Raw genomic sequence first — 57,671 nt, 5'->3', positions numbered from 1 at the left:
GAAGAAGGGTTAAACACCATGGCCCAGAAATCGGTAATTTCAGCCCTTAAAACGCCATTGTGGCGGACCAGATGAAAGCCTGCCGGCGTTTGCTGCCAGGAGTTGGCCACCACAATCCATACGGCGCTGAAGTGGGCGCCCAGACAGACCAGAATGGTGGATAAAAAGTGCATGCCTTTGCTCACCTTGTTCCACCCAAACAGCAGAACCGCCAAAAATCCTGATTCCAGAAAAAAGGCGAACAATCCTTCTGCGGCCAGCGCACTGCCAAATACATCCCCCACAAAGCGGGAGTAGTTGGCCCAATTGGTACCAAACTGAAATTCCATGACAATGCCGGTGGCTACTCCAATGCCGAAAATCAGGGCGAAAATGGACACCCAAAAGTGGGTCATCCGATGATATACGTCCTGACCGGTTTTGAGGTATAAACCTTCCATAATAACCAACAGCAGGCCAAGCCCGATGCTGAAAACCGGAAATATATAGTGAAAACTAATGGTTAAACCAAATTGCAGGCGAGAGAGAATAACAGGATCAAGCGTCATATAGCGTTCTCCAAGGTAGGTGACTGGAGATTCGCTATTAGTGTAATCCTAACGTTATGATTTCACTTTGCGATTTCTTACACTGTGTGATGGCGAGCAAGACCATGTTAGGCGGGTGAATGGAATTTTTAATAAAATGAGCGAGGCGTTTCCCGCGCGATGACCGGCTGAGGCACCGCTCTTTCGGTGGGCTGAATGCTCATAAGGCTGATGAGCCAAAGCACAGCCATTACCAAGAGAAGTGTCAGGATGATTAGGGACCATTCTGGGCTAATTTGAAGCGGCAAGCGAGGTTGGTACACAATACGCATACGGCTATCTCTCCTGATTCTGGTGCTTTGATTTTATAGAATTTACGCTGGTATGGAATCACCGAATCAGGCGGGTTGGTGAGGCGCTGTCGACTATTTGGCTGGATGCACTGTTTTAATGAACTGTTTTTAGGAAATTAGGCGCTTTATTGGCTGGGGTAGGGTTTTGCTCTGTCATAAGATAGAAGGCCCGCTTTACCAGCGCTTTTACGATCAATATTTTCTTGCAAGCTTTCAATTTACGTGATAAATCAATCTTATGTTTGAAGTCATGGTTGAAAAGCATTTCGCAGCAGCGCATCATTTGCTCAATTATCGGGGCAAGTGCGAAAATCCGCATGGACATAATTACGTGGTGCAAGTGTTCGCTCAAAAAGACACGTTGGATAAAGCCAATGTGGCCTTTGATTTTACAATTTTAAAATCGGAATTAAACCAAATCGTCGATGATCTGGATCACACCGATTTAAACGTATTTTTTGATGGGGAAAGCCCCAGCGCGGAATATATTGCACGTTACGTTTATCAGCGCATCAAAAAGCATGTGCCGGAAATTGTTAAAGTGCGCGTGTTTGAAACACCGACCCAGTCCGCCACTTATTTTGAGTAGTAAGTAGCCTTTTTATCCAAGGTGGTGGTTATTAGGGATTCAGGATGCTTCTTGCAGTTTGATGTTCAGCCACTTGTCCGGGGCCACCGTGTTGGCATGGCTCCAGAAATGTTCTAGCTGATAAAATTCTCGTTCGTTGCGGTGCATAACGTGAATTACCACATCGCCGTAGTCTAACAGGCACCACTTATAGCTTTTATCCAGCTCGGTGCCAATACGCATTTGCCCTCGTTGTCGGAACACTTTATCAATTGCATCGGCAATGGTACGAATTTGTGCGGGGCTATCGCCGGTACAAACCACAAAATAATCGGCCAGATATGAAACTTTTCCCGTATCCAGTACCAGCGTATCGGTTGCTTTTTTGGATTCCGCCAGGTTAGCGGCCAATACGGCCAGTTCAAAAGCGCTGATATTTTCTTGTGGAATCTGGGTCAAAAGCGTACCTCCTATTGGTTAATAAACAGGTTGCTAAACCGGGTTGCTGACTTATAAATGTTTTTCCGCTCGCAGATTTATTACAAAATCATTGCGGGCTTCAATGGTGCGAGGATGGATGACCTGATGCTTTTCCATTAAAAACTGGATGGTTGAATCCAGAATGTATAGCATGGTTAAATCCAGGCTCCAGGGGCTTTTGTAATCTAATGAGGATGTAACCTTCTGGACGTAAAGCGGGTTGCGGGTGTTCCCCTCAATTTTGTCGGCAACATAAACGATTTTTTCCACTCGGCTCATCCCGGCCCTGCCGGTGGTGTGATAACGAATGGCGTTCAGCAGGTCAGGCTCTTGCAAATTAAAGGTTTCCCGCACGATTTCAGCGCCCACAAAGGGGTGCAGGGTTTGTGGGGTTTTGCGATCAATGTCATCAATGGGCAGTTCATAGCGTTCGCAGTAGGCAATTAGCTCGGTTGCGGGCATTAATTTGGCTGCATCGTGTAGCAGCCCTGCCAGTATAGCCCGCTCTCGCTCTGCGGGTGGCAAGTTGAACTTGTCAGCCAGCTCAGCGGCCTTGTCTTTAGCGCCTATCGAATGCTCAAAACGCTCAGCATTCAGTTGCTGACTTAACCAGGCCTTGGCCTGTTCCAGATCTAGCAAAGTGGTGGCTTGAATCAAGGCGATCCTTTGGCGTTCCTAACACTTTCACTTTTGTATTATAACCGCTCTGTTGGATAAATGCATCCTCCGGGTGGGCAAAAGCTTTCCCTGCTATTGATTTGACGACTGAATCTAGCGGGTGGCGAATGGTTGAAGCGGTTCACCGTTATGGGAATAGACCTCGTTAATCCGCTCAACCTTGCGGCAAACCCCGGTTTTGGCGTCAATGGTAAATTTAACGGCGTTGATTTGCAAAATATCATCCGGCCCCACTTCCAGCCGGGTGGGCATACCCGATTTCAGCCGTTGTAGCGATCCACCTGCTTCCATGCCAATGACGCTGTTATAGGAGCCGTTAAAGCCGGTATCTGTAATGTAGCCCATGCGGTTGTTTAAAATTTTGGAATCGGCGGTTTGCACATGGGTATGGGTGCCGGTCATGGCGCTAACACCTAGGGAGGAGGCGTACCAGGCCAAGGCGATTTTTTCCGCTGTGGCTTCGGCGTGAAAATCCAGAAAAATAATGGGGGTAACCGCCAACATGTCGTATACCAGCTCTTCAAACTGATCCCAGGGCGAGTTATAGTTGCCCATAAACACTTGGCCAATCAGGTTGATCACCCCAATTTCGCAATTGCCGATTTGAAAAATTTTAGCCCCGCGTCCGGGGGAGGCGGTTGGAAAGTTATAGGGCCGCAGTAAATTGGCATCATCAATGAAGTTGAACACTTCTTTTTGATCCCAGATGTGGTTGCCACTGGTAAAAATATCAACGCCCGCTTCCCGCATTTCATCATAATGCTTGCGGAGCATCCCAAACCCGTGTGAAATGTTTTCGCCATTGGCCACAACGACATCGGGCCTGTCAGTCAGGCTTTCCAGATAGGCTCTTACCGCCGTTCGCCCTGGTTTTCCAACGATATCGCCGAAAAACAGGAGTTCAATGTGCGTTTTAGGCTCCATATGGGTTGGAACTTTCTATAGCAAGGGCGGGGAAAGTGAGGATATTTTTAGTTTAACTCAAATCCCAGGCGGTCACAAGCAACTACTCTGGGCAGGTGGTTGATGCTGGCTGACATCCGTTTTCCCAAAAAAAGACAGCCTGCCAGAGACAGGCTGTAATGTTAAGAAACAATAGATAGGAATAGCGATAGAGTATAGCGTTGTAGAAAGTATTTAATCTTCGCTTGGCGGGGTGGCTGGCAAGGCAGCTTCTGCCGAACTGGCCTGAGCCGCTTGGTTTGCCGCTGCGGCCGCAACCCGTTGGGCAGCGATTTTAGCCCGTACTTCACCTTCAATTTTTTTCATCACTTCTGGATTATCTTTCAGGAAGTCACGGGCTTTTTCACGGCCTTGGCCAATTTTCTCGTCGTTATAGCTGTACCAGGTGCCTGCCTTTTTAACCACTTCCATATCAGCGGCCACGTCCAGTACGCAGCCTTCCGAGGAAATGCCTTGCCCGAACAGAATATCGAACTCGCAAACCCGGAATGGAGGGGCTACCTTGTTTTTAACAACCCGCACTTTAACCCGGTTGCCATATTCTTCCCCGTCTTTTTTCAGGGTTTCTATCCTGCGGATATCCAGACGCACACTGGCGTAGAATTTCAGGGCGTTTCCGCCGGTGGTGGTTTCCGGGTTGCCGTACATGACCCCGATTTTTTGACGAAGCTGGTTAATGAAAACCACGGTGGTCCGGGTTTTCCCGACAATGGCGGTCAATTTGCGCAACGCTTGCGACATTAACCGGGCTTGCAGGCCCACATGGGCATCGCCCATTTCGCCTTCAATTTCAGCCTTAGGCACCAGAGCGGCCACGGAGTCGATGACCACGATATCCACCGCCCCAGAACGCACCAGTTGCTCGGTGATTTCCAGCGCCTGTTCGCCGGTATCGGGTTGGCTGATTAGTAATTCATCAATTTTAACGCCAATTTTAGCGGCATATTCAGGGTCCAGAGCATGTTCTGCGTCGATAAACGCCGCAATGCCGCCGTTTTTCTGCGCTTGCGCAATAATGCTTAAGGTCAGCGTTGTTTTTCCGCTGGATTCCGGGCCGTAAATTTCAACCACACGGCCCCGAGGCAGTCCGCCCACCCCAAGGTTCAAGTCCAAAGCCAAGGCGCCGGTTGGAATGGCATCCAGACTCACCACTTGCCGGTCGCCCAGCTTCATGATGGCCCCTTTGCCAAAATCTTTTTCAATCTTATCCAGCGTGTAGCTCAGAACTTTTCTGCGCTCTTCCAAAGAAGCGTCTTCTAAATTGGCGCTGGTTTTGGCGGACTCTTTATCTTTAACGGCCATGCGTTTTTCCTTTTGCTTATTGCGAATTGATGAGTCTAAATATCTTGGGAGGCCTTGGGCTGAAGCGAGGCTGCTCCCAAGGCTATGGTACGGGATGGCGGTTGGCTGCGCCTATCAATTGAAAGTAAACTTTACAGAAGGACGCCGCAAGCGACCTTTTGATTCCGTTCATAAAATATAGTATACATCGAAACTTCATTCGATGGAAATTATATTCGATAAAATTTGAATTGCAAACCCTTGAAAATGAAATGATGTACTTTTAGTGCGCCGGGTTATGGTTGATGGCTGGTAATGCGCTGGATGATTTCCACGTCCCAGCTTTCCTGGGGCTGAAGGGTCAGCTTCCAGTTGGGGAACATGGCGCTGGACTGATACACTTTTTCAAACCCTGTTTCAGACTGAGAGACGGTTTCAATGGGAAAGCGCCACACGTCCCCAATGCGGTTCCAGATGAGGTGGTAATCAATGTCCAGCCACTCATCCCGTAAGCCAATGCCATACACTTCTTTTAGCGCTTCCCTGGAAATCAGTTTTTTACTGCGTAAGCGGGCTTTGGATTCCGTAATTTGGGCCACTGCCGCCCCGGCAGCGGTGATGCTTTGGGCGGGCTTGGGAGCCGATTCCGGCAAGTAGTAATAACGATCGGGCGCGTCCCCTGCCAGTAAATTGGCGTTGAACTGCACCGAAAACCACAGTGGGGCCTTGTGGGCTGATAAATTGGTGAGTCTGTAACGGATGATGGTTTGGGCCTGATCGGGGTCCGCCAGAATAAGCTGTTTTTCCACCCGAATGGGGATGAGTTGATCCTGAACCCATACGTTGCCATCCCGGCTTAGAATCACCGTATTGTTTTCAATGCGGCTTTCATAGGGCGAATTGACAAAATCACCCTGCTCCGGGTAACGAGACTGGGAAAGGCTCTCTAAGTCCGTTCCTTCCCCCAAAAAGTGATCCAGCAAACTGACCCGTCGATGCCAGTCATAATGCAGGTGCTGATTGAGCGTGTGTTCTTTGCTGGACTGGGCCTCGTTGCCGTTTCCGCCCAGTTTGTCGTGATACGACTCATAACGGCGGGCCAGCGTATCCAGCAGGTTAAAGTTTTTGCGCCGGTAATCCAGCTCAAACAGGCTGCCCCCTTCATGCGGGTGCAAATACAGGTTTTGCGCCGAGCTTTCAATCAAAATTTCGGGTTGCCCGTCGCAATCCAGATCCCGTTGTTCAATGTGCAGGAAAGAGGGGCCGTGCAGCAAGGCGTCTACAATGTTTTCCGCCTTAATGAGGTGCTGGTAGTTGGCGGTTCGCAGGTTGGTTAAATACAGCCCGCCAAACACCCCATGCCAGAATATATCGTTGGACTGGCCTTTCCACAGCTCGTCCAGCGCCTCTTCATGCTTAATGCCTTTTTCCTGCTCCAGTCGGTGAATTTTTTCACTGACGTACAGCATTTTTTTATGGATATTATTGGCTTCCGGGTATTTTACTAAAAAATTTCGCCAAAATCCGGCCCGAAAAAAGCGGTTGTACTGCGGGGGAACCTCTTTAACCGCCTGCTCGTAAATGGCCAATTGCTTGGCAGGCAACGACCATTCCATCATTTCACTGTAACTGGCGGTGGGCAGGTAAATCCGCCCCAGCGGCGGGGTTCGGGCCACGTATTGAGAGGGTGTGATGGCCTTAATCATGTGGCTGTTATCGCTTAGGGCCTTAAAGAAGTGATCCAGCCATTTTTCCTTGAACACCAACCGGTGAGATCCCGGCCATACCCCAAATTTTTCCCCGTCATCGAAGTAAATGGCCGCTTTTTTCCCGTCGGCACTGGCAATAGATCCTAAATAATCCACAATGGCCTGAGGAGAATCGTAGGGAATCTGGTAGCGCAAGGTCTTATCCACCGGAAAAATATCGACGGTCTTGCCTTGTTCCTCACTGGTGTAACGGCCGTATAGCTCGCTCTCGTCCAGTCCAGCGGCCTTAAAATGGCTATCATCCAAAAACAGGTATTGAATGCCCGCTTGGGCGATAGGTTTGACCAAATGAGGCTCCCAAACCCGTTCTGCCAGCCATAGGCCATTGGGGCGCTGGCCGGTCAGCGCCTCTACCCGGTCGGTTAGCTTCTCAATCTGTCCCTGTTTGTCGGCATCCGGGATGATAGCGATAATAGGCTCATAATAAGCCCCGCTGATCATTTCCACTTGTCCACGTTGAATCAGGCGTTTGAGTTGATCAATGATCTCCGGGTGTCGCTCAAATAGCCAGTCCAGCAGGTAGCCCGTGTAATGGAGGCTCATGCCCACTTTGGGGTGATTTTCCAGCACATCCAGAAAGGGCTTGTAGCACTTGACATAGGCATCTTCAATCACATGATCCCAGTTATCCACGGGTTGGTGATTGTGCATGCCTAAAATCAAATTGATTTGATTGCCCATAACAAGTTTCCCTCCTCATCGGCTGGATAAATCAGGTTTGGATAGTCCGTTTTTTAACAGGTTTCCCTGAGTTTAAACGGTTTGCAGGGTGCTTGTAATGCTGGCGGGTGGCAAGCTGTTGCTGTTATTAAACCAGCGGTAATCCAGGTTGGGGAACGGATTGTCCACATCTTCGCTGGCTGCCAGCTTTTGGGTGTCAATCTTGCCGGTTTCCATCATTTCGCATAGCTCGTTAAAAAATTCAACGTGCTTTTCAAACCGCTCTACCGCATAATCTTTGGCCTGAAACGTGGTTACCAGGAAGGGCCAGTCGCTGCTTTGCAATAAAAGTAGCTCTCTCAGCGCCTGATTCAACACCTCCACCTTCAGCGGATCGCTTTCATTGGCAAACTGTTGAACCAGTTTACGCATGCGCACTTCGCTTTGGTGAATCACAGGCCACATCCAGGCGGTGTGCTGGTTGTGCCACACCCAATAGTGGCCGCCCTGGCCCCAGGTGCTTTCCGGTAGTTCAATGGCCTGCTGGGGCGGGTGATTTTCCAGATATTGGCTGGAGGTTTCCACGCTAACACCTTCGCACCCGTGCAGCATTTTAATCACATGTTTCAGCCAGGTGGTTCCTTCAAACCACCAGTGACCGTACAGTTCGGTATCGAAAGAAACCATCACCAGGCTGGGTTCGCCTGTTTTTTGGCTTTGTTCTTTCAAAATATCGTGAACCAGAGAGACAAAGTGATCCGCATGCATTTTGGTTTGGTTTTGGGCCAACAGGGGATCATACAGCATTTTGTCGCCCAGCTCAGCATCTTTACTGGTTAAACGCCAGTATTTCATGCCGGAATTGGCGTCTTTTCGGTGAAATTCCCGGTAAAGTCCATCGCCCGGATACCCGTGCGCTGCGGACCATACCTGGAAGCTGGCCCGGTTGTTGCGGCCAATAACTGCCACGGGATAATCCTTCAGCCAGTACGCTTCGTGCGTTGTCAGGCCGGTTTCGCCCCGGTTGGGCAGCGGAATGTATTGAATATCTCTGTAAACGCCAAAATCTCTGCGAATATCGCTGGTAGCGCTGCCTTCAATGGCGTGGTATTCGGTAAAGAAGTGCTTCAGGCCATGCTCACACAAGAAAGCTTCAATGGCAGGTCGCAAGGTGGGTTTTCCGGTTTCTGGATCTGCATGTTCCTGTGCGGGCCGGTAAGCGCACTCTGGCAACCAAATGCCTTTGGGCGCTCTGCCAAAGTGGCGTTTGTAAGATTCAACGCCTACTTTAATTTGAGCCTGAATGCTCTCATCGGTTCCCAGCAATGGCAAAAAGCCGTGGGTGGCCCCGGAGGTGGTGATTTCAATGCATCCATCATCTTGCAGTTCTTTAAAAGCCTGCACCAGATTTTTTTGATATTTAACCGTAAAATTTTCCAGAATTTGGGTGTAAAAGTGTTTGTAGTAACCCGCTAAAAAACCAAGATGCTCGGAGTGAGGTACTTGGGGATCGGGGTAGCGTTCTACGTCTTCATCAATGACCGCAATGCGGCCTTTAACAAATTTAATGAAGCCTTCCTGTAAATACTCATCAGCGAGTTGTTCAGTCAGGATAGGGGTAAGCCCCACGGTAATACCAGCCTTGATTCCTTCTTCCCGTAGTTCATTCAGGGCGTTCAGCAAGGGGATATAAGTTTCCACCATGCAGTCGTAAAGGTTTTCTTCCCCAAACGGCCACATGCCAGCCTTACGGTAAAAGGGCAAGTGACTGTGTAACATAAGTACGAAAGAACCATAGTCTGTCATAAGGCATAAAATCCATATTAACGCTGCCGCTCATCTTACACGATACAAGACTGTTTGCAAACCAGACGAGCGGATAGAATTAATGGGATTCTTGTTTTAGATGGCAGGTTGGCTATAAAGGCGGCTGTAGTTCCAGTAACTGGTAAACACTTTTTTGATGTAGTCCCGGCTTTGCTCGTAGGGGATTTTTTCTACAAAGAAATCGGGATCGTTATTAAAGCTGCTGGACCCTTGCACCCATCGCTTCATGGCGTTGGGGCCGCCATTGTATGCGCCTACGGCTGGCATGGCGTTCCCGCTAAACAGGCTATGCAAATGGGCCAGGTATCGAGAACCGAGGCGAATATTCATGTCCGGGGAAAACAGGTCGCTGGTTTGAAAGTTGGAAAGCCCTTCCCAGCCAGCCACTTCTTTGGCGGTGCTGGGCAGTAACTGCATCAGTCCACGGGCGTTGGAGGTGCTAATGGCAAACTCGTTAAAGTAGCTCTCTTCCCGCATTAAAGACTGTATTAAAAAGGGATCCAGTTTATTGCGAACTGCAGCGCCGCTAATCCTGTCGGAGAAATAAAGGGGATACAGCAGTTTGAGTTCATCGGTGGTGCCTGCGGGTTGAATGTCCGCCCCGCCCGAATTGATGAACGAGTCTTTCACCTGTTGCTCCAGCCCGTCTCGCATGGCGCGCAAGCCTTTGGCCCGGTCCCCGGAAACTTGGGCGGCCCAGCTTTCCAGGGCGGGAGGAACCTTGCCCATGGTTTCAGTGGCCAGTAGTTTTAAATCGTCGGCGGCCCCAATGCGTTGTAGCTCTTTGGCTGTATTTTTCAGCTGCCAGCCCTGTTCATTCGGCCCGAACTGGCTGGCCTCCGGAATAATATCCAGTGTGTTGAAATCGGTAGGGGCCGGTGGGTAATCAATGCGGTTGGTTAAGGTGGGCCAGCCCGGATCGGGCTTGCCTCCCACCAGTACGTTCAGTCTGCCTTTGGCCCGAAATGCGTAGTAATTGCCGGGATACTTATCAACCAATCGCTGATAGGTTTGGGTGGCTTGACTGCTTTGGGATTTTTCCAGACGTTTGGCAATCCAGAAAAGCACCTTGGGGGCCGCTTTACTATATGGGTAACGGGATAAATAGGCTTGACCCTGCTGGATAAACAAGGCGTCCTGTCCGCTGGAAAGCAGTGGCCAGAGCAGCTGCCAGCCGCTTTCAGGCGCATAATCGCCTTTGGGGTAATTTTGGACAATTTGTTGATAAAGACCGTTGGCCTGGGCTTCGTCCAGTTGGGCCAGTTTCCATAACACATAATCGCCACCCGGATTGGGCAGCTTGAGGCTGATGGCCTTTAAAAGCGCTATTTTTTTGTCGTTGTCCGGGGTGTGGGCCAAAATGGTGTCCACAGCTTCCCGCACTTCATCCAGTTGGGTGGCAAAGGGTAGGCCGTTGGTTAGGGTTTGCACGCCACTGGTAATTTGTTCCGCCCGAATCTGGGTTTTCCCCAAGGTAAGCCAGGTGGAGGGGCGGTTTCCTTTTGCCAAGTGGGATAGCGTTTTTTTTAAATCCTTGGAAGCGCTGGCTCCACCGAGGCCAATCAGGGTGTGTTCTTCCGCGTTGGGTGTGGTTAATCGTTGTTCCAGCAAGTCGGCGGCTTCTGCGCTGAACTTGCAATTGGGACACTGGGACAGGTAGCCCTTTAATGACGCAATGGCTTGTGGCTGGGTGGCTGCTTCTTTGTCAAATAAAGCCCCCAGATAGTAAAGGCTGCCCAATGCGTAATCGGTATTGGGGTAAAGGTTGCGTACCTCTGAAAACGTTTTTTGAGCCGCGGCCCACTCGCTGCCCCGAAACTGGGACTGTCCGATTCGGTACAGGGCCACGGTTCCAAACGGACTGAGGGCTTGTTTATCCACCAAGGCCGTCAGTTTTTTTTGAACGGCCCACTCATTGCCTTGTCCAGCGTAAGCCTCGGCTTCATGGAGCCACAAAAAATCCTGTAAGCCGGGATAAACACTTTCCAGCCTTTTAAATTTTGACAGGGCCGCTTCGTAGTTGCTCTCCTGTAGGTCTGTTAAGGCTGAGCGATACAGCGCCCTTGCGTCTTGCCGGTTTAAGGTGACGTTTGCCGTAAAAATACGGTGGTCATCTCCGCCGCCGGACACCAGCACATTTTTAATGGGGGCCGGAAGCCAACTGGTTTGCTGGGTGAGCCATAAAAAAGCCAGCAGAACGCTGATAACGCCTAAGGTGCCAAAGGCCAAGGCGGAAAAGACATTTCTGGGCTTGGGTTGAATGGGTTTTGTCACTGCGATGGTCTTGGCTTTTTTCATAAAAAAACTGAATGGCTGATTAGAAGAGGACATACGGTTGCTGAAACTCTTGACTCTCTTTGGCGTCGTTACTTTATAGAAGGGGTGTTATCAACATGATTTGCGCCCCGGTTCCCAAAAAAACGATCGTCTATACTATATATTATTACGGAAAATGGTTTTCCTGAAAATCTTTTGGAGGATTTTGCCTAGTGTTTGTTACTTCATTACGCTTACACGCCCGGCAAGCCTTGCTTCTCGGTCACTGTTTTACCCTTGGTGCTTTTTTAATGGGCTTGCTGTTAGTAGGCTCTGTCGCTCAGGCAGAATCTGCCGAGTGGCAAACTCTAAAGCAGGGCAATGTCATCGTCAAACAGTACACGGCCCCCAATACGGTGCCTTCGGTCGAGGCTAAAATTCTCATTGCCAAGTCCCCTGAAACGGTGTGGACGGTGGTCAGTGATCAGAAGACCCTGTTATCGCAAGAACGCAAGGTGAAAAGGCTTCAGGTGTTGTCCAAAACGGGCAACAAGCAAACCGTTGCCTTTACGGTGTTGATGACCCATTTACTCCCCTCCTTCAACTATATTTTATCGCAGGAACTGTCACCCCCTCACTCGTTGACGTTTCATCGGGTGAGCGGTAGCTTTCGGGATATCCAAGGCTCTTGGCGCTTAACCCCGGCGGATAATGGCACAAAAACCATTCTCAGTTACAACCTGAAACTGGATCCTGGCCCCTTGGTGCCACACGCCATGATTCTGGCTGCGGTTAAGTCGGACTTGCCCAGTTTTATGCGCAATGCCAAGGCCTCTATCAATAAAAACACGCCATGATCCTTGGGGTCTGGCTTGTTTTCCGGCCTGTCTCAAATTCAGGTGTCTTGTCCTGCCCACTGGTTTTGGAGTAGGCTGATTAGATGAGTCCAGTCAACAATGTTTTAAAATTTCCTGGTGGTCAGTCCAGCGATTTTAATTTGAAGCTATTTGCGGTCATTTTCTTTCTCGCTTTGGCTTACATCATGACCTTGGGTACCGGCATGTCCGAAGAGGGCTTTATGGTACTGATTGTGCTGGGCCTGGCCTACAATTTTCTGGTGCGCCATGGCATTCGGAACGTGGATTATTTAAAGCGCAACAAAATCATACTGATGATTGTGGGTGTGATTTTGCTGGTGGCTTTTTATCCCTTTGCGCTGGTGTTGGTTCTGTTGGCCGGATTTTACTGGTTGCTGGTGGGCCGTTCCGGTCGAGAGGCCCCTTATTTTCTGCGCTTTCACATATTGACCGGGCTTATTCTCAACTTTTTTATTCTATTCCCCTATCTTCTGCTCAGAGCTTTTTTAGACCTGCTGCAAGCCATCTTAAAGCTAGCCCCTTTGTCTGTCATTTCTACACCTTTGGCCAGCTTGAGTGCCATGGTGCCGCTTGTGTTTATGGGTATCTTTTTAATAAGCGCCTTGTGGCTTTCGGTAAGCGCTTTAATGGGTCGCACCCCTTATATTTTGTGGGTTACTGGCAACGTACGGCATTGGGCCTGATTGTTCTTTCTTAAACCTCTTCCCTAAATATCTTCCGTACATCTCCTCTGTTTGGAGGGTGTCGGTTTGCGTCCGCAAGAGGATGATAATGCTACACTGGCCGGATTTTATCCGTGAGGTGGGTGACGGAGAGCATTAGGACGTTTTTCCTTATGAATGGCGCAACTCGAAAAATTTTAACCATAGCGGCCCTGTTGTTGGGTGTGGTGGCGGTTCTATTTATTTTCTGGCAAATTCCTACCCAGGATCCCGCCACAGCGGCTTTTTCCTCGGGTGCTTCTATCTCCGATTATGCGTCTACTTATTCGGGTGTTTTGTCCCGTCCACTTTTCCCGGATACCTCCCTGTTTTTGCCTTTACTGTTGCAGGTATTGGTATCCTGTTTGCTGATAGTGGCTATGGTGGTAACGGCCATCTTTTTTCCCACTGCCCGTAAGTTTGTCATGTTACTCACGGTGTTAACCAGTGTGCGCCATTTGTTATGGCGGGGTCTGGATACTTTGGATTTCAGTAATCCGTTGGCTATTTTTATTTCGGTGCTGATTTATGGGGCCGAAGTGCTGGCCTTTTTTGGCATGGCCATTGGCTACTTTCAGGTGTGGGGCCAAACGGATCATCAATCGGTCAGCCTGAGTCGATTTACCCCCGAGCAGTTGCCCTCGGTGGATATTATGGTTTGCACCTACGGCGAGCCGGTCAGCGTTTTGTACCGCTCGCTGGTAGGTTGCCAGGGGGTGGATTACCCCAAGAAAACCGTTTATCTCTGCGATGACGGCAATCGCCCTGAAATGAGGCAGTTGGCCGAAAAGCTGAATGTTCAATACATTACCCGCCCGGAAAATACCCATGCCAAGGCCGGTAACCTGAACAACGCCATGCAGTACAGCAACAGCGAATTAATTCTGGTATTTGACGCGGATCACGTCCCTTCTAGAAACTTCCTCAATGAAACGGTCGGCTTTTTTCTGGATGAGCGGCTGGGCTTTGTGCAAACCCCTCAACACTTTTTTACGGATGATCCGTTTCAGCGCAACCTGTTGTCTTCTAAAGAAATTAATAACGAGCAGGATCTGTTTTTCCACGTGATTCAACCGGGGAACGATTATTGGGGCGCTGCCTTTTTCGCAGGAAGTGGCGCGCTATTTCGCCGTGCCGCCCTGCAAAGCGTAGATGGGTTTGCTGTGGAAACCATTACCGAAGACGTACATACCGGCATGCGAATTCACGGCATGGGCTGGAAATCGCTTTATTACAATCGTGATTTGGCCGCCGGGATGGCTCAGGATAGCTTTGCGGATGTAATTAAACAACGCTTGCGCTGGGCACGCGGAATGACCCAAATTTATTGCCTGGAAAACCCCATATTTGCCAAGGGTTTAAGTCTTGCCCAGCGGCTTTGTTACTTTACGGGCATTTGGTACTTTTTCCACGGTCTGCCCCGGTTAATTTTTATGGTAGCCCCCCTGTTTTTCCTGTTGTTTGGCTTTAAAACGGTAAACTCCGGCTTTGTAGAAGTATTGATTTACTACACCCCCAGCTTTTTAGCCACCACGTTGGGTTACATCATTATTTCCCGAGGGGTGCGCCATAGCTTCTGGTCAGAAGTGTATGAAACCTGCTTCTGCATTTACCTGAGCTTAACTACTTTTTTAACCTTTCTGTCGCCCAAGCGGGCCAAGTTTCGGGTAACGCCCAAAGGGGGCCTTACCGAAAAACTGAACTTCAACTGGCGAATTGTTTTCCCTCAGGTCATGATTGCCGCTTTAACCATTGTGGGCATTGGCATGGCCGTCATTCGAGGCATTCATACCCCGGAATACGCTGGAGGTATTTATACCAACCTGGCCTGGTCGTTGTATAACCTGATTTTATTACTGGGTGCCATTTATGTGGCTCAGGAGCGTCCCCAATTCCGGTTGACTCCCCGTATTTTTCGGCGGATTCGTTGTGAATTGAAATTACTGGATAATTCTATTGCGGTCGGTTACACCACCAATATCAGTGAAAGTGGTGTGGCGCTGGTGTTTGATGAGCCGGTTCCCATTTCGGGCACCGTTTTACTCAAGCTGATGGATTGGGATATTAACGAAACCACTATTCTTTCCGTACAAGTGGTGCGAAGTGTGGTGGATGAAAGCAACCGCCACTATATCGGTTTTCAGGTGGTCGATCGCACTGAGGAACAGCATCAGAAGCTGGTGCGCCATATGTTTGGTTCCGCTGAAATTTGGGCCGATGATTATGTGTACACCAACACCAGCAAGTCTTTCTGGCAGTTAATTACCACGCCCTTCCGGCTCTCTTCTGCGGTTGAAACCCCTTTAAAGCGGGGAGCGCCACGGTTTCAGGCCACGCTATCTTGTGTGGTGAATGTGGATAATCAGTTTGTCATAGGTTTTTCCAATGAAGTCAGTGAAAGCGGTATTTCGGTCTATCTGAAAAAAGGCCCCAAGTTGGAAATGGGTCAGCCGGTTCGCATCCGCATTCAGTGGCAATCGGGAGAAATCAGTGAGCTGTCCGCAGTGGTAAAACGGGTAGAAGATGCGGGTGGTGGCCAGTTAAAAACCGGCTTGGAATTTGCCCAGCTGACTGCCGAGCAACGGGTTGATTTGGCCAAGCAAATCTATCGTCCCAAAGATCGCCTGATTCGGGTGGCGCCTTCGGTGAGCAAGTTTATGAATTGCACCCTGATCCCGGTGGACGGCTCTGCGCCGGTAAGCGGCATGACCCAGGAGATTAGCGAGCTGGGCGTGATTGTGAACCTGAAGGGTCGTACTGATTTGCAGATGCGCCAGAAGGTCTGGATTCAATTGGCCTGGGATGGTCAGCAGGGAGAAAAATATCCCGGTGAAGTGGTGGATGTTTCGGTCTACTACGGAAACCATGTGGCCTTGGTCTATTTCGATGGTCTGGATATGAAAACGCTGGACCAGCTGAGCGCTCGGCTTCATGAACCCGCTGAAAGCAAGGCTTTCAAAACCCTGATTGTCGATTAGACAGGGTATAAAATGAAAAAAGAGTATAAAAACAAGTATAATGATGAGACGGTAAACGGTAAGAAGATCCAATTAAAAAAAGACCTTTTTTGTATCCAGTGGTGTGACACGCGGGTAAACAAACCCTGAGCCTTCAAGGGCTGACTTTTGTAATACCCCAATGAATAACGGGACAGACGAGTGAGATGAAAAAAGAATTGGTTGGCATGACCCTTGCGGTAAGCATTGGCCTGAACGCCTGCGCTTTCGCCGCTGCCCCGGCTCCCATCAGTGGTGCTTTTCAGGTGCGATATCCTGCTTTAAAATCGCGTCAGGGATTGAACTTTCTAGCGCCATCAGAAAACCCGGATCTGCAGGCCCTGGCCATGGCGGAACCTCAGGGGCTGGATGATCGTTTTTCTGGAGATCACCTGTTATTGGCTTTGGCCAAATCCGCTGCCCGGCCAGCTGCTACCAGTAGCGCTTTAAATCAGGGAATCGCCAATTACAATCGGGGATATGTGGAAAAGGCCATTCCATTTTTTGAACAAGCCGCTCAACAAAATGCGCAAAGCGAAGCCCCGTTTATCTGGTTGGCCCGTTCTTACCAAAAGCAGGGAAAGCCTGCCGATTTAACCAAGGCCAAAGCCGCTTATCAAAAAGTGCTAACCCTCAATCCCAATAACGTGGAAGCCTTGTCCAATCTGGGCGAAATGTGGAGTTGGGATCCGGCTTTACGGGCCGAGGCGGTCAATTTGCTAAAGCGGGGTCATGAACTCAACCCCAAAGATGCCGGTATCGCCAAAAAATTATCGGAAGCCTTGTTTTGGCAGGGTAACGCCATGGATGCCTTGCGCTATGCGGCCCCCATTGCCAACCAGTACCAGAATGATAAAAAATTCATGGCCGAATACGCGCAAATGCTTTCTGTAACCGGGCATGCCGATGAAGCCTTAAAAATCTACAGCACCATTCTCCAGGGAGAAGGAACGCCAAGTATTGGCCTGAAAGTGAATCAGGCCAGAGCGTTTCACGGTAGCGGACAAACTCAAAAAGCCCAAGCCTTGTACGAGGAAATTGGTCGCACGGTGGCCAACACCCCACTTTCCAAAGAGCCGGATTTTATTCAGTCCATGTCTTCTTTGGCCTTTGACTTGGGCTTATTCGCCGAGTCCTTCAAGTGGGATCAAACCTTGCCCGCTTCCACCAGCCGACAAAAAGACGTCCAGCTTCGCCAAGCCCGTGCCTTAACCAAAGTGTATCGGGTGCCGGAAGCCATTGATCGTTTTCACCGCCTGTATGAAGCCGGGTTGTTAACCACCGATGAAAAGCTGGAATACGCCGAATATATTCGCATGCTACACTTGGCCCCCGATGCTTTACCGGCCCCGAATTTACTGGAAACGCTATATGCCGAGGCCGCTCAGGAATCTCCCAATAACCCGGAAGTGGCATTGCGTATGGCTCGCCTGTACAGCGAAGAAGCCAACCGGTTTGATGACACGGTGAGCGCTTATCAAAAAGCGTTGGGCAATCCCGCTTTGCAAAACCGGGCCACTGTGCAAAAAGAATTTCTGGATTACCTGAAAACCGATAAAACCCAACCGGTGGTGGTGGAAAATCTGTTTAAGCAAATGCTGAGTGAATCGCCGGATGATTTGCAGGTGAAAACGGCGTATGCGGAATATTTATCGTGGCAGACCGATCGGCGCTCCGAAGCCTTGCGCATGTACGTGGAACTGGGGCAAGCCGATACCCTGAACGCGGAAGCCTGGGAAAGCCGTATTGAGGAAGTGTTGAAATGGCATAAACCCACCACCGCCATGATTCCGGTTTATCAGGAAGTGGTGAATCTTTACCCACAAAATAAAGCCATTTGGCTTGCCGTGGCCAGAGCTTACGCCAGTGATAAAAATTACTATACGGAATCCATAGAAACTTACAGCAAACTGGTCAAAAATCATCCCGATGATGGCACCATCAAGCGGGAATGGCTGGGTTTGTTGCTTTCTAACGAGCGTCATCGCAGCGACAATGTACGGTTGCTTAAAACCATGACCACCGAAAATCCGGGCGACTTGGACGTGTTGGCCGCCTATGGCAAGTTGCTGTCTTATGAGCATCAGTATGGCCGAGCCAACGATGCGTTTGAGCAGGTTTTGAGTCAAAATCCCGAGCATCGGGAAGCCTTGGTGGGCAAGGGTTACGTTATTTTATGGAGTGGTCGTAAACTGGCCGCCAAAGACTTTTTTCAGGACTTGCGGGCCAAGTATCCCGATGATGTCGATGTGGCTTTGGGGCTGGCTCAAACCGAAAAATTACTGGGTCGTTATGATCAGGCCATGAAGATTATTCAAGAAATCAAACCCTTGATGGATCAAGCGGATCAGGCGGATCAGGGGGTTCCAAGCAACCCGCAATCAAGCGCCTTACCCCTGCAAAACGATGCGTTTTTGCCCGTTGCCTATCAGGCAGGCGAGATCAATGCATGGCAAGATAATAGTGTTCAAGACTACAGCATTGTGCCTGTTCAGACACCTGTACAGATTGCGGAGGCCAGCCCGGATGACCTGAATGCGTTGCGCTCTGAAATTGACGCGCTATCGGATGCGGTTAATACCTTGAAGCTGTTACAGGAAAGCTCCCGCAATCAGTTGGATCACCTGGACAAAACCATTCGCACCACCCGAGATGCCGTTCCTTATGAAATGAGCTTACAAGCGCCCGATGAAAGCGACACACAATTGGCAAAGTTTGCCGGGGGCAATGCGACCGATGAAACCGGTCTGACTGCCACTTCCAGCGGTGGAACCCGCGCGGTGGGGCAGGCAGGGATGAGCAAAGCCTATGGCAATTACACTGCGCTGGATTATGACACCAACCCCTTGCTATCCGGCTTAGGGCGTTTCCGTAACGATGATTTGGATGACCTGGAAAAAGGGCTGGCAAACGATTTACGCCCTATGATTCGTTCCGGCTTTCAATACTCTCGGCAAGGGGGAGATGATACCACCACCCGCTTGTCCAGTTGGGGCTTTCCCAGTCAGGTTAGCTTGTCGCTGACTCCGCAAGTTCGGGTTAGAGCCGCCTTTCGTCCGGGCCGGTTTTTCCTGCCCAATGGTGTTTCTCCCGATAGCACCAACGCCTTTGAATACGGCGTTGGGGGCACCATTAAATATTGGGATCGCCTGACTTTGGATGGCGATATGGCCTTTACCCGCTTTAGTCAAAGTGAAAGCACCAATGTTACTTTTCAGGCTCAGGCCCAATATGATTTTAACGACAGCATTCGGGCCAAAGTGGGCATGAGTCGGCTGCCTCAATATACCTCTTTGTTAACGCTGGCGGGCTTGCGTCCCAATCAGGGTGCTTTCCGGGGCGACTTAGTAGGACAGGCCCGTGAAAATAGTATTTACGGGGAATTAAACACCCATCCCTTCAGCCAGAATGTAGACTGGAATCTGGGCTATGCATGGGCTTGGGTGGATGGTTCCAAAATCCCCACCAACTACAAAAATCAGGCCTTTACCTCCTTGGGTTATACCTGGCACTATGGCGCTCGGCAACAAGTGCGGCTGGGTTATGAATTTCTGTACTTTGGTTACGGTAAAAACGCCACCAATGGCTTTTTTGACACCACTGCCGCCGGAGTGGACGATCCGGTGGCTAACCTGAGGCCGGTGACTTTGGCCAATTCCAATTATGTCTTTGGTGGTTATTACAGCCCCAAGCTATTCCTGATGAACGCGGGCCGACTGGATTTCCGGGGCAGTTTGTTCAACAAATTCCTGGAATATAAAATGGGTGGCAGTCTGGGCGCCCAAACCGTGCGCCTGGGTAGCGGCATTCAGGAAGATGGTAACGGAACCACCTTGAGCAAAGCGTTTGATGCGAACCTGATTTTGAACTTTACAGACTGGCTGGCCGCTTATGGCGATGTGGATTATCTGGATGCGGGTGGTCAGTTTAACCGCTGGCGCTTTGGGGGCGGTTTGATTGTACGGCCTCATATCGATGCCTTATCTCCCGTGTTTGGTACCAAGCCTTCCAAAAAAATGTCCAAGAAATAACCCATGTGGCAATAACTTGATGCGTAGACAGTAAGCGACAATGCGCCAAAAGCCATTTGAAATTATGCGGTGGGAATCTCCCAGTCCGCCCACGCTTGATTTTTTGACTCGCATGATGACCCGAGAGGGTTTGCAGGCCAGTCAGACAGAGTTGCCTGCCCAAAGCCGTTCACCGGAAGTAAAGTTTGAGAAAACAGTGGTGATGGTGGTGGCATCGGGGCAGTTGCAATACGCTTTTCCGGGCTATGGGGTTATTGATGTGGATGCGGGGGATATTCTGGAAATCAATCCCGGTGTGCTTTACGATGTGACGGTGAGCAGTAGTGAACCGGCCATTTTGCTGCAAGCGCTGCGAGAGGCGTGACCAAAAAGAGCGCCGGACCGCTCTCTGATGAAAAAAGGAGTGCCGGAGCGCTCTGATGAAAAAAGGAGCGCCGGAGCGCTCCTTTAATCGGGACCTCTACAACAGACCGGAGTCTAGTAGCGGGCCATATAGCGATCAATTTCCCAAGGGGTTACATCGGTGCGATACGCATCCCACTCAATGGTTTTGGCCTTGATGTACTCGTGGAAGATATGCTCGCCCAAGGCTTCTTTGGCCACTGCGCTGTTTTTCAGTTCTTCCATGGCTTCATACAGGCTACCCGGCAGGGCAGGAATATTCTGCACCTTGCGCTCATCGGCAGAAAGTTTGTAGATGTTGGCGGTTACCGGGCTGGGCGGCTCAATTTTGTTTTTAACGCCATCCAGGCCTGCCAGCAACATGGCGGCAAATGCCATGTAGGGGTTGGCCGCCGGATCGGGAGAGCGCAATTCCACACGGGTGGCGTTGCCTCGTTTGGCCGGTACTCTCAGCAAGGCGCTGCGGTTGGCCGCAGACCATGCCACATAAACCGGGGCCTCATAGCCTGGAACCAGCCGTTTATAGCTGTTTACCAGCGGGTTGGTAATGGCCGTAATGCCCCGAATATTTTTGAGCAAGCCGCCAATAAAGTGCATGGAGGTTTGAGAAAGCTGATAATCACCTTTCTCGTCATAAAAAGCATTGCCCCCACCCACTTTGGCCAAAGACTGGTTGCAGTGCATACCGGAACCATTGACCCCAAAAACCGGCTTGGGCATAAACGAGGCATGCAGGCCATGTTTTGCGGCAATTTGGCGGGTGATGATTTTAACGGTGGTTACATTATCCGCCTGAGACAGCGCATCGGAATATTTGAAATCAATTTCGTGCTGACCGCTGGCCACTTCGTGGTGATCCGCTTCCATTTCAAAGCCCAAACGCTCCAGGGTGTCTACAATCTCGCCCCGCACGATCTCGCCGAGATCATCCGGCCCAATGTCGTAGTATCCGGCGGCGTCATGGGTTTCGGTGGAAGGGGTGCCATCCGGGTTGCGTTTGAACAGGAAAAATTCCAGTTCAGGGCCAACGTTGTAGGTGTAGCCCAGTTTTTGCGCTTCTTTCAGTACCCGTTTCAGGTTGTTTCTGGGGCAGCCGTCAAAGGGGGTGCCATCCGGGTTGTAAATATCGCAGATTACACGGGCCACGGCACGATCGCCTTCCAGCCAGGGCATGACCGCAAAACTGCTTAAATCCGGGTAGAAAAACATGTCCGAGGTTTCAATCGTCCGAAACCCGGCGATGGAAGATCCATCCAGCATGATTTCATTATTCAGGGCTTTTTCCAGTTGGTGGACATGGATGCCCATGCTTTTGGGCATGCCGTGGATGTCCACGAACTGAAGGCGAAGTAACTTGACATCCCGCTCTTTCGCCTCTTTCAGGATGTCCGCCACGGAGCGAGTGGGCCGACCGGTCGGCACAGGGATTTCGACGTTCGTCATTTCAGATTCCTTATAAAAAACACACAACGGTTTAGAATCGCCGAGAACACGATGGGGAATTTAGCGCTCTATGGACGGCTATTGTACCTTAAACAACCCGATACCGCCATTGAATTCGATACGTTGAATCAGGCAGTGTCATTCAGACTCTGTTTTGTTTGCTGATTCTGTAGACGCCCGATTAATAGGTCAGTATTTGTCGTTGATCGGTTGCTGTTGGGTAAGTTGGGCTTTCCCAGGTTTGACCGGCTTGCTGGATCAACAGCGTTACTGTGCGCTGATCGGGAGAAACGCGGATTTGAACCTTCATGGGGGTGGGCGCGTTGGGATTTCTGGGGCTTAAGGGGCTTGGGGTGCCTTCAACGGCTAAATTGGCATCCGGGGTAGCAACGGGGTGCGTGTTGAAACGCAGCACGGTTTTATTTCGTTGGGTGAGCAAAAAATAAAGGCTCTCTGCATTTCCGTGGGTGTTAGGGGTGGGATCGGGTTTCAGTAGGTACATTCCCGGCTGGATAATGCTTTCGGCTGTTTCAAAAGGCATGGGTAGCCGAATTAAAGGGTAAGGGCTGGCAGGGGGATCTTTGGGTCCTGCTTTGGTTATTTGCGCCTCGGTGGGCAGGGGCTTTTCCGGCTCTTTGGGTTTTCCGAAAAATGGCCATGAACGTTTTTTAGTTGATTGGGACGGGCTATGCGGCTCTGTTTTATTCAAAGCGGCCTGGGGGTTGTTTCCAAGGGGCGCTTGCTCGGTTTTTTGCGGAAAGTAAACCGGCTCGGGCCAGTATTCATTGCTTGTATCGGTGGTATCGGCCATGGCGCTGGATACCCCAATCACCATTAAAAATAAAATTAAAGCTCCCCCCCAAGCTGGTCGATACCAGCTTTGTCTGTTAATCAAAGCGGGATGCCTGGTAATGAAACTGGATAAAGAAAAAATCATTTTAGTCACAACCAAATATCTGGCTTACTTGATTAATACGGTGATTATCCTGGTGGTGGGCGGTTTGGTGGCGGCCTGGATTTATCTACTTTATAAATCAGGAACCAGCTAACGGCATACACACTACTGTATCTGTTAGTGTAATGGCTTTTCTTTCCTTTGCCATCGGGTAGGCGAAGGATGGCTGGGGTATAATAGCCTTGTTGTTATTTGTGACTGTACGGCGATGGTTTGCATTTAAAGGTTTATTCTGGCCAGCCTGACCCGTATTTTGGATGGAAAAATGCTGGACATTAAACTGATTCGTGAAAACCCGGAAGCCGTTAATCAGGCTTTAAAACGCCGCAAGCCCGATCTGTCCATTGATGCGATTCTGTTGCTGGATGCCCGGCGGCGGGAGCTTTTGCAGGAAGAGGAATCCTTACGGAGTCAGCGCAATCAGATTACCCAGCAAATTGCCCTGGCCAAAAAAGAGGGCAGGGATACAGAGGCCATTCAACAACAAACCCGAGCTCTGGCCGACCGCATTAAGGAAATTGAAACGCAAAAAGAAGACTTGGCTCAGCAGCAAAACACTTTATTGCTGGATATTCCCAATATGCCCTTGCCCGAAACCCCGGATGGGGCCGATGAATCCGCTAACGTGGTGTTAAGAAGCTGGGGTGATGAATTTAAGTCTCGTTATTGCCCCGAAACGCTGCCGCATTATGAAATCGGAGCCAATTTGGGCATTCTGGATTTTGATCGGGGGGTAAAAGTGGCCCAGTCCCGGTTTTCGGTGATTCGGGGCGAAGGCTCTCGCATGGAGAGGGCTTTGATTAACTTTATGCTGGATACCCACACTGAGCATGGGTATGAGGAAATTTTGCCGCCCTTTTTAGTGAACCGCCAAGCCATGACTGGTACGGGTCAACTGCCCAAGTTTGAGGCGGATATGTTTCGGTGTAAGGATGATGAACTGTTTTTGATTCCCACTGCCGAGGTGCCGGTTACCAATTTATATGGTGGGGAATTGCTCTCTGAAAATCAGTTGCCTGTTCAAATGGTGGCCTACACCCCTTGTTTTCGTCGGGAAGCTGGCAGTGCGGGCAAAGATACCCGTGGTCTGATTCGTCAGCATCAGTTTGATAAAATTGAGCTGGTGAAGCTGTGCAAGCCCGAAGAGAGCGAAGCCGAGCATTTAAAATTGCTGGCTGATGCGGAGCGAATTTTGCAAAAGCTGGAACTGCCGTATCGGGTAGTGGCTTTGTGCGCTGGCGATATCGGTTTTTCCGCCGCCCGTTGCTTTGATATTGAAGTCTGGATGCCCGCACAGGGTGTTTATCGGGAAATTTCCAGTTGCAGCGTATTTACCGATTTTCAGGCTCGCCGAATTGGCTTGAAATATCGCTCCGAGGCCACTGGAAAGCCTGCTTTCCTTCATACCATTAATGGATCGGGCCTTGCGGTGGGGCGCACCTTGGCCGCTATTTTAGAAAATTATCAGATCAACCATCAGGAGGTGGTGATTCCAGAAGCGCTGCGTCCATACTTTAGAAATGGATTAACCCGGTTGACAGCCGCAAAAAGCAAGGAACTGGTATGAGCGTCGATCCCACGTCTTCTTCTCTAAACGACAGTAATGTGCCAAAGCAAATCATCGCCGCCGGACCTGCGGAGCCGTCTGCTCTGGATCTGGATACTTTTTTGCGAATGGCGGTTGCTCAAGGGGTTTCCGACATTCATCTCCGGGTGGGTTCACCGCCGGTGATGCGGAAAGATGGCGATATTACCCGTACCAAAATGCCACCTTTGACCGAAATGGCCATTCAGCAATTTGCCAAAAGCATTATTCCCGATAAAATTCTGCCTCGGCTGAAAAATAAAACCGACTTCGACTTCAGCTTTATGCTGGATAACATCTGCCGTTTTCGGGTCAACCTGTTTTACGAAATGGGCCGTATCGGCTTGGTAATGCGTTTGATTACCCTGAAAATTCCTACCCTGGAAGAGTTGGGGCATCCTGCCGTGGTCAGTCGCTTTGCGGATTTGAACAAAGGGCTGGTACTGGTAACGGGTCCCACGGGTTCGGGTAAGTCCACCACGCTGGCGGCTTTATTAAACACCATTAACCGCACCCAAAGTAAGCATATCGTAACTCTGGAAGATCCGGTGGAGTACCTGTACCAAAGCGATCAGTGTGTGGTGACCCAGCGGCAGCTTGGTTTGGATACCGACAGTTTTCCCAACGGCATTAAATACGCCTTGCGTCAGGATCCTGATGTAATGCTGATTGGAGAAATGCGGGATCGGGAAACCATGATGGCTGCCTTGCATGCCGCTGAAACCGGTCACCTGGTTTTTTCCACCTTGCACACCACCGATTCCGTACAAACCATCAACCGTATTATCAATGCCTTTGAACCTTACGAGCGAGAGCCTATTCGCAATCAGCTGGCCGGTGTTTTGCAGGGCACCATTTCTCAGCGTCTGGTTAAAAAAGCGGAAGGCAAAGGCCGTTTGGCTGTGGCCGAAGTGATGGTGGTTTCTCCCGCCATTCGCGATTATATTTTGAGAGACGAGATGGGTGAAATTTATCAGTTGCTCAACAACGCTGAGTTTGAAGGGGTTCGCAGCCTCAACAATGCCTTGTATTGGGCGTATCGTAACCAGCTTATTACAGCTGAGGACGCCTTGAGTATCTCTGAAAATTCGTCGGAACTTCAGCAGATGTTGCGGGGGGCTTTTCACGGGACGAATAGTTTTTAGGGATGAGTCTAAACCCTCTCTGCGGATTCTTTTTGCGGTTTAGGGCTTCCTTTTCAGCCCTAAAACCGCTACACTTAATATAGTGTTAACCTTTCTGGAGTGTGGGCTTCACCTTAAAAACCTTGTCAGTTAAGGGCGCTTCTCTCTCGGTTAACCTTAAATTCTCATTGCGTGTGGCTTCAAAGGGTGTTTGTCAAAAAAACGATTTGTAAAACAGAGTTAGCAGGTTCAATCATCCAATCAGGGAGATATCAGCATGGTGTGTTCACCCCGAATCAAGCGTTTGTTTAGTGCCGCTTTTGCCGTTGCTGTTCTGTGTGGTTCAGGGATGGGGGACCTCAATAGCGCCGCCTGGGCCAAAAGCCACCGAACCGAAACTCAGCCGAGCGCGCTTGGCATTGTCGGGGTTCGCCTGAACTCGGATGGCAGTGGCCTCACGCTGGATGCCAATCGCCCGTTTAGTGGCACGGAAACCCGAAATTTTTCGGTGCTAAAACTGCCTTCCCCCTATCGCATTTTGCTGGATATTCCCAACGCACGTTTGGCGGGGGGCCAAAAAATCTTTCTAGTTAACCAGAATGGCATTGATCGGGTTGAGCTGGTGGAGACACACAGTGCTTTTTACAGCTCGGTTCGGGCCATTGTGTATGTGAATGACAGCCAGACCTTGGCCCGTCTCAGTCCTGAGTTTGAGGGCGCGGCCCTGAAATTGGCAGGCGCTACGCCCATGGCCATGACCCCTGCTCAAATTGCCTCCACCAGTTTTGCAAAAACACCCATTGGCAAAGTGGCTCAGCCTTTACCACCGGTTGCTAAACCTGCCACGGCTATGATTACCAAGTACCCACCCACCCCGCCGCTGGTACTGAGAAGGCCAGACGCCGCGCTTGCTTCGGCGGCTCAAAAAACGGTGTTGGATGTGCCTGTAGCGCCGGGTGTCGCCATTGTGGAAGATGTGTACTTTCGGGATAACAAACTGTTTGTGCAAGCAGAACCCGGCGCCACCCTGCGTATTAAAAACCGCTTTAACTTAACGGAACCCAATCGTCTGGTTTTGGAACTGGATGATGCCGTTTTGCGCAGCCGGGATTTGCTGGAGCCCATTTCCACCAAAGCTCAGGATATTCGACAAATTCGGGTGGGCCAGTTTGATGATAAAACAGTGCGAATTGTAATTGAGGGCAACGACCCTGAGCAGTGTGAGGCCATTTATCATGGTGGCGAAAAAAACCTGTTAGCCATTAGCCCTTATTCCTCTACTTCCATTACCAAGTTATCGGCCAACACTCGGCTGGGAGAAGTGCAAAGTATTGATTTAAAGCGGGAAGGCAACAATACCGTTTTACGGCTGGCGGCCAGTACGCCCATTGTGCATCGCTTTCTGAAAAAAGACGATCGATTGGTTTTAGATCTGTTGAATCAGGCGGCTAATCCGACCAATATTGGTTTTGATGCCCGCCTTTACCCCGAAATTGAAAAAATGCGACTGGAACCTTTAAACGAAGGACAACCCAATAGCAAGCTGGCCATTGATTTCGCCCGTCCCGGCACCAAAGTGATTCCCACGGTTTCCGATGACGGTAAGGTGCTAGAGCTTCAAATTTCGGTGGATGCGGTTGCGGCAGCCAGTTCTGCGTTTCCCAATATTGCCGGGTTGGGCGCTGCTGGCAAAGCCCCTTTTCCAGCCCGCATTGTGGTTGACGCTGGCCATGGCGGCAAAGATTATGGGGCCATGCGTGGCGGATCTAACGAGAAAGATTTGAACCTGGCATTGGCCATGATGGTGCGAGATGCTTTGGAAGCCAAAGGCTTTAAAGTGTACATGACCCGCAGCACCGATGAGTTTTTGCCCCTTCCCAAAATCACGGCTATTACCAATCAGATTCACCCGGATTTATTTATCAGTATTCACCACAATGCTTCTGTAAACGCTGCCGCCAATGGCATTGAAACCTATTACTATACCCCTCAAAGCGTGGCCTTTGCTCGCAAAGTACATGCCCGTGAAATTAATAATGTGGGCGCTCGGGATGGCGGGGTGAAAAAGGCCATGTTCTATGTCATTCACCACACCAGCGTTCCCGCTATTTTGTGTGAGGTCGGCTATGTGTCCAACCCTTCCGAATTGACCGCTTTGCAGGGCTTTGAGCGCAAATCCAAAACCGCTCGTGCGATTGCGGATGGTGTTGTAGACTATTTGAAAACCAGAGTCTCCGCCAAAGCAAAGTAGTAGAACCCTGAATGACCGATTCCCCCATAGCGCAATCCAAGCAAGCCCATCCCAATACCCCTATTGGCGTGTTCGATTCCGGGTTGGGAGGATTGCGGGTTTTGGATCGCCTGATGCAAACCTTGCCCAATGAGCGTTTTGTGTACCTGGGCGATACCTTGCACATGCCTTACGGGGAAAAAACCCAGTCTCAAGTCACGGCTTATTTCTCGGATTGCCTGAACTGGCTGGTGTCAGCTCATCAGGTTAAAATGGTGGTGGTGGCCTGCAATACGGCGGCCTCTGTAGCGCCCCAACTGTTTGGCCAGTTTGTGGGTATTCCCTTTGTGGATCCGGTGACCCCTATTTGTCGCTGGCTGGCTACCGAAGGCAAGTACACCACGGTTGGGGTGATGGCAACGCCAGCCACGGTGGCTTCTAACCGGTATCAAATTTTACTGGATCAGTTAAACGCCCCCATCAATCTGTCTCAGGTGGGCTGCGATAATTTGGCCAGCCTGATTGAAGCGGGGAAGGGACATACCCCCGTTTGCGAATCCCTGTTGCGCCAATATTTGCGCCCCTTGCAGGATAGAGAGGCTCAAGCCATTGTTCTGGGCTGTACCCATTATCCGTATGTGCTGGATCAGGTGGCTGCTTTGTCACCCAATGCCGATATTTTGGATCCGGCCGCTTTTATGGCCGTGGAGGCCAAAAGGCTACTGGATGCGCATCAGTTGGCCGTTCCTCGTACCGTTGAACGTTCGGTGGCCGAGGTGGACTATTTTGTAACCTCAGAACCCCAGCTTTTTTTCGAAACCAGTCGGCGTATGCCCTTTCAGGCCTTGGCCATGAAACCGCCTGCCGTGGTGACCATACCGGTGCTTTCCAGATAAGCCCCCACCCACACCAACAAATAAGACCCAAGTACTCAGGTCAAGGCATGGGCCTAATGGGCCTTAATGCTTGCCGGTTTTGGTGGCGGCAGAAGCATGACCCGCAGGGGGGACTGGCGGCCCTGCTGCCTTGGGGGCTGCTGGGGGTTGGGCTTGGTTGGGGACATCGTGTTGGGCGGCTGCGCTATTATGGCCGGTTTCCAGCGGCTTTTCATCCTGAATAATGGCTTCAGCCTCTTTTCCGGTGGTCACCGCGGATTCGGGCGCCGGGCCTCCCACGGGGGCCAGGGATTTGGCCAGCCAGTCCTGAATTTGAATGGCCACGCTGGGCTGATTGGTTAGCATATCGGCCCCTTCGCCAATTTTTTCGTAAACTTGCAGGGTTTTGGGGCCAATAATCCAGTTGTACAAATGTCGGGCCTGGGTGTGAGAATCCTTGAAGTCCTGATTGCTCATAATCAGGGTATTGTTCTCGTAATCCAGCAAGCCCCGGCTGGCGTCAATGCCTTTAAACTCTAATCCCGGCGAGATTAGCACCAGTGCTTTTACTTCCGGGTTATATTTGGCGGCGAAGGTGCCGATATTGGCCCCCAGCTTTTCCCCGATGATGGCCACCTGATTGCCGTCCACTTCCGGGTAGTCTTCTCCTTTTTTAAAAAAGCTGATCACCTGAGTGACATCCCGGTGCAGGGTGGTCCACTGTTCGGGTTTCATGTAGCGCCAGTTCACCCGGCGCTTCCAGGTGGTGATGGCGCTTTTGCCGTGGCCTCTTAAATCCACCGCAAACACGGCGTAGCCCGCCTTGGTGAGGGTGGCTGGTAAGTCGCCCCAGGCCAGATGGCTCCGGTTTAAGCCGTGCAGCAAAATAATCAGCGGGTACTTGGTCCCCTGATACTCTTCGGGGTCCGCAAACTCGTTTTCTCCCCGCTCGGTCAGGCTGGGGTCATATAACCTGCCGTATAAAAGCAATTGATCCGGTAAGGGCAGGGTCACTTCTTCGTAAGGCAGTTGCCGCATGGATTCTGGCAGCAGGGCCGTTTCATCCAGCGGGGCGGCGGGCTCAGCCTCTTCCTCGTCTTCTTCTTCAGCTTTAGCGGCCTCTTCGGCTTTGGGATCTTTGGTTTCTACTGGGGGATCCCAGGGCATGGCAGGCAGTTTTAGATCACAGCCACTCAAGCCCACTCCCACGTTCAGCAATAATAAAATCATCAGCAGGCTGTTGAAAGAGAGCCGAATATTGGGTAGCCAGACCCTTTCCGAGCGGATTACAATTTTCATAAGATGGAATCCATTGTGTTTTTGGGCAAAATCAGGGCGAAAACACTGCCCTGACCGGGAACACTGGATAAAAGTTCCACAGTTCCCCCGTGAGCCAGTAAAATTTTTCGGCTGTGGGCCAATCCTAACCCGGTGCCACTGCCTTTGGTGGAAAAATAAGGAGTAAACAGCTTGTTGATGTGTTGCGGGCTGATGCCATTGCCTTGATCGATAACCTTGACGCAAACCTGAGGGGCATCCACGGGGGCCTCCACACGCACCTGCACGGTCATGCCAGCCCCAGACGCTTCCAGCGCGTTTTTCAGCAGGTTAATCAAGGCTTGTCGAATTTTTTCGGTGTCCAGCTCCAGCCAGACTGCTTGTGGGTTTTGGGAAACTTCCAGCTGCACCGATTTTTCCAGATAAGAAGGGCGATAGAACTCACACAAATCTTGCACCAGCGCGACCAAATCGGCGGGTTTTGGGTGCAGTTGCAGGGGGCGGGAGTAGTTGGTCAGTTCCGATAAAATGGTTTCCAAGCTGCCGGTGGCCTGACGAATGAGGGACAGGTTTTTGAGCAGCAGTTCTTTCTTTGCGGCCTGTGTTTCCAAGTCCAGTTGACCCAGATGATCCTCGGTTAATTTGGCGTATAAATCAATCAAGCCCAGCGGGTTTCGTATTTCGTGGGCAATCACGGAAGAGAGTTGCCCAATGGCGGCCAGCCGTTCGGTATCCACGTTGCGTTTGTTTAAAAGTTGCAGTTGATCCAAGGCGACGGTCAGCTCCCGGTTTCGGTTTTCCAAACCATGCACCAGTGAGGTGATCAGCACATTCAGCTTGTCGTCATAACGACGATCCACGCTGGTTTCTTTCAGCAGTTGATCTAGCTCAGGTTGATTTAAATGGGCAATTAAATGCCCCGCAATGGTGCGGGTGTCCCCCGGATGAAAGGTCCACCCCCCCTCGTACATGCGATAAGTGGCATGAGTGGCCGCCGACCAGAACAGGGTGGCACACAGTCGATTGGTGAGTACGATTAAAAAACCGGTTTGATCACAAATGCCGGTTCCCGAGGGAAATAAATCTGGCTGGTTCAGCCGAAACAGGGGCACTTCCGGGATCTCGTCCAGAGCGTGGGCCATTGTTTCAAAGGTTTCATCTTTTAAGGTGCGGGTAATCACAAAACCCGGCATGCGATGATCCCGAACCATACGGGTAATACAGCTATACAGGCTTTGGAAAGTTTCACGGGAATACATGCCCGTGGACGAGCACAGATGCCCAAACAGTCCATCTAGCTGGATTTTTTGCACGCTTTGTTTCAATGCACTCACTCATAATTTTTCAAAATGAAATCCCCAGGCGGCAGAGCCGGGGGATTTCATCAGGGGTTTGATCCTATTATATAACTTGTGGGAAGCGGTGTGTGGGTTCGCTAAAAACCGGAGCCGTTACCCGGCCATTTGGGCAGGAGAGCCGTTGTCCACCAAACCGTATCTCAAGGCGTACAAAACCGCTTGGGTACGGTCGTTGACCTGGAGCTTCTGGAAAATGTTGTTTACATGGGTTTTAACCGTGGTTTCGCTAATTACCAGTTTATCGGCCACGCCTTTGTAGGTAATGCCGTCGGTTAGTAGTTTCAGCACTTCTTTTTCACGGGAAGTGAGATAGCCCAGCAACGCCTGTTTGGTAGGATCGGGGCGGCTGGCTTTGCCAATGCGGGCCTGGAATTCATCAAAAAACTTGGTGGCTAAAATGGGCGGTAAGTACACTTTGCCGTTTAACACTTCTTCAATGGCCGCAATGAGTTGAGAAGTCACCATGGTTTTTAAAATATAGCCTTTGGCGCCGTTTTTCATGGCCCGAAAAATCAGGTCAGAATCATCATAGCCAGTGAGGGCCAGAATTTTTAAGTTGGGATTAACCGCCATGATTTGCTGAATAGCAGCCACGCCGTCTACTTCGGGCATGCTCATATCCATTAGCACAATGTCCACATTGGCGTCGGCCAGGCGTTTAATGGCTTCCTCGCCGTTGGTGGCGATACCGGCCAAATGGTAATCCGATTGTAATTCCAGTAACTGTTTAATGCCTGCGCTGTGATTGGCGTTATCGTCCACGATAAACACGGTGGTTTCCGAGGACTGCGTCCGTCTAATCATACTGCTTGTAATCTCCTAAAGCTCTCCTGACACACTTCCACAAAATTTGAAAAAATTGGATCGATATTTAAAATCAAAATTTAGAATCAAACCACGTACTTTCCTGAATCCACCCGGTGGGCGTCCTACTCGCGGCCGGGTTCAAATAGCCTACCGATTCCGTCCTTAACACTCGTTTATTTAATGTAATCCTGTTAGTATCATATCCCAGCTTTTTATACATGCTCATCATCTGAAGGTTGGATATTCTGGGCTGGTAGATCAGTTTTTTGGACGAGACCCATCGGCCAAAGGGTGTATGACAAAGCCCTTCAAATCCCGCCCTGTCCTATAATAGAGGTAATGAATCTGTAGGAGTGAATGGGAAAGTGGGCCAAAACATGGGCTATGAGGTGATTAATAAAACCCGAAATACGGTGGTGGCTAGCCAGGTTCGTAAAGCGGACACTTATTTTAAAAGACTGGTGGGGCTGATGGGAAAGCCGGTGATTCCGCAGGGTTTTGGCCTCTGGATTGTGCCGTGTCAGGATATCCACTCTTTTTTTATGCGGGTTGAGTTTGATGCCATCTTTTTAAATCAGGAAGGGCAGGTGCTTCATCTGGTGCAGCGCATGAAGCCCTGGCGTATTTCAAAGTTCGTGCGGGGTGGCAAGGTGGTGTTGGAGCTAAGCGCTGGAACCATCGAACAAAGTGGCACCCAGCCGGGAGATGAGCTGGCGCTTCAAGCCATCAGCACCGAGGCTTTTTAATAGAGATTGGCCCGTGCGTTGAAGCGGGCTTTACAGCGGATTACCGCATATTGCACCCGGTTATTTTCTGCAATGGATTGCATGCACAGAAACGCGCCATAGAGCGCCGCTGCATAGATCAGTCCGTAGGCGTTGATCAGATTTAACATGCGTTTATCACTCCTTACGCATTGGGCGTTAGTGCAAATGATGCCATTCCAGGGGGTAATGATGGGTTTGAGGCCAAAGCAGTTCGATTAATTGAGCGGGTACACCGGTTTCCCGATACAAATTGCGCTGAAGATGGGTTAATTCTTTTTGCTCGTCCCTGCTCAGGTTGTCAGCGGCTTCTTTTAGTTTTAACTGAGTAATGCGTTTGGCAAACGGGCTGTCGTGAAATACGGTGAGGCAGCTTAATTCTTGCTGCTCCACGGGGTTGAGTTTTTGGGCCACTTTTTTTCGGTTTAAGTAAGCAATGTCCCAAACCACATCGCTATGGCCATATTGTAAAAGGGCTTCCAGCTCGGCCAAATTTTGTTTGAATTGTTGAGAAAACCGGGCTATCCAGAGCAACCATTGGTTGGGTCGCGCCAGATTGGCCAGTAATACCCCGATTCGGTGGTTGACTGCGGGAGGTGTCGGGTTGCTGCTCGAACGCTTTTCCAAAGTTTTACCATTCAGTGAAGATGAGTTTTGACTTAAGAGGAGAGAGACGATTTCACGGGTCATTTTAGACACCTCCCGCATGGAATTTGTGAACGCTTTTTTAAGCTGAGGTGATGCTGTGGTTAGTACGTTGGGTAATCAATTCTTATAATGTATTAGACAATCTGGCAGTATGAAAAGTTCCCGAAAACCTAATGGCTGAGCCTGTTTTCAGTCAATTTTTTTGATTGAGTCCGCAAAAGTGAGGCCTCTGCCTTCTTTTCAGATTCAAGCCAGCCTTAGCCGATCGGCTTGGCATCCTGCCGAATGGTCTTAGACAAGCTCTTAAAGATGAGGCTAATCAATTCGGCGCGCATTGCAAGTAGTGGCCCCATTGGGCTTTCTGCTGAGCGGGCATCGATAAAAATTGACCCTATAAAAAGGGGATGGAGCCATTAATGGGTGCTGGTTTTTGCTTTGGCTTCTCGCCATAAGTTGTCCCACGCTTCAAAATCCAGGTGGGCCATGGCTTGGGCCAGCGATTGCCCCGGTTGGGCACGTTCCACAATCAGGGCTTCCATGGCTTGAAACCGTCGGGTGAATTTGGCGGTGGCTTTGGTCAGGGCCACTTCGGGGTCAACTTTAAAGTGTCTGGCCAAATTAACGCTGGCAAAGTAAATATCGCCCATTTCCGATTCCAGTCGATCAAAGGCCTCGGCGGAAACCGTTCCGGCCGGTGGCAATGCCTCCACTTCTTCCCGAAATTCCTGATACTCACTCATCACGCATTCCCACAGGGAATCCAGATGCGGCCACTCAAAGCCTACCTTTACCGCTTTTTTACTGGTTTCCAGCGCCCGACTGAGTGCGGGCTGATTTTTGGAAACCCCGTCTAAAATACTTTTAATTTCCGGGCTGCCTTTTTCAAGCTGTTTAATGGCCTCCCAGTTGGTGACTACGGCTTCTGCGTTATCAACGGTTACGGTGCCAAACACATGGGGGTGCCGCCGGATGAGCTTGTCGGCAATGGTGTCGCATACCTCTTCAAAGCTGAATTGGTTGGCATCCTGAGCCAATTGGCTATGCAGCACCACTTGTAACAGCACATCGCCCAACTCTTCTTTTAAAACCGCCGGGTTGCCGCTGGCTTCTGCTTCATCAATGGCCTCTACCGCTTCGTAGGCTTCTTCCAGCATATAGGGCTTCAGGCTAACGTGGGTTTGCTTCAGATCCCATGGGCAGCCCTGTTCCGGGTGGCGAAGCTGGGCCACCACCTGAACCAGTTTATCAATGCCCTGGGTTTGGTTGAGTTGCGCCAGAATCGGGTGTTTGCTCATGGGTGGGGATTTATCCTGTGTTGGGGGCGGTTTCCGGGCATTAAGGGCATTTACTGGCCCACGGCCCTGACCCGAAGTATAATAGTGAGCAAAAGATAGCATTCACAAGGAGCCTTGTCATTTACGACGATTTTATAGCGGCCATTGGCGACGCTAAAACCATCTTTATTACCGCCCATGTTGGCCCGGATGGTGACACCTTGGGCTCCATGCTGGGCTTTAAATTTGCCTTTGAAAAAGCCTGCCCCCATATTCAGCGGGTAGACTGTGTGATTTCTGGCAAAATGCCGGATACCTACAACTTTTTGCCGGGTATTAAAGAAGTGTTGCGGATGGAAACGGCCACCACCTTGCTGGATCAGTATGATTTGGGCATTTCGGTGGATTGCGGCTCGGCAGATCGCTTGGGACTGGCCCGCCCTTTGTTTGAAGGCGCCAAAATTTCCGCCAATATTGATCACCATGTGAGCAACGAGCGCTTTGGTAAAGTGAATGTGGTAGAACCCACAGCCGCAGCCAGCGCCGAGGTGGCCTTTGATATACTCAAGGCCATGAAAATTCCGCTGGATGCCAACATTGCCACCTGCCTATATACGGGTATCGTTACCGATACGGGCGGCTTTAAGTACAGCAATACCACCGCCAAGGTCATGGAAACCGTGGCCAGCTTGATTTCAGCCGGTGCGGATCCAGAGTATATTTTTAAACAGCTTTACGAAGAACAACCCCTGTGCCAAGTGCTTTTACAAGCCGATGCGGTGTTGCGTACCCAGTTTAACGCAGGTAAAACCATTGGCTGGACTGTGGTTTCCAGAGAGATGCTCAGTCAGCATGGCGCTTTGGATGAGCATCTGGATGGGGTGGTTGAGTCCATCCGGCGGGTGGATTCGGTGCTGGTGGCCGTGGTTTTCAAGGAAACGGAACTGGGAAAAACCAAAATCAGCATCCGCAGTGATTCGCACGATATTGATGTTTCTGCGGTGATGGGCCTGTTTGGCGGCGGTGGACATCGCATGGCCGCCGGTTGCACCATGGAATTTCCCCTTCAGGATGCGCCTGCCCAGTTGCTACCCATTCTGGAAGAGAAGGTGAGCCAGAAGCTGCTGGTTTCTTAAATTCGTTCCTTGGGTGCTGATTTTTGTGCGCTGTTTTAAGGCGCGTGGCTGGCCTTGATTTTTACATAGCCACGAATGGCCTTGTGAATGATTTCCTTGGCCCCACGGTTGTTTTCAATTAGTTGTAGCCCATTTTCGGCCACCATGTGGTAAATTTCAGGTTGGGTCAGCAGGCCGGTTACGGCATCCATTAATTCCGTCTGGTTTGGCACCTGATACCCCGCTCGCCCTTCCCCCACCAAGCGGCAAATTTCTGCGAAGTTGTGCATATAGGGGCCAAAAATAACCGGGACGCTTTGGCTCAGTGGCTCTAGCGGGTTTTGTCCGCCTCGTTCTATAAAACTGCCACCCATCACCGCAATGGTGGATAGGCTGTACACGGTTAGCAATTCACCAATAGAATCCAGTACCACCACGGGTTGCCGGTTGGGGTCTTGCTCGGAGAGCTGGCTTCGAACCGAGTAAGAAATGGCTTTACCATTTAACAGGCTTTTAATTTCGGGAAGGCGTTCGGGATGTCTGGGGGCCAGCACCAGCTTTAATTCAGGAAAATCTTTTTTCAGCCGGATATAGCTTTCCAGCAAAAGTTGCTCTTCCCCGGAATGGGTGCTGGCAAAGGTTAAAACCGTATCTCCGGGGTGAATGTTCAGTAGTTTGGATAAGAAAGCCCGTTTATCCGAGTCCACGGTGGGAATCAAATCAAATTTCAAATTGCCAATCACCGTCAACTGCTCGGGGGATAAATTTCCCAATTCGCTGACCCGATCCGCATCCATTTGCGATTGCATGTAAAGATGCGTAATTTGCCATAAGCAGGGCTTAATCAGCGGTTGAATCCACAAATACCCATTGAAAGAGCGCTTGGACAGCCGCCCGTTAATTAAAATCAGCGGAATTCGGCATTTTCGGGTGGTGATATCAATAAAATTGGGCCACAGTTCCGTTTCTGTAATGATGACCAAATCGGGCTGAACCAGCCTTAGCACCCGCTGAATTACCGGGCGAAAGTCGTAAGGGAAGTACAGCACAACCAACTCGGGGAAAGTGCGAAGCGCCAAATCCTGACCCGTTTGGGTGGTGGTGGAAATAACAATGTCATAATCCGGGGCCAGTTCGGGTATTAGCGTTTTGATGGCATTAAACTCGCCCACCGAAACGGCATGAAACCAGAGCCGTGGCTTTGTTTTGGTAGATAGTTTTTGGCGCAGATCCGGCGGGTAAAAGCCCAGTTTTTTCCAAAACCCCGCCCGAGCCTTGGGAACCAAGCCCAGATAAGCAACCCAAAACGGACTTAAGCTAATAAGCCCTAAAATCAGTAAAAAATTATAAAAAAGACGGGATAAAAAGCCCATACCCGATCACAAAAATCCAAAAACGGTGATTATCATACCCCATTTAACGGCCTGCTGTTAACAGGCTGAAGCTAGATAAGACCGCTTTATTAATTCAAAGCGCATTTTTTCAAATGCTCAATGGCCTTGTAGGCGATTAGGTAACGAGGCTCTAGTTGGAGGGCCTGTTTGTAATGGCGCAGTGCGTTGATGATATCGCCCTGATACTCCTTGGCCCTGCCCAGGTTAAAATGCGCGAAATGATAAGCGCGGTAGCGTTTGGCCCCTAAAGCTTGTTGCAGGTAAGGCACCGCTTCGCTGTAATCCCCTTTGGCTATCAGGTAAGCACCAATATCATTATAAGGGTTCCCAAACTCGGGATCCACTTCAATGGCTCGCTGGCACTCTTCAATGGCGGTTTCCAGTTCTCCCATAAAACTGTAAGTCCAGCCTAAAAATGTGTGGGCCTCAGCGGTGGGATACACCTCAATGGATTCCTGATATTTTTCAATGGCCAAGTGATAGTCCTGATGCAATTGGGCGTGATAAGCCTCATGAAACGCTTTCAGCGCTTTGCGGCGCTTGAGTTGTTTCAGGCTGTTGGTAAAGCAAAAAACTTGGGATGTTGACATGATGGGGCAATCAAAAATTAAGGGCTGAATGACTGAGACGGGTGTTATTTTACTGGAAACAGACCAATCTTTAAATGATCTGTTGAAAAAAACAAAAGCGGAAATAACCGGTTTAACCGTGTTACTGATAGAAAACCCACCGCCCTTTAAAAGGTGCGGTGGGTTTTCAAAGCGGTGTAGAAATTAACTAGTCGTCTAAAATAGCGTCGCTGGTTAATCCTTCATCATCTAGAATATCGGCGCTACCGACGGTTTCCACGTGCATGGAAGAGTCATCGATGAGCAGATTTTCCATGGTTTCCTCAGAAATTTCCGGGGAACCAAACATGCTTTCAATCTCTTCCAGAATCGCGGACGGTTTACGCAGCGAGGACTTGGCCGCCAGTGCCTGTTCGGCATCGTCGAACATGTCTGCCCGTTCGTCCTTGAAGTGTGGGAATCCGGTACCGGCTGGAATCAATCGTCCGATAATCACGTTTTCCTTCAGACCACGCAGGAAGTCTCTTTTGCCTTCCACGGCGGCTTCTGTCAGTACACGGGTGGTTTCCTGGAACGAGGCCGCCGAGATGAAGCTTTCGGTATTCAAGCTGGCCTTGGTAATCCCCAGCAATACGGGGTGATATTCCGCAGGCAGCTTGCCTTCCTTGCCTTCAATCATACGGTTGGCTTCAGCACCGGCTTTTTCATCCACCAGTTCACCGCCCAACAGGGTGGTATCACCGGCTTCATCAACCCGCACCTTCTTGGTCATCTGCCGCACAATCACTTCAATGTGTTTATCGGCAATTTCTACGCCCTGAGAGCGGTAAACCCGTTGAACTTCTTCAACCAGGTATTCCCGAACGGCTTCAATGCCAGACACAACCAGGATATCGTGAGGGTTAATAGGGCCATCGGTTAATGCCTGACCAGTTTTAACCGTCTGCTTGTCCTCCACGATAATGGTGGAGCCAACGGGGACGGAAATCTCTTCCCGGCCATTGATGCTGGTGAGGTACAAGCGCTGAACGTCGTCTTCCCAAATGATTTCCACAGAGGCGTCCACAGGGGCAATCACCGCAGATTCCTTGGGCTTACGGCCTTCCAGCAATTCTTCAACCCGTGGCAAACCTTGAACGATGTCCCCGGTTTTCTGACGCTCGAAGATCAAGGAGGCAATTAAATCGCCTCGTTGGGTTAACGCGCGGTTTTCAACCTGCAACAACGTACCGCCGGAAATCAGGTAGGGCTGAGATTCACGGACAATAATCGATTTGCCCACCACTTCGGTAATCTGACCCGAAATGGGGGTAAGATCGGAGCCGCTAATGGTGTCACCCATTTTGATAAAGTCGCCAGCCTTAACAATGGGCTTATCGCTCACTTCTAGGGTGGTTTCGTGATCTTCGGTAATCAACAGCACTCTGCGTACGTCCTTGTCGCCAGCTGCGTTACCCAAGCTTACCCGACCTTTGGTGTGGGTAATAACCTGAGTTTTGACAACCGGTGAACGCTTATCGATCACTTGGCCATCTTCAACCAGCAGTTGGGTCTGGGTGGCGGTTTTCTGGGTGCTTAGCCCGGATGGGTTGTCCCGACGGATGGTCAGGTTTTCCAGAACCACCACCTTCAGGTTATCGCCATCCTTTTTGCCGCCATCCTTGATTTCAGCGACTGCCTTCAAACGCTCCAGGTAACCCTTCATTTGCAGCACCATGCTGGTTCTGAGGATGGGAGCGCCTTCAATATGACGAATTTTATCGCCATCTTTCACTTGCAGCTGAGTGACCGGCACTACTGTAATGTTGTCAGGATCCGTGGATTCAAATTCAATGCTGACTTTACGAGGCTCAATCAGAAACTCCTGGTAAGGCCGCAGTAGCACTTCGGCATATTCCAGATCGCTGGTGTCCTCAATGTCATCATCTTCATCTTCCGGTACTTCAATCTGGAAGTTGACCGTAACCACGCAGTCTTCAGTGGCTTTAATGCCAGGGGCGACTTCCGTGCCTTTGGTCACAACCGTGCCATCATCCACGTTCAGCGTGCTAATGTCATTTACCCGGAACAGCTTGCCGGGGCGCACTACCACTTCGCGAACGATGTCATTTTCTTCCACGATTTCCAGAATACCGGTGGTTTGACAAGTGAGCCCTTTCACAATTTCTGTGCCAGCGGTCACTTCCATACCAGACTCAATACCGGGAACCTTCAGAGAAATATCCTTGCTGACCTGATGAATTTCTTCGGGCAGGAACAGGATTTTACCAGGTTGGGTCAAAATGCGTTGCTCATCCACTTCTACATCGAGGTAGCGAATTTGCCCGCTGGTGGGAACGGCCATACTTTCATCAATCAGCTCGGCCACAATGCTGCCGTTTTCAAGCGACGTACCCTGTGGAGATTTGACGATGTAGGTTTCTTCGCTTTCAGCGACTTTCCACAACTGTTCCTTCTTGGTTTGCACCAATTCGGCGTTGTTGGGGGAAATGCTGGCGATAATAATGGTCAGTTCCTTACCATTTACAATTTTCTTAACGGTTTCCTTGCCGACTTTCTGTTCTTCAACTTCCAGATCCGCAGGAATACGAACTTCTCCGCCGTGTTCGCTAACCACATGGGTTTCAGCAATGATTTCGCCAACGTTCAACACCTGAGCGTCGTTCACCATATGTCTGGCACCGGTTGGCAGGTTATAAACGTCGCCACCCAGTACCCAAATGGTGCCTGGACGGTTGGCGGTACGGCTGATGTTGCCTTGACGATCACGTTTTTCATCGGCCTCAAAGCCATCAAACCAAATCTCACCGCTCATGCTGGCGGTAATGTCCTTGGTGGCCTTTTCAGTCCGGCGACCAGCAGTTGGCTCGAAAGAAGCAATGGTTTGGTCTTTTTTCACCGATTCACCGGCGACGACCATAACTTGCGTGTTGAATGGCAGGTTGTATTTGTTGGACTTGCCTTCAGCGGTTTTGATTTCCAGGGTGCAATCACGGGTGGTCATTTCTACAATGTCCCCGTGACGGGTACGGAATTCGCGGGTTGGTAGTTTGTTAACCACTTCCCCGTCTTGTTTGGCTTTGAATAATTCGCGTTTACCCAAGCTGCTAAATACACCGCCGGTGTGGAAGGTTCTCATGGTCAGCTGGGTACCGGGTTCCCCGATACTTTGAGCGGCCATAATCCCAATGGCTTCACCGACATCCACAATTTTGTTACTGGTGAGTGACCAACCGTAACATTTTTGGCAGATGCCCACTTGGCTGGCGCAGGTTAACACAGAGCGCATTAACAGTTCTTTAATGCCTGCCTTTTCAATCACTTCAGCAATGGCTGGGGTGATGATTTCACCGGCAGGGACCAGAACTTCTCCGTCTTCGTTGACCACGTTCACCGCAGAAGCTCGGCTGATGATCCGGTCTACCAGCGACATGATCTCGGATTCACCTTCCATGATGGCCAGCATGGGAATACCGTTAGCCGTGCCGCAATCGGCTTGCTGAATAATCACATCCTGAGCCACGTCCACCAAACGACGGGTCAGATAACCCGAGTCGGCGGTTTTCAAGGCTGTGTCTACCAGGCCTTTTCGGGCTCCGTAGCTGGAGATGATGTACTCCGTTACGCTCAAGCCTTCCCGGAAGTTGGATTTAATCGGCAAGTCGATGATCTGGCCTTGCGCGTCGGCCATCAGCCCCCGCATCCCGACCAGCTGACGAACCTGACTGATGTTACCCCGAGCGCCGGAGAAAGCCATCATGTAAACCGGGTTCAGTCTGTCAAAGTTATCCACAACCGCTTTGGTCAGTTTTTCAGTCGTTTCACTCCAAGTGTCGATAACCTTGGTGTAACGCTCTACTTCGGTGATTTCCCCTTTCATAAAGCGCTGGGTTGCCCGCTCAATTTCGGCTTCCGCCTCGTTAATCAGGCCCTTTTTCGCTTCGGGAACGGTTAGGTCATCGATCGAAATGGTGACACCCGCTTTGGTAGCGTACCGAAAACCCAAATCTTTCAGGTTGTTGGCAAGCGTTCCGGTTTTGGCCATGCCCATTTCGGCATAGACTTTGGCCAGCAAGCGATTCAACTCTTTTTTATCCACCACTTTATTGATGAATTCGAGTTGTTTTTTAGGGGTTTTATTGGGGGATAGAATGCTCATGGACGTGTGTTACCTCGTTCAATGCTTACTGGAGAACCGATTGGCGGACAGTTTTGTTGAAAATAATCCGTCCGGCGGTGGTTTCAATGAGTTGTCCACTTTCATCACGCACGATGATTTTGGCGTGCAGCTCAAGTACTCCGGCTTCAAACGCGGCCAGGGCGTCTTCAAAGCTAAAGAACTTCATGCCCGCGCCTTTGGTGGCGTGTGGGTTGTCCAGGGTCAGGTAGTAAATACCCAAAACCATATCCTGGGAAGGCGTAATAATCGGTTTACCAGTGGAAGGCTGCAAGACGTTGTTGGTGGCCATCATCAGCATGCGTGCTTCAGTTTGGGCCTCTACCGACAAGGGAACGTGTACGGCCATCTGGTCACCGTCAAAGTCAGCGTTGAAAGCGGTACAAACTAGCGGGTGAAGCTGAATCGCACGACCTTCAACCAAAACTGGCTCGAAGGATTGAATACCCAGACGGTGTAGCGTTGGCGCCCGGTTCAGTAGCACAGGGTGACCTTTAATCACCTCTTCCAGAACATCCCATACCACGGTTTCTTGCCGTTCAATGGTCTTCTTGGCAGATTTAATGTTCTGGCTCTCGCCCCGCTCAATCAACTTGTTGATAACAAACGGTTTAAACAGCTCAATGGCCATTTCTTTAGGCAAGCCGCACTGGTGCAGCTTCAAGCGAGGACCAACCACGATACCGCTCCGACCGGAGGAGTCAACCCGCTTACCCAGCAAGTTTTGACGGAATCGGCCCTGTTTCCCCTCAATAATGTTAGAGAGTGATTTCAGGGGGCGATTGTTCGGTCCAACCACGGTGCGGCCCCGACGGCCATTGTCAATCAAAGCGTCAACCGCTTCTTGCAGCATCCGCTTTTCATTACGCACGATAATTTCAGGCGCGCCCATTTCAAGCAGTCTGGACAAGCGATTGTTCCGGTTGATCACGCGCCGGTACAGGTCATTCAGGTCAGAAGTCGCGAATCGACCGCCGTCCAGCTGAACCATCGGGCGCAAATCAGGCGGAATTACTGGCAAAACATCCATAACCATCCAGGAAGGCAGGGTGCCACTTTGCAGCAACGATTCAACCAAACGTAAGCGTTTTAAAGGTTTAACCCGCTTTTGGCTGGAGCCGGTGATTTCCTCTAGCTCTTGCTTGAGGCCATCGCTCATTTCCTGCAGGTTGAGACGAGACAACAGAATCTGTACAGCCTCGGCCCCAATGCCGACTTCTAGCTGAGCTTCTTCGTTCTCTTCCAGAATATTTTCATACTCTTCCTCGGACAAAAGCTGATTGGCTTTCAATTCCGTGTTTCCAGGATCCAGAACCACATAAGAGTTGAAGTAGATGACCTGCTCTAAATCCTTTAGAGACATATCCAGAATCAACCCCAGATAGCTGGGAATACCTTTCAGGAACCAGATATGGGTAACTGGGGCCGCCAACTTGATATGGCCCATGCGATGACGGCGAACCTTGGATTCGGTGACTTCTACGCCGCATCGTTCGCAAACGATACCCCGGTGACGAACCCGTTTGTACTTACCGCAATAGCATTCCCAGTCCTTGGAAGGTCCAAAAATACGCTCGCAGAACAAACCGTCACGCTCTGGTTTTAAGGTACGGTAGTTGATTGTCTCAGGCTTCATAACCTCGCCGTGAGACCAATTCATTACACGTTCGGGTGAGGCAATCCCGATTTTGATGAAATCAAACTGGTCAATATTGGTGCTAACCACAGTGGGGCTCCTTTAAATTGAATCGGAATTGGCAGAGAAGAAGTTGAGCAGTTCGTTGCCCGCGGAAGCGAATTCGCGCTTGGGAGCACGGGCCGCTTCATCGGCCATCAGGTCAATCTCAACTTCACGACCGTCTTTCAGTCGCTTCTTCACCGTAATATCCAGACCGATACTATGAATTTCACGGACGAGTACTTTGAAGGACTCTGGAATACTGGGACGATTCAGGTTTTCGCCTTTCACGATCGCCTCATACGCTCTGGAACGGCCTACCACGTCATCAGACTTGATAGTCAGCATTTCCTGAAGGGTATAAGCGGCACCGTAGGCTTCCAATGCCCAAACTTCCATCTCCCCAAATCGCTGACCGCCGAACTGAGCTTTTCCGCCCAGTGGCTGTTGGGTAACAAGGCTGTAAGGGCCGGTACTCCGGGCGTGGATCTTATCGTCTACCAAGTGAACCAGCTTCATTACATACATACGGCCAATGGCAACCCGGTTGGCAAAAGGGTCTCCGGTTCGCCCATCGTATAAAACCGCTTTACCATCACTGAAAATCCAGTCGATACCCGCATCATCAATGGCGGTTTGCAATTCTTTGGTTACCGCAACGCGAGAAGCCTCTTCACCATACATTTCGTCAAAAGGAGGGACTTCGTAGTGTTTCCCGGTTAAGTGAGCCGCTAACCCCAGTAGGGTTTCATACGTTTGGCCCACGTTCATCCGGGAAGGTACGCCCAAGGGATTCAAGACGATGTCAATAGGTGTTCCATCTGGCATGAAAGGCATATCTTCAATCGGCAGGATTTTAGACACGATCCCTTTGTTACCGTGACGACCCGCCACTTTATCGCCTACGCTGATTTTACGCTTTTGAGCCAGGTAGACCCGAACCACGGTATTTGCGCCGGGGGGCAATTCATCACCCTTTTCCCGATCAAATACTTTCACGTCAACCACGCGGCCGCCTTCACCGTGAGGAACCCGTAGAGAGTTATCACGGACATCACGCGCTTTTTCAGCAAAGATGGCTCGCAAGAGCTTCTCTTCGGGCGGATGCTCAGATTCGCCTTTGGGTGTAATCTTTCCGACCAGAATGTCTCCGGCAAACATACGGGCGCCAACCCTTACGATGCCTCGTTCATCGAGGTTTCGTAAGGCGTCTTCACCGACGTTGGGGATTTCACGGGTAATTTCTTCAGGACCCAGCTTGGTGGTACGGGCATCTACTTCCAGTTTTTCAATGTGAATACTGGTATAGACATCATCGTGGATTAACCGTTCACTGATTAGGATGGCATCCTCAAAGTTGTAGCCTTCCCAAGGCATAAAGGCCACCATGATATTCCGGCCCAAGGCCAGCTCGCCCTTTTGGCTAGCGGCACCGTCCGCAATCACTTGGCCTACTTCAACTTCTTCGCCTTCACGAACCAGAGGACGGTGGTTTAAGCAGGTATCCTGGTTGCTACGCAGGTATTTAATCATCTGGTGCGGGTAGACTTTACCGTCTTTGCCCCGGACTTCAATGATTTCACCGGTTACCCGTACAACTTTGCCTTCCACTTCGGAGACCAGAGACATCCCGGAGTCCATCGCCACACGACGCTCCAGCCCTGTTCCAACCATGGGGCGTTCTGCGGAAACCAGCGGAACCGACTGACGCTGCATGTTTGAGCCCATTAAGGCCCTGTTGGCGTCATCGTGCTCCAAAAATGGAATGAGCGCGGTTCCTACCGATACGATCTGAATGGGGGAAACCCCAACGTAGTCAACCGTATCGGGTTCGGTAATGGTGAATTCGTTGCGATAACGAACCGGTACGGCAGTACCTGTTAAAGTACCATCCTCAGAACGGGTCGCATCACCAGGGGCTACCCGGAACTTATCTTCTTCATCCGCAGACAAGAAGTGAATTTCACCCGTTAGCTTACCGTCTTTTGCTTCCCAGTAAGGGGTTTCCAAAAAGCCGTATTCGTTCACCCGGGCATAAGTGGCCAAAGAGCCAATCAAACCGGCGTTCGGTCCTTCAGGCGTCTCTACCGGACAAATTCTTCCGTAGTGGCTAGGGTGAATGTCACGAACCGCAAAGCCTGCGCGTTCACGGGTTAAACCGCCCGGCCCCAGTGCGGAAAGACGACGTTTGTGAGTCAACTCCGACAACGGGTTGGTCTGATCCATAAACTGGGACAGCTGAGACGATCCGAAAAATTCCCGGATGGCGGCCAGCAATGGTTTTGGGTTCAGCAAGTTGTTAGGAGTCAGTGTATCAATGTCTTGCAGGGTCATGCGTTCTTTAACAATCCGCTCCAAGCGGGTTAAACCCACTCGGAACTGGTTTTGCAACAGTTCGCCCACCGCACGGATACGGCGGTTACCCAGGTGATCGATGTCATCAACCTGACCATCATCGTAGTTTAGGTTGATCAGGTAATCGATGGCAGAAACGATGTCTTCGTTGGTCAAAACACGCACAGTGTCTGGTGCGGAGAGGCCCAGCTTTTTGTTGACCTTGTAACGGCCTACCTTGCCTAAATCGTAGCGTTTCTCATCAAAGAAACGGCTTTCCAGCAAGGAGCGTCCACCGCCCACGCTTGGGGGATCACCGGGGCGCAGTTTTTTGTAGACTTCAATCAGCGCTTCTTCAGTGGTTTCGGTGGGGTCTTTGTCCAGTGTCTTTTTTAAGTAATCGAAGTGACGGAACTGGTTCTCCATTTCGGCAATGGACAGTCCCAACGCCCGCAACAATGTGGTGGCCAGGATTTTGCGGTTTTTATCAATCTTAACGTAGATCACATCGTTGATATCGGTTTCAAACTTCAGCCATGCGCCACGGTTGGGGATCATGGTGGCGTTAAAGATACGCTTACCGTTCAAAGCCTGATCTTTTTTATAGTAAATGCCAGGAGAGCGAACAATTTGAGAAACAATAACCCGCTCGGCGCCGTTGATGATAAACGTACCCCGATCGGTCATCATGGGAATTTCGCCAATGTAGGCTTCTTGCTCTTTAATTTCACCGGTATCCCGGTTTACGAGGCGCAGCATGATACGCAATTGACGCGCATAAGTTGTGTCGTGAAGACGAGCACTTTCTACGGTGTGCTTCGGCTTGTCAAAACTGTATTCCGGCAGAAAATAAAGCTCAAGACGACCCGTGTAGTCACGGATCGGGGAAAAAGACAGGAGCTCTTCTTTAAGACCTTCGGTGATGAACCAGTTAAAGGAATTTTTTTGGATCTCGGCCAGATCAGGGAGCTGTTCCAGGGGGAGAGACCCAATACCTGGAAGGGTTGAACGCATGGTCTTTGCTGCCATTGTAAACCTCGTCATAATTGAAAACGTGATTTGAGTGAAGAATCCCGCGCTAGAGCTGATTTAGGTCACGGCCTGGATAATAGGGGTCAAATAATACACCACTATATCAAGGACAAGCAGAAACGCAAAATTTCATAGGCAAAAGGAAAACCAAGTCGCCTTTCCTTGGGATTGGCTCGCTCGGTTTTCCCTTACCTATGATGCGATTACTTGATTTCGATGGTGGCGCCAGCGGCTTCCAGCTGCTCTTTCAATTTGGCGGCATCTTCTTTTTTAACGCCTTCTTTGATGGCTTTAGGAGCGGCATCAACCAGATCTTTGGCTTCTTTCAAGCCCAATCCGGTAATGGAGCGAACTTCTTTCAAGACGGCAATCTTGTTGCTGCCAGCGTCTTTCAGGATAACGCTAACTTCGGTCACTTCTTCTTCAGCGGGTGCGCCAGCAGCGGGGCCAGCGGCAACTGCCATAGGAGCGGAAGCGGTGATGCCGAACTCATCTTCGAAAGCTTTAACCAGGGTAGCGGTTTGCAAGAAGCTCAGGGTTTTGATTTCTTCAAAAATCTTACTTGTTTTATCATCTAATTCAGCGGGCATTGAAATTGAACCTCATTTGATTGTTGACTTGGTAACATCTTTTAACAGGGGAGTGCCTAAGCCGGGGTGAACAGCCCGATCTTATGCTTCCTGTAAGCGTTTCGAGTATTGATCCAGTACGTTCACCAGTCCACGTTGTGGGCTGCTGATTACAGACACAATACCGCTCAACGGAGCGTTGATAGCACCCACCAGTTTACCGCGAAGCTCTTCGATAGGCGGGAGTTTCGCCAGCTGTTCCACTTCAGCCGGACTTAGAAGCTTGCTGTCCAGGACGCCTGCCCGAATTTGGTTGGCTTTTTTGTTCTTTTTAAAGAACTCGGTCAGGATTTTTACTGGTGCAACCTGATCGGCCTGTCCAATTAACAGGGCGGTCGGGCCTTTCAGTGAATCCGTCAGGCTTTCCAGTTCGGTGTCCTTGATGGCGTGAATTGCCAACGTGTTTTTAGCGAACGTAAACTGAGCGTTCTCTTTGTAGAGTTCCCGGCGAAGCTGGGTCAGTTCAGATACGCTTAAACCGCGAGGATCTGCCACGACAGCGATGGTGGCTTTACTCAAGTGAGACTTGAGTTGCTCTACGGTTTCTTGTTTTTGGGCCAGTTTTCCCACGGCAGCCACTGATCCTTTCTTTATCTATTCCGTTCTTTGATATGTGGTTTCCGTTTGCTTGAACGGTTGAGCGTTGCTTGGTTCCCTGAAGCTGCAGGTCAATTCATTTCAGCAAAAGCCTAATCAGATTGACTTGGAACCGGAGGAATTTCCCTGAATTGGTTCTAGCCTTGGGCTTTCAACTGAATTGGCCCGTAATAGCCTGGAGTGGAACGCTTTCGAGGTAAGAATGAATGACAGTGTCAAACACGACCATTCAAACCAATTAGGGTGGGAGCAACATATATAGCAAAGACAAAATAACGACGCAAGCGCAGAAATTTAACGCTGGGTTACAGAGGCCAATAATGGAAGCAAGTCGGTGGCGATTAGAGGCTTAGGTACATATAAAAATGGATGCTTGGGTATAGAAGAGGGATTGGCACCGCTAATCAGCACAATATGTTCTGACGGCACCCCTTGGCTGAGCAGGATTTTGCCCACTTCAATCCCATCTTTCTCCCCCAGGATTTGCCAGTCCAGCAGAATGATTTCAGGCGTTTTGCGCTGGTAGGCCAACAGGGCTGAATCCATATCTTCGGCGATGGCGGCCAACTCAAATTGAACTGTCGAAGACAGCAAGGCTTTTATGGCCTCTTGCCAGACGGGATCATCTTCTATTAACAGGATTTGAATGGGCTTGTGCATAGAGAGGAGCTTTACGAACAATACTCAGCGCTTTATACGTTTTTGGAGCGGGTTTCCTCGCCTTCTATTTCACCAGGCTGATATTTGCCCAACAGGGTTTGGCTTTGTTTGAGATGTTTGAGCTGGCTGTCAATTTCTTCCTTGAAGGCCCGCATGTTTTTTTCAATCTCAACATCTTGTTTTTCACAATAGTCTATTTTTTGCTGAAGACTTTCCTGCTGCTGGGGCGCAAAGTCTTTTAGTTGAATCAAGCGGCACTGCTCAATCAGTTCCCCCCGTTGAAAGATGAGTTGATTCAATCCGGGTAGATCTTGCCCAGTGCTTAGGGGCAAAATGGTGTCAGTGATTTCACAAAGCTGATTCAAAAGTTCTAATGACTTTTGATAGTTGGGTGGTTCAGGCGTGTAAGGAGGCTTCAGGCTCATCCCGTGCGGTTTCCTTTTCCCTTTTGGCGATTAGAATGGCTTCTTCCCATGTTTTTTTCAATCTTCTTAAATGATCCAACACTTCATCCAGCATGGCTACATCTTTTTTAATGTTGGCTTGTACCAGGCGGTAATGCAGATAATCATAGAGCCGATACAGATTGAGCGCCATTTCCCCCCCAATTTCCAGGTCCAGGCTTTCCATAAACTCTCGAATGATGTGTTGAGACTTTATGATGTTTTTGCTGAATTTTTCCCGATCGTTTTCCGCATCCCCTTTTTTGGCCACCAGCAGAAAGCGAATGGCGCCTTCGTATAGCATAATCAGTATTTCTTCCGGGGTGGCGGTTTCAATTTGATTTTTTTTGTAGGTTTCAGCCTGCTTGGCATAAGGGTTTGGGGCGTTCATCAGTCAGGGGGTGCTCCTGTCCGTTGGGTCTAATAATAGGCGTATCGGTTAAGGCGTTTATAAACTTGAGTGTCTGGCTCTGTTTTCTCCTCTGTTTGAGGGAGCCTGCTTTGTGTTTTTAAGTCGCTGTGCTGATTTACAGGCATTTTTGCAAATTGGGGCGCACCAAAACCGCACAGTTTGTTTTTATGCTTTTGTGATGGAAAACGGGGGAAGTCAGCATGTCGTTATCCAATGGAAACGCTGAGTCCAAAGCGGGCAATTTTTGGTTCTCCTCGCTGGCGATGGCTGCCGCTGATTCAATCGGGGCTTCCAGAGCGGAGACTTTGGAGATTGTGACCGATGTTGAGCAGGTGAGCTTTTTGCTGGCCAGCCTGGAAGATGCTCGGCAGGGCCGAATTATCAGTATGAATGAGGCGTTTGGAGACTTGTAACCATGAGCGCTTTAATGAACAGCGGCTTCTCTCAGGTAGAGGACGGCTCCAACGCTTTGCGGGAATGGACGTTATATTTAACCCGAACCGCCGACAAAGCACAGAAAAACATGGATAAACCTTTGCGTATCCTGATTCGGGATGCGCTGCTTCGGCTTTGTCAAGATCCTGAGCGTTTGGGAGAGCGGTTGTCGCAACCCTTAACCAGTGTTTTTTCTCATCACATTACTTATAAAGGCAAAGAGTTCCGCATTGCCTATCAGCTTTCTCCAGAAACCGAAAGCGTGGTGATTCTACTGATTGGCCCCCACGAGAACTTTTACCGTAAGCTCAAAAACTTGCTTTATGCTTCTTAAAACTTGGTTTTAAGTCAGTGTGGTGGAGGTATTAATCCTTTAGAGATGCTTGAGGCATCCCACGCACCTCTTGGGGGGCGGCGGATTGTCCGCCTACTTTCCGAGAACATGAGGGTTACATTGTGTTTGGCAAGTTGAAACGGTCGTACAAAGGGCAAGGCGTGGTGGAGTATTCCGGTGCTTTGGTCATTGCGGTTGCGGTTGTAGTCGCCGGGTTAATCGTGGCGCCTCCCAATTTGTCTGAATTGTTTGAAACCATTTATGCCTCTACAACAACCATGTTGTTGAGCCACCTGAGTTAATAGCCCGCTTTGACCAGGCCTTGGGAAAAGACCAATGAATAAGACACCAAGTGATGGACCCTAGCGTTTTCCTGAACAGGGATACTCCCAGCTAAGTCCGTTTCTTTTGTTTCTTAAGGAAGAGGCTTACCAGCGACCGGGGTTTTTGTTACGATTGGGGCAATCCTAATCAAACAACAAATGCCTCAGTAGCTCAGTTGGATAGAGCAACCGCCTTCTAAGCGGTAGGTCACAGGTTCGAATCCTGTCTGGGGTATTTTTGTTGGGCTTTTTTAGTGCTGATGTCCTGAGCCATGGGGCGAGTGTTCGTGTGCATGCGGGTGGCTTTTTGCGCCGCAACTGCCGCCACAAGCCTGACCGGGCTCATGATGATGTTGATGGCTATGGGCGTTGTGCGTGGTTGCCTCTGGCGCTGGTGTTGAGGCTGGGGTGGGTGCTGGATGGTGATGAGGGGCTTCTGTTTGTGCCGGGGTGGTTTTTTTGGCACCACGGAAACGCTCGGCTAGCCAGTTCCAGACTTTTTCAAAAAACGCTTTTACTTTTTGGAATGCGGCCACCAAACAAAATTGGCGCTGTTCGGTTTGTGGCTTGGGAGAGGCAGGTTGATTGCAATGGCTGCCGCATTTTTCACTATGCACATGGCCGCCTGTATGGCCAAAGGCAATGCCTTTGCTGGCTTTTGATGGCAGTGGACGGGGATAGACTGACAAAGAGTTGTGTTGCAAACGATGAATCATAAAACCTTTCGGGGAAATGGTGTGAGGGGGCGTGAGGGGTTAGGATTTGGTATCGCTGCTAGCAGCGAGGGGAGTGTTTTTTTGCGTCAGGCGTTGGAATACTGTTTTTACATCGTTCCAAAATCCGGTAATTAGTTCCTTAAACCACAGGCCTACTTTTTCAATCCTGTTTTTGCCTTTCACCGCCGGGTTTTCATGCTCGTGCTGGTGATCGGAGCAATGGCTGTCGTGGCAAGGCGCTTGTGCTCTGGGGAAAAACAAATCAGTGAACCATTCCTTGGTATCCTTTGGCTGCGGTTTTGGCTGATGGCCAAAGCGAGGGCTACTAGGCCTACTTAGAATAACCGGACGACTGGTGTAGTCGGATTGAAGGTTGGAAAGAGTCACGCCAACCCCCTTTCTTTGTTGCGGGTTTGATAAGAATCCATAACGGCGGAACCCATTTGGCCTACATCGTTGGCGCAAATCAGGCTGGCGCAGCAGCCATTGGCGCATAAAGTGCCTGTGCTGGCTCGAGCGGCAGTGTTTTCCGCTCCCGTTCCTGTTTTGGCCGAATTTTGACCGGGCCAACTTTTGGCGGGCTGAGGAATGGCCTTGGCGATACCGGGCAAAATGGCCAGCCCTGCCAAGGTGCTAACGGCTGACAGCGCAAAGTGAGTTACGGTGGGTGAAAGGTGCAGATACTTCTGGGCCGGTTGCTCGGCCTTATCGCCTAAGTAGTGGTTCAGGCTGGCCAGCCCGCCCACAAAGGGGGCTACAATTACGCCCTGTATTACGTTGGATAAATTAAACCGGGTGACCAACGGGGTTACCAAGGCCACGTTCATCATGGCGTTTAGCCAAATCGGGGGCTCCCATTTGGCCGCTTTTTGAAATTCGCCCAACCCGGCAATGGCGGTCAGGACTTTGGCCCATTCTTTCCAATCGGTGGAAAGGAGCCGAAAACTGGACGTTTGCTTGGGCAGTTTCTTCAGCAGCAAGGCGCTAAGCACCAAACCACTGCCTTTGGCCACATGCCCCAGCATTTGTTTTTGATTACCGGATAGCTTGGATGGCCCTGATTGAAGCGGGCTTTGAGGTGCCTTTGAGCTAAAATCGGTTTGGGGCGTAGTTTTGGACAGCGCGGCTTGACGCTCCATCCCAGTCAGGGGGCTTTGGGTTGTTGGCGCTTGTGGAGGGAAATAAAACCCGCTGACGATGGGTGCTGTGATCACCATAATCCAGGAACGTCCTTAAAAAATGAGTGGTTAGAGATCATTTGATAATGATTTTCATTTTTATTGAGAAGTAAGCAACTGTCAAATGAATTAAAAACAGAAGGGCTTGCGCAAATTATTTGTGATACGATTCCCGAGCAAATTCCTAAAAATGGTTTTCAATATCATGACTGTAGTTACCTCTGCCAACCGTCCCGCCAAATCCACCCAAGCGGTGCTAGAAGCCCTTCAGCAGCTGAGCCACGCCACGGCACCCGATGTGATGGACTGGATTAACAGAACTTCTGACGCCAAGAAGGTGAGCCTGACCAGTGTGTACAGGGCTTTGAACCAGTTGGTTTCCGAGGCCAAGATTAAACCTTTGAATTTTAATGACGGGCAGGTTCGCTATGAGTTGAACAACCATCACATGCACCATCACCATCTTATATGCACCCGTTGCGAGAAAGTTCAGATGTTGGACAGCTGTCCGTTTCAGCCAGTTTTAACTGAGCTGGAAGGCCGATTTCGGGTGGACTACCATAACTTTGAAGTGTTTGGCCTTTGCGCCGCCTGCCTGGAAAAGCCCTGATATCCCATTTGACTGTTTGAAACTTTAATAAAAATAAGAAGGTAAACGATTTTGGCCAGTGTAAAGCCTATTTCAATTCAGGTTCCCTCATCATCGTCCGCAGCTGCCCGTGATGAGATGTCTCAGCGCTGGCGCTTGGTGGGCGACGCCGCTTTTTCTGCTTTAAAATATTTTTTATTGGTGCCGCTGTTTCCCTTGCTGGGCTATTATTTGCTGGATCAATCCGGGTTTAGCCAATGGTTGATTGCGGTGGGCGTGATTCCTGCCGAAATTTTGGGCGAAGGCTTTGGCCATGTGGGACTTTGCTTTTCAATTCATTATCTTTTTAGCGGCTTACGCGAAATTGGGAAAGCCATCCTTCTATTCAATCGCTAATGGCGTGAGTAGTCTTCGCTGAGACAGCTGCCTGCTTGCAATGTTTGCTTGCATTGGGGCTTTAAGTGCCCCTGAGTGCAAACAGGGATGGAATGTGCTGGATTGAGAGTAAATGTAAAGTTTTTCTATGACAGGACACAATTATCATCAATTAGTTGTTTTTATTATTTTAGTAGTGTATGTGCCAGAGAAAATTCTGTTTTTTCCTTCCAAAGTTATAGAGAGTGCAAGACTAAAATGATGCAGCCATTAAGCATACAAAACAGAGCAATGACTTCCCGTTTGCCCGTAATGGCAACCCCTGCTTCGGGACAGGTTCAAATGGCTGCACTTTCCCAAGCAAATGCCAGCACCAGTAACGCTGCGCCCGGTCAACTTGATACCATGTCTTTGATAATTCCTATCTTTCAGCTTTTAAAACAGGTAATCGAACTGATGCTGGCTGGTCAGTCCGCTTCAGTAGCTGAACCGGCAGCTAGCGCTGGGCCATCGACTGGTGCGCCGGTGGGTGGCGCTGGTAATGCCACGGAACCTAAAACAACGGCCAGTACCACTAACAGTGCGCAGCCCGCCAGTTCAGCAGGTGGATCTGTCGCTGTTGCCTCGGGTACCGATGATGATCCGAAGGCATTAAAGCCAGCCAGCCAAAGCGCTGAAGCGCCCTCTGGTGAAAGCGCCGTGGGTAGCGCTGATACCATGACCATTGATGAGCGTCGGGACTTGAATTACAGTGATTTGAAGGCCGATCCCAAGGGGGGCAAGGATTATAAAAACGTACGGGGCGGCAAAGAAGCATTTAATGGCGTATCAGGTAAGGACGCAGCCATTATGCACCTGGCCGGTCGGGGGCATATTTCTGCTGGCACCAGTAAAAACGGGGTTTCTGGCAGTGCGCGCATTTATAACAATGTTTTGAACAATCCAGAGAATTTTACGCCGGATGAAACCAAGCTGATTGAGGGCTACGCAGCCGCTGAAAAAGAAAAATACGGTTATTTTACCGGCGAAGGGCTTGATCATGACTTTGCGGATCAAATGGCCGCGCGGGGCGATATATCGCCTGACAAGCTGGCGAAATATCATCAGGCCATTGATGCACGGGTCGCCAAAATGGTGAATAACCCGAATCAGGCCGCTGTGAAAAAAGAGGCCGGCCAAGCGGTGAATATCACCAGTGATATTGGCACCTTGCAAGAACAATCCGGGTTGAGCCGTTACGAGCAAGCGGTTTATCGTTTATCGGGTCACGCCACCCTGTTTAGTGGTGATGGCAGCATTGATGGTGATATTCTGGCCGTGACCCTGGGCAACGAAAAGTCGCTGGATGGCCGCAAATTTGGCGATCAGGATACCAATATCGATCCAGAAACCTTGTCTCTGCTGCAAGATGACATGGCCATTGATGGCAAATTGAATGGAGACGCCTTGCGTACAGCCAATGAAGGCGTGTTGGACAAAATTTTTATGGGCGGCCCCGAGGTAACGGCTGAAGGAATTCGAAAAACCTCCGTGAAGAAGGCGGAAGCCACTGGCCGCAATCAGCAGGATATTATGCAAAACCTGCAGCTTAGCGCCAATGATGCCATTAAGCAGTTTGGTAGCTTTGCCAAGGAGCATCCGGTGATGACTGCCGTAGGGGTGGGCGCTATGGCTGCGGGTGCCGCAATCTGTCCGTTTCTGGGCGGTACGATGGCAGTGGGCGCTGGGATTGCCGCTGGCTCTAAAATGTTTAGCGAAGAGGCCAAGCCAGCCGCTTATTAGACTTCTTTCCAGGGTTGGAACCAGGGTTTTAAACAAGCTGGATGTGAAAGCGCATTCGGCTTTTAGCGTTTCAAAATTTCTCGATGAAAAAACCGCTCCGTATTACAATCAGGACAAATGATTTTGAAAAACAACGGGTCTGAAAGCGGGATTTGCATGACTGAGCGAACAATTTTTCTGGATGGCGAAAGCCTGACACTGGAGCAGGTGCGGGAAATAAGTCTGGATGCCACCCTTCCGGTGGCCTTGGCCGAGGGCTGTCAGCCAAAAATTCAGGCCTCTCGTCAGGTTGTGGAAAACGTACTGAGTTCCGGCAAAACCGTGTATGGGGTCAATACCGGCTTTGGGGCCTTAAGCCATGTTTCTATTTCCAATCAGCAGGTCGATCAGTTGCAGGCCAATCTGGTGCGAAGTCATGCCGCTGGGACTGGTGCCATTCTGGAGTTTCCGGTGGTGCGGGCCATGATGCTTTTACGGGCCAATACGCTGGCCAAAGGCTTTTCCGGTGTGCGGCCCGTGTTGCTGGAAACCTTGCTGGCTCTGCTGAATCGAGGGGTTTACCCTAAAATTCCGGCTCAGGGTTCGCTGGGGGCTAGCGGCGATTTGGCCCCGCTGGCTCATATGACGCTGGTGCTGATTGGGGAAGGGGAGGCTTTCTATCAGGGCGAATGGCTTTGCGGCGCTGAAGCCTTGAAACGGGCCAATATTGAACCTTTGACCCTAAAGGCCAAAGAAGGGCTGGCCTTGCTGAACGGCACCCAAATGATGACCGCCATTGGCGCGCTAACCCTATTACAGGCGGAAGCCCTGCTAGATGTGGCCGAGGTGGCCGGGGCCATGACCATTGAGGCGGTGAAAGGCAGTCAAAAACCCTTTGACCCCAGAGTGGCCCAGGCACGGGCGCATGCCGGTCATGCCCAGTCGGCGGCCATCATTCGCAATTTATTGGCGGGCAGCCAAATTATGGATTCTCACCGGGATTGCGCCAAGGTGCAGGATGCGTATTCCCTGCGTTGCATTCCTCAGGTGCATGGGGCGGCTCGGGATTTGATGGCATCCGCTCGCCACACTCTGGAAATCGAGATTAACTCAGCCACCGATAACCCATTGGTGTTTCCCAATGGCGATATTATTTCTCAGGGCAATTTTCATGGAGAGCCGGTGGCCATGGCCATGGAGCAGTTGGCCCTTGCCTTGTGCGAATTGGGCAGTATTAGCGAGCGTCGCATTGATAAGCTGATGAACCCCGCCTTTAGTGAACTACCTGCCTTCTTGGCGGGTAAGCAGCAGGAAGGGCTTAATTCGGGCCTGATGATTATTCACTATACCGCTGCTTCACTAGTGTCTGAAAACAAAATTCTGGCCCATCCAGCGGTGGTGGATACCATTCCCACCTCTAACGATAAAGAGGATCATGTGAGCATGGGTTCTATTTCGGCCCGAAAAGCGGCCAAAATTCTGGAGCATGCCCGCTGGGTGCTGGCCGCCGAATTGCTGGCCGCCGCTGAAGGACTGGAGTATCGTGGCGATCTTCAGCCCGGTGCAGGGGTTTGGCGGGTCTATCAAAAAATCCGCCAGTCTGTCCCGCCCTTAACTGTCGATCGCACCCTGGCAGGCGATGTGGCTAAACTGGTGCAACAAATAGAGGACGGCAGCCTGCTGGCACCCGTTCAGGATTGCCTATCCACCTAACCAGCATCCAGCACTGACCCCCTCTATCTTGTACCCCCCATCATGCCTACCTCCCTGTGTCATCCCTTCCCCCTATCATGCCTGCCCCCCCTGTCATTCCCGCGCAGGCGGGAATCCACTTTGCCCCAAAGCGCATGTCTTCACCCCCCTCGCACGGAAGGCTAAACCGCAAGCCCGCACCGTGGATTCCCGCCTGCGCGGGAATGACAGGAGGCAAGAAGCTAGAGACGGGAAATTTGTTGCCTCCCAAATCCACAAAGGGAGGCTGAATTATAAGCCCGCACCGTAGATTCCAGCCCCCCTGTCATGCCTGCCCCCCTCTCATGCCTGCCCTTCTGTCATTCCCGCGCAGGCGGGAATCCACTTTGCCCCAAAGCGCATGTCTTCACCCCCCTCGCACGGAAGGCTAAACCGCAAGCCCGCACCGTGGATTACCGCCGGCGCGGGAATGACAGGAGGCAAGAAGCTAGAGACGGGAAATTTGTTTCCTCCCAAA

General features: G+C 50.4%; 50 protein-coding genes and 1 tRNA gene (1 of these 51 running past the window's edge). 21 read left to right on the top strand and 30 right to left on the bottom strand.

Annotated features, from left to right (window positions below):
- Positions 1 to 548, bottom strand: the 5' portion of a protein-coding gene (locus tag ACEW81_RS02690; protein ID WP_373531424.1) for a cytochrome ubiquinol oxidase subunit I. 847 nt of this gene lie to the left of the window's left edge; 548 of the gene's 1,395 nt are visible here — the first part of the coding sequence; the start codon lies at positions 546 to 548; its stop codon lies beyond the left edge, outside the window.
- A 128-nt stretch (positions 549 to 676) separates the two neighbouring features.
- The gene (locus ACEW81_RS02685) at positions 677 to 859 is read right to left on the bottom strand and encodes a hypothetical protein (protein WP_373531423.1); all 183 of its coding nucleotides are present in this window, start codon (positions 857 to 859) and stop codon (positions 677 to 679) included.
- 259 nt (positions 860 to 1,118) lie between these two features.
- On the opposite strand from ACEW81_RS02685, the gene ACEW81_RS02680 reads away from it, so the two are divergent.
- Entirely contained in the window at positions 1,119 to 1,469 is a 351-nt protein-coding gene (locus ACEW81_RS02680; RefSeq protein ID WP_373531422.1) for a 6-pyruvoyl trahydropterin synthase family protein, read from the top strand.
- Positions 1,470 to 1,508: 39 nt separating this feature from the next.
- On the opposite strand, the gene rsfS is transcribed toward ACEW81_RS02680, so the two are convergent.
- The 7 genes from rsfS to ACEW81_RS02645 all read right to left on the bottom strand — a co-directional run bounded on the left by rsfS (position 1,509) and on the right by ACEW81_RS02645 (position 11,437).
- Positions 1,509 to 1,907: a ribosome silencing factor gene (rsfS, locus tag ACEW81_RS02675; RefSeq protein WP_373531421.1), complete on the bottom strand. Its 399-nt coding sequence runs from the start codon at positions 1,905 to 1,907 to the stop codon at positions 1,509 to 1,511.
- A 51-nt stretch (positions 1,908 to 1,958) separates the two neighbouring features.
- Positions 1,959 to 2,585 carry a bis(5'-nucleosyl)-tetraphosphatase (symmetrical) YqeK gene (gene yqeK / locus ACEW81_RS02670; RefSeq protein ID WP_373531420.1) on the bottom strand — a complete coding sequence of 209 codons (627 nt, stop codon included), beginning with the start codon at positions 2,583 to 2,585 and terminating at the stop codon, positions 1,959 to 1,961.
- A gap of 114 nt (positions 2,586 to 2,699) precedes the next feature.
- Complete coding sequence (locus ACEW81_RS02665; RefSeq protein ID WP_373531419.1) at positions 2,700 to 3,530, bottom strand: TIGR00282 family metallophosphoesterase; 831 nt, start codon at positions 3,528 to 3,530, stop codon at positions 2,700 to 2,702.
- A 213-nt stretch (positions 3,531 to 3,743) separates the two neighbouring features.
- Positions 3,744 to 4,871 carry a recombinase RecA gene (recA, locus tag ACEW81_RS02660; RefSeq protein WP_373531418.1) on the bottom strand — a complete coding sequence of 376 codons (1,128 nt, stop codon included), beginning with the start codon at positions 4,869 to 4,871 and terminating at the stop codon, positions 3,744 to 3,746.
- A 275-nt stretch (positions 4,872 to 5,146) separates the two neighbouring features.
- Positions 5,147 to 7,300 carry an alpha-amylase/4-alpha-glucanotransferase domain-containing protein gene (locus ACEW81_RS02655; protein ID WP_373531417.1) on the bottom strand — a complete coding sequence of 718 codons (2,154 nt, stop codon included), beginning with the start codon at positions 7,298 to 7,300 and terminating at the stop codon, positions 5,147 to 5,149.
- A 72-nt stretch (positions 7,301 to 7,372) separates the two neighbouring features.
- Positions 7,373 to 9,085 carry a glycoside hydrolase family 57 protein gene (locus tag ACEW81_RS02650; RefSeq protein WP_373531416.1) on the bottom strand — a complete coding sequence of 571 codons (1,713 nt, stop codon included), beginning with the start codon at positions 9,083 to 9,085 and terminating at the stop codon, positions 7,373 to 7,375.
- Positions 9,086 to 9,181: 96 nt separating this feature from the next.
- The gene (locus ACEW81_RS02645) at positions 9,182 to 11,437 is read right to left on the bottom strand and encodes a lytic transglycosylase domain-containing protein (protein ID WP_373531415.1); all 2,256 of its coding nucleotides are present in this window, start codon (positions 11,435 to 11,437) and stop codon (positions 9,182 to 9,184) included.
- A gap of 158 nt (positions 11,438 to 11,595) precedes the next feature.
- On the opposite strand from ACEW81_RS02645, the gene ACEW81_RS02640 reads away from it, so the two are divergent.
- From ACEW81_RS02640 to ACEW81_RS02620, 5 genes are all read left to right on the top strand, one after another.
- Positions 11,596 to 12,219, top strand: coding sequence for an SRPBCC family protein (locus ACEW81_RS02640; protein WP_373531414.1), 624 nt, complete (start codon positions 11,596 to 11,598; stop codon positions 12,217 to 12,219).
- A gap of 83 nt (positions 12,220 to 12,302) precedes the next feature.
- Positions 12,303 to 12,923 carry a hypothetical protein gene (locus tag ACEW81_RS02635; protein ID WP_373531413.1) on the top strand — a complete coding sequence of 207 codons (621 nt, stop codon included), beginning with the start codon at positions 12,303 to 12,305 and terminating at the stop codon, positions 12,921 to 12,923.
- 152 nt (positions 12,924 to 13,075) lie between these two features.
- A complete protein-coding gene (locus tag ACEW81_RS02630) occupies positions 13,076 to 15,919 on the top strand; it encodes a PilZ domain-containing protein (RefSeq protein WP_373531412.1) in 2,844 nt (947 codons plus the stop codon).
- 185 nt (positions 15,920 to 16,104) lie between these two features.
- Positions 16,105 to 19,968, top strand: coding sequence for a tetratricopeptide repeat protein (locus tag ACEW81_RS02625; RefSeq protein ID WP_373531411.1), 3,864 nt, complete (start codon positions 16,105 to 16,107; stop codon positions 19,966 to 19,968).
- A 40-nt stretch (positions 19,969 to 20,008) separates the two neighbouring features.
- On the top strand, positions 20,009 to 20,332 hold the full coding sequence (locus tag ACEW81_RS02620) for a hypothetical protein (RefSeq protein ID WP_373531410.1): 324 nt from the start codon (positions 20,009 to 20,011) through the stop codon (positions 20,330 to 20,332).
- 113 nt (positions 20,333 to 20,445) lie between these two features.
- Here the strand turns inward: ACEW81_RS02620 and glnA are convergent, their stop codons facing one another.
- Both glnA and ACEW81_RS02610 read right to left on the bottom strand, forming a co-directional pair.
- A complete protein-coding gene (glnA, locus tag ACEW81_RS02615) occupies positions 20,446 to 21,813 on the bottom strand; it encodes a type I glutamate--ammonia ligase (RefSeq protein ID WP_373531409.1) in 1,368 nt (455 codons plus the stop codon).
- Positions 21,814 to 21,994: 181 nt separating this feature from the next.
- Positions 21,995 to 22,708 (bottom strand): hypothetical protein, encoded by a 714-nt coding sequence (locus ACEW81_RS02610; protein ID WP_373531408.1) that lies wholly within the window; start codon positions 22,706 to 22,708, stop codon positions 21,995 to 21,997.
- 16 nt (positions 22,709 to 22,724) lie between these two features.
- Here ACEW81_RS02610 and ACEW81_RS02605 point away from each other — a divergent pair, with 16 nt between their 5' ends.
- The 5 genes from ACEW81_RS02605 to murI all read left to right on the top strand — a co-directional run bounded on the left by ACEW81_RS02605 (position 22,725) and on the right by murI (position 28,603).
- Positions 22,725 to 22,862: a hypothetical protein gene (locus ACEW81_RS02605; RefSeq protein WP_373531407.1), complete on the top strand. Its 138-nt coding sequence runs from the start codon at positions 22,725 to 22,727 to the stop codon at positions 22,860 to 22,862.
- A gap of 171 nt (positions 22,863 to 23,033) precedes the next feature.
- Complete coding sequence (serS, locus tag ACEW81_RS02600) at positions 23,034 to 24,335, top strand: serine--tRNA ligase (protein ID WP_373531406.1); 1,302 nt, start codon at positions 23,034 to 23,036, stop codon at positions 24,333 to 24,335.
- Entirely contained in the window at positions 24,332 to 25,498 is a 1,167-nt protein-coding gene (locus tag ACEW81_RS02595) for a type IV pilus twitching motility protein PilT (RefSeq protein ID WP_373531405.1), read from the top strand. The genes serS and ACEW81_RS02595 overlap by 4 nt, the downstream gene beginning before the upstream one ends.
- A 256-nt stretch (positions 25,499 to 25,754) precedes the next feature.
- A complete protein-coding gene (locus tag ACEW81_RS02590; RefSeq protein ID WP_373531404.1) occupies positions 25,755 to 27,728 on the top strand; it encodes an N-acetylmuramoyl-L-alanine amidase in 1,974 nt (657 codons plus the stop codon).
- An 11-nt stretch (positions 27,729 to 27,739) separates the two neighbouring features.
- Positions 27,740 to 28,603 (top strand): glutamate racemase, encoded by an 864-nt coding sequence (murI, locus tag ACEW81_RS02585; protein ID WP_373531403.1) that lies wholly within the window; start codon positions 27,740 to 27,742, stop codon positions 28,601 to 28,603.
- Positions 28,604 to 28,666: 63 nt separating this feature from the next.
- Here murI and ACEW81_RS02580 read toward each other — a convergent pair whose 3' ends face one another.
- From ACEW81_RS02580 to ACEW81_RS02570, 3 genes are all read right to left on the bottom strand, one after another.
- Positions 28,667 to 29,881, bottom strand: coding sequence for an alpha/beta hydrolase (locus tag ACEW81_RS02580; RefSeq protein WP_373531402.1), 1,215 nt, complete (start codon positions 29,879 to 29,881; stop codon positions 28,667 to 28,669).
- Entirely contained in the window at positions 29,878 to 31,194 is a 1,317-nt protein-coding gene (locus ACEW81_RS02575; RefSeq protein ID WP_373531401.1) for a sensor histidine kinase, read from the bottom strand. The genes ACEW81_RS02580 and ACEW81_RS02575 overlap by 4 nt, the downstream gene beginning before the upstream one ends.
- 117 nt (positions 31,195 to 31,311) lie before the next feature.
- A complete protein-coding gene (locus tag ACEW81_RS02570) occupies positions 31,312 to 32,022 on the bottom strand; it encodes a response regulator (RefSeq protein ID WP_373531400.1) in 711 nt (236 codons plus the stop codon).
- Between the two features lie 368 nt (positions 32,023 to 32,390).
- On the opposite strand from ACEW81_RS02570, the gene ACEW81_RS02565 reads away from it, so the two are divergent.
- On the top strand, positions 32,391 to 32,771 hold the full coding sequence (locus tag ACEW81_RS02565) for a DUF192 domain-containing protein (protein ID WP_373531399.1): 381 nt from the start codon (positions 32,391 to 32,393) through the stop codon (positions 32,769 to 32,771).
- On the opposite strand, the gene ACEW81_RS02560 is transcribed toward ACEW81_RS02565, so the two are convergent.
- The 3 genes from ACEW81_RS02560 to mazG form a co-directional block, all read right to left on the bottom strand.
- Positions 32,768 to 32,920 (bottom strand): hypothetical protein, encoded by a 153-nt coding sequence (locus ACEW81_RS02560; protein WP_373531398.1) that lies wholly within the window; start codon positions 32,918 to 32,920, stop codon positions 32,768 to 32,770. The two genes, ACEW81_RS02565 and ACEW81_RS02560, sit on opposite strands and share 4 nt — an antisense overlap.
- A gap of 28 nt (positions 32,921 to 32,948) precedes the next feature.
- Positions 32,949 to 33,416 (bottom strand): hypothetical protein, encoded by a 468-nt coding sequence (locus ACEW81_RS02555; protein ID WP_373531397.1) that lies wholly within the window; start codon positions 33,414 to 33,416, stop codon positions 32,949 to 32,951.
- Positions 33,417 to 33,850: 434 nt separating this feature from the next.
- Positions 33,851 to 34,732 carry a nucleoside triphosphate pyrophosphohydrolase gene (mazG, locus tag ACEW81_RS02550; protein ID WP_373531396.1) on the bottom strand — a complete coding sequence of 294 codons (882 nt, stop codon included), beginning with the start codon at positions 34,730 to 34,732 and terminating at the stop codon, positions 33,851 to 33,853.
- Between the two features lie 53 nt (positions 34,733 to 34,785).
- Here mazG and ACEW81_RS02545 point away from each other — a divergent pair, with 53 nt between their 5' ends.
- Positions 34,786 to 35,847: a DHH family phosphoesterase gene (locus ACEW81_RS02545; RefSeq protein WP_373531554.1), complete on the top strand. Its 1,062-nt coding sequence runs from the start codon at positions 34,786 to 34,788 to the stop codon at positions 35,845 to 35,847.
- A gap of 35 nt (positions 35,848 to 35,882) precedes the next feature.
- Here ACEW81_RS02545 and ACEW81_RS02540 read toward each other — a convergent pair whose 3' ends face one another.
- The 10 genes from ACEW81_RS02540 to fliS all read right to left on the bottom strand — a co-directional run bounded on the left by ACEW81_RS02540 (position 35,883) and on the right by fliS (position 49,730).
- On the bottom strand, positions 35,883 to 37,199 hold the full coding sequence (locus ACEW81_RS02540; RefSeq protein WP_373531395.1) for a 3-deoxy-D-manno-octulosonic acid transferase: 1,317 nt from the start codon (positions 37,197 to 37,199) through the stop codon (positions 35,883 to 35,885).
- Positions 37,200 to 37,288: 89 nt separating this feature from the next.
- Positions 37,289 to 37,810, bottom strand: a complete 522-nt coding sequence (locus tag ACEW81_RS02535; RefSeq protein WP_373531394.1) for a tetratricopeptide repeat protein — start codon at positions 37,808 to 37,810, stop codon at positions 37,289 to 37,291.
- Positions 37,811 to 37,997: 187 nt separating this feature from the next.
- Entirely contained in the window at positions 37,998 to 41,948 is a 3,951-nt protein-coding gene (locus ACEW81_RS02530) for a DNA-directed RNA polymerase subunit beta'' (RefSeq protein WP_373531393.1), read from the bottom strand.
- Between the two features lie 25 nt (positions 41,949 to 41,973).
- Complete coding sequence (locus tag ACEW81_RS02525) at positions 41,974 to 43,692, bottom strand: DNA-directed RNA polymerase subunit beta' (protein ID WP_373531392.1); 1,719 nt, start codon at positions 43,690 to 43,692, stop codon at positions 41,974 to 41,976.
- Between the two features lie 12 nt (positions 43,693 to 43,704).
- On the bottom strand, positions 43,705 to 47,007 hold the full coding sequence (gene rpoB, locus ACEW81_RS02520) for a DNA-directed RNA polymerase subunit beta (RefSeq protein WP_472922801.1): 3,303 nt from the start codon (positions 47,005 to 47,007) through the stop codon (positions 43,705 to 43,707).
- Positions 47,008 to 47,213: 206 nt separating this feature from the next.
- Positions 47,214 to 47,600 carry a 50S ribosomal protein L7/L12 gene (gene rplL, locus ACEW81_RS02515; RefSeq protein ID WP_373531390.1) on the bottom strand — a complete coding sequence of 129 codons (387 nt, stop codon included), beginning with the start codon at positions 47,598 to 47,600 and terminating at the stop codon, positions 47,214 to 47,216.
- A gap of 81 nt (positions 47,601 to 47,681) precedes the next feature.
- Positions 47,682 to 48,218: a 50S ribosomal protein L10 gene (rplJ, locus tag ACEW81_RS02510; protein ID WP_373531389.1), complete on the bottom strand. Its 537-nt coding sequence runs from the start codon at positions 48,216 to 48,218 to the stop codon at positions 47,682 to 47,684.
- 312 nt (positions 48,219 to 48,530) lie between these two features.
- Complete coding sequence (locus ACEW81_RS02505; protein ID WP_373531388.1) at positions 48,531 to 48,896, bottom strand: response regulator; 366 nt, start codon at positions 48,894 to 48,896, stop codon at positions 48,531 to 48,533.
- A 32-nt stretch (positions 48,897 to 48,928) separates the two neighbouring features.
- The gene (gene fliT / locus ACEW81_RS02500; RefSeq protein ID WP_373531387.1) at positions 48,929 to 49,321 is read right to left on the bottom strand and encodes a flagellar protein FliT; all 393 of its coding nucleotides are present in this window, start codon (positions 49,319 to 49,321) and stop codon (positions 48,929 to 48,931) included.
- Positions 49,293 to 49,730 carry a flagellar export chaperone FliS gene (gene fliS, locus ACEW81_RS02495; RefSeq protein WP_373531386.1) on the bottom strand — a complete coding sequence of 146 codons (438 nt, stop codon included), beginning with the start codon at positions 49,728 to 49,730 and terminating at the stop codon, positions 49,293 to 49,295. Before fliS ends, fliT begins: the two co-directional genes overlap by 29 nt.
- Before the next feature lie 221 nt (positions 49,731 to 49,951).
- Here fliS and ACEW81_RS02490 point away from each other — a divergent pair, with 221 nt between their 5' ends.
- The 4 genes from ACEW81_RS02490 to ACEW81_RS02475 all read left to right on the top strand — a co-directional run bounded on the left by ACEW81_RS02490 (position 49,952) and on the right by ACEW81_RS02475 (position 51,078).
- Positions 49,952 to 50,164 carry a hypothetical protein gene (locus ACEW81_RS02490; protein ID WP_373531385.1) on the top strand — a complete coding sequence of 71 codons (213 nt, stop codon included), beginning with the start codon at positions 49,952 to 49,954 and terminating at the stop codon, positions 50,162 to 50,164.
- 2 nt (positions 50,165 to 50,166) lie between these two features.
- Positions 50,167 to 50,520, top strand: coding sequence for a type II toxin-antitoxin system RelE/ParE family toxin (locus ACEW81_RS02485; RefSeq protein ID WP_373531384.1), 354 nt, complete (start codon positions 50,167 to 50,169; stop codon positions 50,518 to 50,520).
- Positions 50,521 to 50,642: 122 nt separating this feature from the next.
- Positions 50,643 to 50,822, top strand: a complete 180-nt coding sequence (locus ACEW81_RS02480; RefSeq protein ID WP_373531383.1) for a hypothetical protein — start codon at positions 50,643 to 50,645, stop codon at positions 50,820 to 50,822.
- Between the two features lie 182 nt (positions 50,823 to 51,004).
- Positions 51,005 to 51,078: transfer RNA gene (locus tag ACEW81_RS02475), tRNA-Arg, on the top strand.
- A 16-nt stretch (positions 51,079 to 51,094) separates the two neighbouring features.
- On the opposite strand, the gene ACEW81_RS02470 is transcribed toward ACEW81_RS02475, so the two are convergent.
- Genes ACEW81_RS02470 through ACEW81_RS02460 form a run of 3 tightly spaced genes read right to left on the bottom strand, consistent with a single transcriptional unit; the run spans position 51,095 to position 52,776 of the window.
- Positions 51,095 to 51,559 carry a hypothetical protein gene (locus ACEW81_RS02470; protein WP_373531382.1) on the bottom strand — a complete coding sequence of 155 codons (465 nt, stop codon included), beginning with the start codon at positions 51,557 to 51,559 and terminating at the stop codon, positions 51,095 to 51,097.
- Between the two features lie 39 nt (positions 51,560 to 51,598).
- On the bottom strand, positions 51,599 to 51,946 hold the full coding sequence (locus tag ACEW81_RS02465; protein WP_373531381.1) for a hypothetical protein: 348 nt from the start codon (positions 51,944 to 51,946) through the stop codon (positions 51,599 to 51,601).
- The gene (locus ACEW81_RS02460; protein ID WP_373531380.1) at positions 51,943 to 52,776 is read right to left on the bottom strand and encodes a hypothetical protein; all 834 of its coding nucleotides are present in this window, start codon (positions 52,774 to 52,776) and stop codon (positions 51,943 to 51,945) included. The genes ACEW81_RS02465 and ACEW81_RS02460 overlap by 4 nt, the downstream gene beginning before the upstream one ends.
- Before the next feature lie 166 nt (positions 52,777 to 52,942).
- On the opposite strand from ACEW81_RS02460, the gene ACEW81_RS02455 reads away from it, so the two are divergent.
- The 4 genes from ACEW81_RS02455 (at position 52,943) to hutH (ending at position 57,175) form a co-directional block, all read left to right on the top strand.
- On the top strand, positions 52,943 to 53,347 hold the full coding sequence (locus tag ACEW81_RS02455; RefSeq protein WP_373531379.1) for a Fur family transcriptional regulator: 405 nt from the start codon (positions 52,943 to 52,945) through the stop codon (positions 53,345 to 53,347).
- 51 nt (positions 53,348 to 53,398) lie between these two features.
- Positions 53,399 to 53,722 carry a hypothetical protein gene (locus ACEW81_RS02450; protein ID WP_373531378.1) on the top strand — a complete coding sequence of 108 codons (324 nt, stop codon included), beginning with the start codon at positions 53,399 to 53,401 and terminating at the stop codon, positions 53,720 to 53,722.
- A gap of 321 nt (positions 53,723 to 54,043) precedes the next feature.
- Complete coding sequence (locus tag ACEW81_RS02445; RefSeq protein WP_373531377.1) at positions 54,044 to 55,483, top strand: hypothetical protein; 1,440 nt, start codon at positions 54,044 to 54,046, stop codon at positions 55,481 to 55,483.
- A gap of 156 nt (positions 55,484 to 55,639) precedes the next feature.
- A complete protein-coding gene (gene hutH / locus ACEW81_RS02440) occupies positions 55,640 to 57,175 on the top strand; it encodes a histidine ammonia-lyase (protein WP_373531376.1) in 1,536 nt (511 codons plus the stop codon).
- Positions 57,176 to 57,671: the final 496 nt, after the last annotated feature.

This window comes from Vampirovibrio sp., from assembly GCF_041737375.1.
GTDB lineage: Bacteria > Cyanobacteriota > Vampirovibrionia > Vampirovibrionales > Vampirovibrionaceae > Vampirovibrio.
This window is presented reverse-complemented; position numbering and strand designations above follow the sequence as displayed.

Coding starts and splice junctions, on each gene's coding strand:
- ACEW81_RS02635 (WP_373531413.1), top strand. CDS start 12,303: ATGAGTCCAGTCAACAATGTTTTAAAATTTCCTGGTGGTCAGTCCAGC.
- ACEW81_RS02580 (WP_373531402.1), bottom strand. CDS start 29,881: ATGAAAATTGTAATCCGCTCGGAAAGGGTCTGGCTACCCAATATTCGG.
- ACEW81_RS02590 (WP_373531404.1), top strand. CDS start 25,755: ATGGTGTGTTCACCCCGAATCAAGCGTTTGTTTAGTGCCGCTTTTGCC.
- ACEW81_RS02680 (WP_373531422.1), top strand. CDS start 1,119: ATGTTTGAAGTCATGGTTGAAAAGCATTTCGCAGCAGCGCATCATTTG.
- ACEW81_RS02540 (WP_373531395.1), bottom strand. CDS start 37,199: ATGGGCTTTTTATCCCGTCTTTTTTATAATTTTTTACTGATTTTAGGG.
- serS (WP_373531406.1), top strand. CDS start 23,034: ATGCTGGACATTAAACTGATTCGTGAAAACCCGGAAGCCGTTAATCAG.
- ACEW81_RS02620 (WP_373531410.1), top strand. CDS start 20,009: ATGCGCCAAAAGCCATTTGAAATTATGCGGTGGGAATCTCCCAGTCCG.
- recA (WP_373531418.1), bottom strand. CDS start 4,871: ATGGCCGTTAAAGATAAAGAGTCCGCCAAAACCAGCGCCAATTTAGAA.
- ACEW81_RS02560 (WP_373531398.1), bottom strand. CDS start 32,920: ATGTTAAATCTGATCAACGCCTACGGACTGATCTATGCAGCGGCGCTC.
- glnA (WP_373531409.1), bottom strand. CDS start 21,813: ATGACGAACGTCGAAATCCCTGTGCCGACCGGTCGGCCCACTCGCTCC.
- ACEW81_RS02460 (WP_373531380.1), bottom strand. CDS start 52,776: ATGGTGATCACAGCACCCATCGTCAGCGGGTTTTATTTCCCTCCACAA.
- ACEW81_RS02505 (WP_373531388.1), bottom strand. CDS start 48,896: ATGCACAAGCCCATTCAAATCCTGTTAATAGAAGATGATCCCGTCTGG.
- ACEW81_RS02485 (WP_373531384.1), top strand. CDS start 50,167: ATGAGCGCTTTAATGAACAGCGGCTTCTCTCAGGTAGAGGACGGCTCC.
- ACEW81_RS02490 (WP_373531385.1), top strand. CDS start 49,952: ATGTCGTTATCCAATGGAAACGCTGAGTCCAAAGCGGGCAATTTTTGG.
- mazG (WP_373531396.1), bottom strand. CDS start 34,732: ATGAGCAAACACCCGATTCTGGCGCAACTCAACCAAACCCAGGGCATT.
- ACEW81_RS02605 (WP_373531407.1), top strand. CDS start 22,725: ATGAAACTGGATAAAGAAAAAATCATTTTAGTCACAACCAAATATCTG.
- ACEW81_RS02665 (WP_373531419.1), bottom strand. CDS start 3,530: ATGGAGCCTAAAACGCACATTGAACTCCTGTTTTTCGGCGATATCGTT.
- hutH (WP_373531376.1), top strand. CDS start 55,640: ATGACTGAGCGAACAATTTTTCTGGATGGCGAAAGCCTGACACTGGAG.
- ACEW81_RS02530 (WP_373531393.1), bottom strand. CDS start 41,948: ATGAGCATTCTATCCCCCAATAAAACCCCTAAAAAACAACTCGAATTC.
- ACEW81_RS02535 (WP_373531394.1), bottom strand. CDS start 37,810: ATGTCAACATCCCAAGTTTTTTGCTTTACCAACAGCCTGAAACAACTC.
- rpoB (WP_472922801.1), bottom strand. CDS start 47,007: ATGGCAGCAAAGACCATGCGTTCAACCCTTCCAGGTATTGGGTCTCTC.
- ACEW81_RS02455 (WP_373531379.1), top strand. CDS start 52,943: ATGACTGTAGTTACCTCTGCCAACCGTCCCGCCAAATCCACCCAAGCG.
- ACEW81_RS02470 (WP_373531382.1), bottom strand. CDS start 51,559: ATGATTCATCGTTTGCAACACAACTCTTTGTCAGTCTATCCCCGTCCA.
- ACEW81_RS02650 (WP_373531416.1), bottom strand. CDS start 9,085: ATGACAGACTATGGTTCTTTCGTACTTATGTTACACAGTCACTTGCCC.
- ACEW81_RS02685 (WP_373531423.1), bottom strand. CDS start 859: ATGCGTATTGTGTACCAACCTCGCTTGCCGCTTCAAATTAGCCCAGAA.
- ACEW81_RS02445 (WP_373531377.1), top strand. CDS start 54,044: ATGGCTGCACTTTCCCAAGCAAATGCCAGCACCAGTAACGCTGCGCCC.
- ACEW81_RS02625 (WP_373531411.1), top strand. CDS start 16,105: ATGAAAAAAGAATTGGTTGGCATGACCCTTGCGGTAAGCATTGGCCTG.
- ACEW81_RS02645 (WP_373531415.1), bottom strand. CDS start 11,437: ATGTCCTCTTCTAATCAGCCATTCAGTTTTTTTATGAAAAAAGCCAAG.
- fliS (WP_373531386.1), bottom strand. CDS start 49,730: ATGAACGCCCCAAACCCTTATGCCAAGCAGGCTGAAACCTACAAAAAA.
- fliT (WP_373531387.1), bottom strand. CDS start 49,321: ATGAGCCTGAAGCCTCCTTACACGCCTGAACCACCCAACTATCAAAAG.
- ACEW81_RS02595 (WP_373531405.1), top strand. CDS start 24,332: ATGAGCGTCGATCCCACGTCTTCTTCTCTAAACGACAGTAATGTGCCA.
- ACEW81_RS02630 (WP_373531412.1), top strand. CDS start 13,076: ATGAATGGCGCAACTCGAAAAATTTTAACCATAGCGGCCCTGTTGTTG.
- ACEW81_RS02570 (WP_373531400.1), bottom strand. CDS start 32,022: ATGATTAGACGGACGCAGTCCTCGGAAACCACCGTGTTTATCGTGGAC.
- rplL (WP_373531390.1), bottom strand. CDS start 47,600: ATGCCCGCTGAATTAGATGATAAAACAAGTAAGATTTTTGAAGAAATC.
- murI (WP_373531403.1), top strand. CDS start 27,740: ATGACCGATTCCCCCATAGCGCAATCCAAGCAAGCCCATCCCAATACC.
- ACEW81_RS02655 (WP_373531417.1), bottom strand. CDS start 7,300: ATGGGCAATCAAATCAATTTGATTTTAGGCATGCACAATCACCAACCC.